The sequence below is a fragment of the Plantibacter sp. 2H11-2 genome, assembly GCF_050031945.1.
Lineage (GTDB): Bacteria > Actinomycetota > Actinomycetes > Actinomycetales > Microbacteriaceae > Plantibacter > Plantibacter auratus.
Genome location: NZ_JBNBBL010000001.1, coordinates 114,908 through 172,578 on the forward strand (window position 1 = coordinate 114,908; position 57,671 = coordinate 172,578).

Genomic DNA, 57,671 nt, shown 5'->3' on the forward strand with positions numbered 1-57,671 from the left:
TTCACTCCCCCCGCGGTTCCGTCCGCTCCCGGGACGCCCGAACATCGTCGTCACCCGCGATCACGCGTGGTCCGCCGACGGCGCGATCGTCGCGCACTCCCTGGAGGATGCGTTCGAAGCGGCACAGCTCGCCGGCAACGGCCAGGCCTGGGTCACCGGCGGCGCGGGTCTCTTCACCGAAGCGCTCGCGCTTGCCGACCGGCTCGAGGTCACCGAACTCGACCTCGACGTCGCGGGCGACACCTTCGCACCGACCGTCGGCAAGGAGTGGGTGCCGGTCACGATCGATCCGGCGCACGGCTGGTCGGAATCCCGCACGGGTGTCCCCTACCGGTTCATCCGCTACGAGCGCGCACCCGAGGTCACGATCACCGGCTGAGACACTCGACGATCCGGATCGACCAGAGCGAGCCCCGGCTCAGGCCGGCTGACGCAGCTCTTCGAGCGCGGCGCGGTAGGCCGCGAGCGAGCGGGCTTCGCCCGGTGCCGTGATGAAGCTCTCACGGATGATGCCCTGCTGGTCGATGAGGAAGGTCGCACGGTTCGCGAACCCCTTCTCCTGCAGGAACACCCCGTACTCCTTGGCGACCTGGCCGTGCGGCCAGAAGTCGGCGAGCAGCTGGAAGCCGTACTGCTCCTGCTCCGCCCACGCGCGCAGCGTGTGCTTCGAGTCGACGGAGATGCCGACGAGCGTGACCTGGTCGTCCGTGAACAGGCTGAGGTTGTCGCGCAACTCGCACAGCTCCCCCGTGCAGGTACCGGAGAACGCCAGCGGGAAGAAGACGAGGGCGACAGCCGAACTGCCGCGGAACTGACTCAACCTGACGAGTTCACCGAACTGGTTCGCCAGTTCGAAGTCGGGTGCCAGGGTGTCGTTCTCGAGTGCCATGAGGGTCCTTTCAGGCGGGTTCGCCTGCTCCGGATCGCCCGAGCGGTGGACGGGTCCGATCCGGTCACACATCCTAACCCCGCACCGCAGCTGCACAAACCCGGAGGGGTGCGCCGCTCGGTCACCGTTCCCTGGGGTGACCGGATAGGGTGAAAGGTGGCGCCCGCGTCCATACCCATCAGGACGCATGGAGTTCACCATCACAACCCAGGCACGATCTGCCACGAGAGAAAGGTCGACGGTGACTGTTCACGACCAGGATCCATACTCGTCCAACCACGTAGACGCCGATCCTGAGGAGACGTCCGAGTGGAATGAGTCCCTCGACGCCCTCGTCGACGAACGTGGCCGCGGCCGCGGCCGCGACATCATGCTGAGCCTCCTGAAGCGCTCGAAGGAGCTGCACCTCGGCGTGCCGATGGTGCCGACCACCGACTACATCAACACCATCGCCTCGGAGAACGAGCCCGACTTCCCGGGCGACGAGGACATCGAACGCCGGTACCGCGCCTGGATCCGCTGGAACGCGGCCATGACCGTGCACCGCGCGCAGCGCCCCGGCATCGGTGTTGGCGGACACATCTCCACCTACGCGTCGTCGGCCGCGCTCTACGAGGTCGGCTTCAACCACTTCTTCCGCGGCCAGGACGCCCCGGGCGGTGGCGACCAGATCTACATCCAGGGCCACGCCTCCCCCGGCACCTACGCCCGCGCCTTCCTCGAGGGACGCCTCAGCACCGACCAGCTCGACGGCTTCCGCCAGGAGAAGTCGCACGCACCGCACGGGCTCTCCTCGTACCCCCACCCGCGCCTCATGCCGGACTTCTGGCAGTTCCCGACGGTCTCCATGGGCCTCGGCCCGATCAACGCGATCTACCAGGCGCACCTCGCCAAGTACGTCACGAACCGTGGCATCAAGGACGCCAGCGACCAGCAGGTCTGGGCGTTCCTCGGCGACGGCGAGATGGACGAGGTCGAGAGCCGCGGTCAGCTCCAGGTCGCCGCGAACGAGGGCCTCGACAACCTCAACTTCGTGATCAACTGCAACCTGCAGCGCCTCGACGGCCCCGTCCGCGGCAACGGCAAGATCATCCAGGAGCTCGAGAGCTTCTTCCGCGGCGCCGGCTGGAACGTCATCAAGGTCATCTGGGGCCGCGAGTGGGACGACCTCCTCAACGGCGACACCGACGGCGCGCTCCTCAACCTCATGAACGTCACGCCCGACGGCGACTTCCAGACGTACAAGACGGAGGACGGCGCCTACGTCCGCGAGAACTTCTTCGGCCGCGACGAGCGTGCCCTGAAGCTCGTCGAGGGCTACACCGACGACGAGGTCTGGAACCTCAAGCGCGGCGGCCACGACTACCGCAAGGTCTACGCGGCGTTCAAGGCGGCCAGCGAGCACAAGGGCCAGCCGACGGTCATCCTCGCGCACACGATCAAGGGCTACGGCCTCGGCCCGAGCTTCGAGGGCCGCAACGCGACCCACCAGATGAAGAAGATGACGCTCGACAACCTGAAGACCTTCAGGGACACGATGCGCATCCCGATCACCGACTCGCAGCTCGAAGAGAACCCCTACCTCCCGCCCTACTACCACCCGGGCGAGAACGACGAGGCGATCCAGTACCTGCACGAGCGTCGCCGCGCACTCGGCGGCTACGTCCCCGAGCGTCGCAGCAAGTACACGCAGCTGAACCTGCCCGACGACTCCGCGTACGCGGCAGCGAAGAAGGGCTCCGGAACGCAGGAGATCGCCACCACCATGGCGTTCGTCCGACTGCTGAAGGACCTCCTCCGCGCCAAGGACTTCGGCAACCGGATCGTCCCGATCATCCCCGACGAGGCACGCACCTTCGGTATGGACGCGTTCTTCCCGAGCGCGAAGATCTACAACCCGAACGGTCAGCACTACACCTCGGTGGACCGCGAACTGCTGCTCGCCTACAAGGAAAGCCCGCAGGGTCAGATCGTGCACGTGGGCATCAACGAGGCGGGCGCCGTCGCGGCCTTCTCCGCGATCGGAACCTCGTACTCGGTGCAGGGCGAGCCACTCATCCCGGTCTACGTCTTCTACTCGATGTTCGGCTTCCAGCGCACCGCCGACGCCATCTGGGCTGCCGGCGACCAGATGACCCGTGGCTTCATGATCGGCGCCACGGCCGGTCGCACGACGCTCACGGGTGAGGGCCTCCAGCACGCCGACGGCCACTCGCTGCTGCTCTCGTCGTCGAACCCGGCGGTCGTCAGCTACGACCCGGCCTACGGCTACGAGATCGCGCACATCGTGCGCAGCGGTATCCAGCGCATGTACGGCGGCGAGCACGAGGACCCGAACGTCATGTACTACCTCACGGTGTACAACGAGCCGATGGTCATGCCCGTCGAGCCCGAGGGCGTGGACGTCGACGGCATCGTGCGCGGTATCCACCGCATCAGTACGAGCGACAAGCAGGGCCCGAAGGCTCAGCTCATGGCCTCCGGTGTCGCGGTCCCGTGGGCGATCGAGGCGCAGCAGCTGCTCGCCGACGACTGGGGCGTCTCCGCAGACGTCTGGAGCGTCACGAGCTGGACCGAGCTCCGTCGCGACGGTCTCGCCGCCGACCAGCACAACTTCCTGCACCCGCAGGAGGAGCGTCGTGTGCCCTACGTCACGGAGAAGCTGAGCGGTGCCGCAGGTCCGTTCGTCGCCGTGACCGACCACATGCACGCCGTGCCGGACCAGATCCGACAGTTCGTGCCTGGCGACTTCGCGACGCTGGGGGCCGACGACTTCGGCTTCTCCGACACGCGCGCCGCTGCCCGTCGCTTCTTCAAGATCGACGGCCCGTCGCTCGTCGTCCGCACCCTCCAGCAGCTCGCTGCTCGGGGTGAGGTCGATGCGAGCCTCCCGCAGCAGGCGATCGACCGCTACCGCCTCCACGACGTGAACGCCGGCAACACCGGTAACGCGGGTGGCGAGAGCTGATTCCAGCGCTACCACGGTGACGAAGACGAAGACGAAGGCCGAGACACTCGACTGGCTCCGCCGGATCTCGGGTGAGCTCGCGACCGCGACGCTCAAACGCCTCGAGGACACCCTTCCCTGGTACGCCGAGATGCCACCAGGCCGCCGCTCAGCGGTCGGCCTGGTGGCCCAGGCGGGCATCAGTTCGTTCATCTCGTGGTTCGACGATCCCCGGTCGACGCCGTGGATCGCCGCCGACGTGTTCGGGGCGGCTCCTCGCGAGCTGCTCCGTTCCGTCAGCCTGCAGCAGACGCTGCAACTCATCAAGGTGACCGTCGAGGTCGTCGAGGAACGCGTCGCGTCCGGAAGCGTCGACCTCCGCGAGGCGATCCTCCTCTACTCACGCGACATCGCGTTCGCCTCGGCCGACGTGTACGCCCGTGCGGCCGAAGCCCGCGGACTCTGGGACGCCCGCCTCGAGGCCCTCGTCGTCGACTCGATCCTCAGTGGCGAGGCCGACGACGAGCTCCCCAGCCGGATCGCCGCCCTCGGGTGGCACGGGCACGGTGAGGCCTGCGTCCTGGTCGGGACGACCCCACGGGTGCTCGATGTCGACATGCTCCGCCGGACCGCCCGACACCTCGACGCCGACGTGCTCATCGGCGTCCAGGGCAACCGGCTCGTGCTCGTCCTGGGTCGCGCTGAGCTGCCCAGCACCGAGCCCGGAGACGGCGAGCCCGTCGACGAGGCGGAACAGGCCGCCGCAGACGCCCGCACCAGCTCACAACTCACCTTCCTCGACATCGCCGCCAAGCTCGAGCACGGCTTCGGGCCGGGGCACCTGGTGCTCGGTCACGCCGTGCCATCCCTCATCGAGGCGTCGCGCAGCGCGAAGGCAGCCCTTGCCGGCTTCGCAGTGGCGAAGTCCTGGCGCCACGCGCCACGTCCGGTCGCCGCGGACGACCTCCTTCCGGAGCGCGCCCTCGCCGGCGACAACCTCGCGAAGACCACGCTCATCGAGCGGGTCTACCGCCCGCTCAAGGACTACTCCGGCGAGCTCGTGACGACGCTCTGGTGCTACCTCGACAACGGCCGCTCGCTCGAAGCGACGGCGCGCGAGCTCTTCGTGCACCCCAACACGGTCCGGTACCGCCTCAAGCGGGTCTCCGAGGTCATCGGCTGGGACGCGACCGGTGCCCGCGAGTCGCTCATCCTGCAAGCGGCCCTCATCCTCGGTGCCATCGCTGAGCCCGAGCCGTCCCGACGTCGGCTGACCTCCTGACGCTGGCAGGGCCGTTCGACCGGTCGGTTTTGTGGAGTCCACACAACACATTTTCCAAAGGTTCGTGGTGTTGCTCCACTGCTGGGCGTCCTCCGGTTGGCAGACTAGAGCGGTGATCGTCATCGCCTGCCCTGGACAGGGCTCCCAAACCCCCGGCTTCCTCGACCCCTGGTTGCAGGACGCCTCCGCGAAGGACGCGCTCGCGCGCTTCTCCGACGAAGCCGGACTCGACCTCGTCAAGCACGGCACCGTCTCCGACGCCGACACCATCCGCGACACCGCGGTGGCCCAGCCGCTCATCGTCGCGGCCGGCATCGTCGCCTTGGACGCCCTGCGGAAGGCCCTCCCCGCCGACGCCGCGCCGTTCGGCGGCATCGCCGGACACTCCGTCGGCGAGATCACCGCGGCCTACGGCGCCGGCATCCTCTCGGACAGCGACGCGATGAGCTTCGTGAGCGAACGCGCCGTGGCAATGGCCGAAGCCGCAGCCACCACCCCGACGGGCATGAGTGCCGTCCTCGGTGGCGACCAGGACGCCGTCGTCGCGCACGTCCGTTCCTTCGGGCTGGAGCCCGCCAACTACAACGGCGGCGGCCAGATCGTCGTCGCCGGCGCGCATGACGCCCTCGCCCGCCTCGCCGACGAGCCGCTCAAGGGCACGCGGGTGATCCCGCTGCAGGTCGCAGGCGCCTTCCACACGAGCTACATGCAGTCGGCCCGCGACTGGCTGGCGGGGGCGAGCCGCACGGTCGAGCCCCAGGACCCGACGCTCCGCATCTGGACGAACCACGACGGCACCGAGGTCACCTCGGGTACGGCGTTCTTCGACCTCCTCATCGGTCAGGTCGCCTCCCCGGTACGCTGGGACCTGTGCATGGACGCGTTCAGCGCCGCAGGGATCACCGGACTCATCGAGCTCGCCCCCGCCGGGGCGCTCACCGGACTCGCACGTCGCGGCCTGAAGGGCGTGCCGACGGTCGCCATCAAGACCCCCGACGACCTGCCGGCAGCCCTCGACCTCATCGCCCAGCAGTAGCGCAGACGGAGAACCAGTCAATGACCACCCCCACCCTCAAGCAGTCGCGCGGTTCCGAGTTCACCCGCATCCTCGGCCTCGGCGCAGCTCGCGGAGACCTCAGCGTCCCGAACGACGACCTCGTCGGTCCGATCAATTCGTCCGACGAGTGGATCCAGCAGCGCACCGGAATCGTCACCCGCACGCGGGCGTCGGCCGACGTCAGCGCCGTCGACCTCGCAGCCGAAGCCGGCGCCGAGGCCATCGCGGCCGCGGGCATCTCGCCCGAGCAGGTCGACCTCGTCCTCATCGCGACGATCAGCAACGTCCAGCAGTCCCCGTCGATGGCGGCCGTCGTGGCCGACCGCGTCGGAGCGAACCCCGCTGCCGCCTACGACCTCAACGCCGCATGTGCCGGATACGCCTACGCGATCGCCCAGGCCGATGCCCTCATCCGATCGGGCGCGGCCCACTACGCGCTCGTCATCGGCGCCGAGAAGCTGTCCGACATCGTCGACCCGACCGACCGGTCGATCTCGTTCCTCCTCGGCGACGGTGCAGGCGCGGCCGTCGTCGGTCCGAGCGACTTCCCCGGGATCTCCCCCACCGTGTGGGGATCCGACGGCTCGAAGGCCGACGCCGTCGGCATGAGCGGCACGCTCACCGAGTTCCGCGACGGCACGGCCGCCTGGCCGACCTTGCGCCAGGAGGGCCAGACGGTCTTCCGGTGGGCGGTCTGGGAGATGGCCAAGGTCGCCAAGCAGGCGCTGGAGGAAGCGGGCGTCGAAGCCTCCGACCTCGCTGCCTTCATCCCCCACCAGGCCAACATGCGCATCGTCGACGAGTTCGCCAAGCAGCTCAAGCTGCCGGAGACCGTCGTCATCGCGCGTGACATCGAGACCACCGGCAACACCTCGGCGGCATCCATCCCGCTCGCCACCCACCGGCTCCTCCAGGGGCACCCCGAGCTCAGCGGCGGCCTCGCCCTGCAGATCGGATTCGGTGCCGGACTGGTCTTCGGCGCTCAGGTCGTCGTCCTGCCGTAGCAGGACGCCCGACGCGACTACACTCGACTACGGTCAAACCTCACCCAAGGAGTAGAACAATGGCACTGTCCACCGAAGAAGTCCTCGCCGGCCTGGCCGAGCTGATCAACGACGAGACCGGCATCGCGACCGACACCGTCGAGCTGGACAAGTCGTTCACCGACGACCTCGACATCGACTCGATCTCCATGATGACCATCGTCGTCAACGCGGAGGAGAAGTTCGACGTGAAGATCCCGGACGAAGAAGTCAAGAACCTGAAGACCGTCGGCGACGCCGTCGACTTCATCGTCAAGGCTCAGGGCTAGTCCCAGCGCAGTGCTGAAGGGTCGGCCGGCAGTTGGCCGACCGGCCCTTCAGCGTTCGAGGCGGCTCGTCCGTCCGGACACGGGCTCGACCGCCGCAGGGCTCGGACCCCCTCGTCGTCTCCACAGAAGGTTTGACTGAATGACCACCAAACGCATCGTCATCACCGGCATCGGTGCCACCACTCCCCTCGGCGGCAACGCCACCGACTCCTGGGACAACCTCCTCGCCGGCAAGAGCGGTGCGAGCCGTCTCGAGCAGCCATGGGCCGAAGAGCTCGAGCTGCCCGTACGCTTCGCCGCGCAGGCCGCCGTCCCCACCGCGGACATCCTCGACCGTCGTGAGGTCAAGCGCCTCGACCCGTCGAGCCAGTTCGCCCTGATCGCCGCGCGCGAGGCCTGGCAGGACGCCGGCGCCCCCGAGGTCGACCCGGAGCGACTCCTCGTCGACTGGGCCACCGGCATCGGCGGCGTGTGGACGCTCCTCGACGCCTGGGACACCCTGCGCGAGAAGGGCCCCCGCCGCGTCCTGCCCATGACCGTCCCGATGCTCATGCCGAACGGCCCGGCAGCGGCGATCGGCATGGACCTCGGTGCCCGAGGCGGAGAGCGCACCGTCGTCTCCGCTTGTGCGTCAAGCACCGAGTCGCTCGCCAACGCATACGACCACCTCCAGGCCGGCCTCGCCGACATCGTCGTGGCCGGTGGCTCCGAAGCCGCCATCCACCCGCTCCCGCTCGCGTCCTTCGCAGCGATGCAGGCGTTGTCCAAGCGCAACGACGACCCCGCCATCGCCTCGCGTCCCTACGACGTCGACCGCGACGGATTCGTCCTCGGTGAGGGCGCGGCAGCGCTCATCGTCGAGACCGAGGAGCACGCCAAGGCCCGTGGCGCCCGCATCTACGCCGAGCTCCTCGGTGGTGCGGTGACGAGCGACGCGTACCACATCACGGCTCCCGATCCCGAGGGTTCGGCAGCTGCCCGCGCCATGCGTGCAGCCGTCGAGAACGGTGGCGCGTCGCTCGACGACGTCGTGCACGTCAATGCACACGCCACGAGCACGCCCGTCGGCGACATCGCGGAGTACAACGCGCTGCGTCGGGTCTTCGGCGCCCACCTCGACGACATCGCCGTGACGGCCACGAAGGCGTCGACCGGCCACCTCCTCGGCGGCGCGGGTGCCATCGAAGCGGCCTACACGGCGCTCGCCCTGCACCACCGGGTCATCCCGCCGACCATCAACCTCGACAACCAGGACCCGGAGATCCCGCTCGACGTCGTCACGACGCCGCGCGAGCTCGGGTCCGGCGACCTGCTCGCCATCAGCAACTCGTTCGGGTTCGGCGGCCACAACGCGGTCGTCGCGTTCCGGAGCTACTGAGCCCCTCGCGACGGAGACGACGACGGGTCGTGGTGCATGCACCACGACCCGTCGTCGTCTACTGACCAGGGTGCCGCCGTTTCGTCACCTCGTGTCTGCCGGGAGTGTCACCGACCTCGCACGGTCCACGCCACGTGGGCACCCTGTCGTCTGTGAAGTTGTCTCGCGTGCGCGGTGCCGCCGCGTCGGCGGGGCCGGATCAGCCCACGTTGTGCAGCCAGATGACGGAGGACCCGTCGCCGGCGTGACGGAACGGCTCGAGTTCGTCGTCCCACGGCTGTCCGAGCGCCACGCGGAGTTCGCGCTGGAGTTCGGCGGCGTTCCCGGCGCCGACCTCCATGGCGTACCGGATGCGATCCTCCGGGACGACGACGTTGCCGATGCTGTCGGTCTGTGCGTAGAAGATCCCGAGGTCGGGCGTGTGCATCCACCGAGCACCGTCGACACCCTGGGCCGGGTCTTCACTCACCTCGTAGCGGAGGTGCTCCCAGCCGCGCAGGGCTGAGGCGAGTGCGGCTCCGGTGCCGTGCGGGCCTTCCCAGAAGACCTCGGCGCGCTGCGCACCACGGAGGATCGGCTGGTCTTCCCAGTCGAAACTGATGGCACGACCAAGAGCGCGACCTGCCGCCCACTCGAGGTGCGGGCAGAGCGCGCGAGGCGACGAGTGCACGAACAGCACACCCTTCGTCATCGGTGTCGACATGATTCCTCCACTGCGTCCGGGTGCGTCTTCCCCAACGACCCATGCAGTGTGATCCATGTCGGTGTCCGGCTGACCGGACCTCCGTGTATGCAGTTGTTCGACTCGCGCCGATACGAGCATTATGCCCCATGACCTGGAGGAATGACAACCGTGTCGTTCCCAGTACGCTGGATCGGGAGCCGGCCCGGACTGACGGCCCTCGAGGATGGAGCGGTGATGCACGAGGCCCTCGCGATCGACATCGGCGGTACGAAGGTCGAAACGGCCATCGTCGACGCCGAGGGGCGGATCCGGCCTGGCACTCGGTTCCGCGGTCCGACGGGCGCCGCGGCCACCCGCGAGGAGCTCGTGGCGTCGATCCTCCAGACCGCCGAACAGAGCGTCGCGGCCCATGGCGGGCCGGTGTCCGGTGTCGGAATCGGTTCGGCGGGCCCCATCGGCAGGGCCGACGGCACCGTCTCGCCGATCAACCTCCCCCGACTCGCCGACTTCCCCGTCGTGGCTGAGCTCCGGCGCTTCACGTCCGGTCCGGTGGAACTCCGACTCGACGGCACCTGCATCGCCCTGGCCGAGCACTGGCAGGGCGCGCTCCGCGGAACCGAGAACAGCATGGGCATCGTCGTCTCGACCGGGATCGGTGGCGGGATCATCCTCGGATCCCGACTCGTCCCGGGCACCTCGGGCAACGCCGGCCACCTCGGACAGATGCAACTCCGCCGACGCGAACCGGATGCTGTCGGCACACCCTGGACCTTGGAGGGCATCGCGTCAGGCACCGCGACGGTCGCCTGGGCGCGCGCCCAGGGATGGACCGGCACGACGGGCGAACAGCTCGGGGCCGACTACGCAGCTGGAACGGAGATCGCGATCCGCGCCGTCCGACGTTCCGCCGAGGCCGTCGGCGAAGCCCTCTGCAGCATCACGACCCTGCTCGACCTGGAACGCGTCGCGATCGGAGGCGGCTTCTCGCGGGTCTCCCCCGACTACCTCGACCTCGTCCAGAAGGCTGCGACCGCGGCTGCGCTGCACGCCTACGCCCGTGAGCTGCGCGTGGTCCCGTCCGGCCTCGACGCCGACGGCCCGCTCGTCGGTGCCGCCGCTCTCGTCCTCGCGGACTGACGGGCCCTGAGCCACGGCATCCCGGTCCCTGAGCCGCCCCGTCCCGGTCCCTGAGCCTGTCGAAGGGCGCCCTTCGACAAGCTCAGTGACCGGAACCAAGGCTCATGGGCCGGATCTCGGTAGGGCGGGTGGGACTTGAACCCACGCATCGTTCGGTTATGAGCCGAATGCCTTCACCAGCTTGGCTACCGCCCCGTGCGGAACCCAGTGTACCGAGTGGCCCGCCGGGCGGGAGTCAGTCGCGGGATTCCTGGCGGTCTGCGGTCGCCGTGTGACGCTCGGTCGTCGGGTCGACGACCTGCTCGCCGCGGTAGAGCGCTTCGAAGGTGTCGAGCGTGCGCTCGATGTCGTGTGCGGAGACGAGCTCCAACGAGGCGTCCTGCATCCGGCGGTACTCCTCGGGCGAGGCGCTGAGTACCGTCGCGAGCCGCTCGGCCAGGGCGTCGACGTTGCCCGGCTCGAACAGGTATCCGTTGACCTGATCGTGCACGAGGTGGGGCAGCGCCATGGCGTCGGCCGCGACCACCGGGAGACCGGAGGCCATGGCCTCCATCGTCGCGATGCTCTGCAGCTCCGCGATGGACGGCATCGCGAAGACGGTGGCGTTCGTGTAGGCCTGCTTCACCTCATCGTCGGACACCTTGCCGAGGAATCGGACGCGGTCGCCGATGCCGAGCTGCTGGGTCAGCTGCTCGAGGTTCTTCGCCTGGTCGCCGCCACCGATGACGTCGACGTGGGCGTCGAGTTCCTTCGGGAGTTTCGTGAGCGCGCGCAGGAGCACGTCGATCTGCTTCTCGCTCGTGATGCGACCCACGAACAGGATGGTGTTGCGCTTCCGCGGTTCGAACGACGGCGTGTACTGTCCGGCCTCGATCCCGCAGGAGATCGCGTGCACACCGGTCAGGCCCGTGAACTGCTCCAGGAAGTCGGCGGCCTTGCGCGTCGGGGTCGTCACGGCGAAGGCACGATCGAAGACGCGACGGGCGGCAGCCCACTGCGTCCGGACGAGCCACTCCTGGGTGCGCTTGGGGATGACGGTGAAGTCGAGGATGTTGTCGGGCATGATGTGGTTCGTCGCCACCATGCGGATGCCGCGTTGCTCGGCCTCGATCGAGAGACCACGACCGACCACGATGTGCGACTGCAGGTGCACGACTTCGGGCTTCACGCGGTCGAGGATCTTCCGGGCGTTCCGTCGCATCGACCACGGCATCGCGAAGCGCAGCCAGTCGTGCGGGTACCACCGGAGACTGAAGAGGCGATGCGCCGTCATCGTCTGACCCTCGTGGGTCTCCTTCCACGTGCCGAACTTGCGCGAGCCGGCGGGCGCCACGATGTGGACGTCGTGGCCTCGGCGGACGAGTCCGGCCGCGAGGCGTTCGGCGAAGCGTGCGGCGCCGTTCACGTCGGGCGAGAAGGTGTCGGCACCGATGACCACCCGCAACGGCTTGTGGGTGTCGGCGCTCGGCGTCGTGCTGGACGCCTTCGCGAGGTGCTGGTCGTCGGGAGAAGTCAAGGTATCGGTGATTCCTCTGTGCTTGGCCAGTGATGTGAGGGGGTGCGGGCGGTCGCTCACGACCCTGATGCGGCGCGGAACGCCATGCTCAAGCATACCTGCAGCCCGTTCGGGCTCCAGGGCTCAGGCGGGCGCGTCGCCGGTCGCGAGGGCCTTCGCGGCTGCCGCGGCCGCCGGCGTCTGGCTCACCTGCGGGTGATGGCGGGCGAGCTGGAAGACACCCCACACGGCGATCGCGCCGGCCACGACGAAGCCGAAGCCCGCCCAGAACGGGGCGTTGCTCGCCTCCCCCAGCACGATGATGCCGATGCCGACCGCGATCATCGGATCGATGACGGTGAGGCCCGCGATGACCAGATCGGGAGGCCCCGAGGAGTAGGCGGTCTGCACGAAGTAGCCGCCGAGCGCACTCGCGGCGGCGAGGCCGAGCCCGCAGAGGACCGTGAGCCAGTCGAACTCGCCCTGCTGCAGCCGTCCGATGATGACCTTGGCGAGCGTCGCGACGAAGCCGTAGAGCACCCCGGTCCCGACGATGTAGAAGATGGCCGTGAAGCGTGACCGGAACACCATGAAGCCGAGCCCGAACACGACGAGCACGACACCGAGCATCACCAGGATCGTGACGAGTTCGGCCTCGGTGATCCGGTGCTCGCCCGTGAAGACCGCGGCGATCGTCACGAACAGGCCGACGCCGCCGACGCATGCGATGATCGCGACGACCGATCGACGGTTCAACCGGACGCCGCTGATCCTGCTGTTCACCACCGCCGTGATGACGAGCGCGACCGCGCCCAACGGCTGGACGAGGGTGATCGGTGCGAGGGACAGGCTGCCGAGCTGGAGCACGATCGCGAGCCCGAGCATGACCGTTCCGGTCACCCAGGACGGCCGACTGAGCAGCGCCAGGAGCTGAGCGACGTTGAGCCCCGAGGTCGCGTCGGTGCCGCTCGACGACTCGACCTTCGCCACACCCCGGTGCTGCAGCTGCGCACCGAGCGAGAGGAAGACGGCGCCGAGGAGTGCGAACGGGATGCCGAGGAGCTGGGAGGGGTTCTGGGTGAAGTCGTCCGCGAGGTCGGCGATGTCGATGGCGGAGGGGATCACCCGTCGAGGGTACCCCGCGGCCCCGCCGATCCCGGCACGCCAGGCCGAGCCCAGCGGATAGGCTCGAGCAATGGCAATTCTCGAGATCCACGTGACCGGTGACCCGGTGCTCCACTCCGTCGCCCGACCGATCACCACCGTGGACGACGACCTTCGTCGGCTCGTCGCCGACATGTACGAGACCATGGACCTCGCTCCCGGCGTCGGACTCGCGGCCCCGCAGGTCGGCGTCCCGCTCCGCCTCTTCGTCTACAGCTACGAGGACGACGACGGCCAGCCCTGGCGTGGCGTGGCGATCAACCCGGTGCTGTGGATCAGTCCCCCGCCGGTGGGCGAGCTCGACGAGGAGGCCGAGTCGGAGGGCTGCCTCTCCGTCCCCGGCGAGCGGCACCCGCTCCGTCGCGCGGAAGCAGCCATGCTCATCGGGACCGACCTCGAGGGCGACCCCGTCGAGCTGCGGGTCGTCGGCTGGCGCGCACGCATCCTGCAGCACGAGTTCGACCACCTCAACGGCGTGCTCTACGTGGACCGCCTCGAACTGCCGCACTCGCGCCGAGCGGCGAAAGCGATCCGCAAGGCGGGCTGGGGCATCCCCGGGATTTCCTGGCTGCCGGGTCGCGACGACCTCGAGGGCTGAACCAGATCGACGGACACGACGCCGGCACGATCGACACGGCATCACCTCGATAGGCGCAGGGTGTCCGGACATGCAACGAGGCCCGAAGAGTGGAGTCTTCGGGCCTCGTTGTCCAGTCTACGGCGTCCCTGCCGGTTTCGTGAAACCGGCATCAAACGACGAATCCCCCGGTCCGTATGGACCGAGGGATTCTGTGCAGCTCCTCGAGTTGGACTCGAACCAACAACCTATCGATTAACAGTCGATTGCTCTGCCAATTGAGCTATCGAGGAATACGTGCTTCGACCGGCCGGACGAATCCGGCCTCTGCGTTGCAGCGCGTATCTACTGTAGCAAAGGATTCGCAGACTCCAAATCGACACGCGATCAATCGATGCCGACGGCCTCGGGCGTCTCGTACTGGGTCTCCGTGCCGCCCGACTGGGCGAGCGCCGCGAGGAACTCGTGCGGCGGATCGGCGAGCATCGCGTCGATCGGGCCGTAGCCCACGACCCGCGACTGGTGGAGCGCCAGGACGTCGTCGGTGACCTCACGGAGCATCGCGAGGTCGTGTGTCACGACGATGACCGTGCCGCCGTCGCGTCGGAACCCGTCGAGCAACTCGGTCACCGTGTGCCGGACCGTGATGTCGATGCCGGCCGTCGGTTCGTCGGCGATGAACACCTTCGGGCCGAGGACGAGGGCGCGCGCGATGGCGATACGCTGTCGCTGACCACCGCTCAGCTCGTAGGGGTACTTGTCGAGGCTGGAGAGCGGCATCTGCACGGCGTCCAGCAGCGTGGCGACCCGGACGCCGAGGGCCTGCTCGCTGAACTTCTTGTCGCGTGCGAGCACTGGTTCCGAGATGAGCTCCGTGACGGTGAGTTCGGGCTTCAGGTGCGCGCCGGCCTCCTGCTCGAGCAGCGACACCTCGAACGTGAGCTTCGTGAGTTCCCTGCGGCCCACCTTGCGCATGGAGCGACCGAGCGTGCTCGCGTCGCCCCCGGACACGAACGGACGGGAGTCCGCGCCGGTCAGGTGGCGTCCGGACAGCACCCGCAGGAGCGTGCTCTTCCCCGAGCCGGAGCTGCCGATGACCCCGAGCGAGCCGCCGACGGGCAGCTCGAAGCTGATGCCGTCCAGCGCTCGATTGCTCGGACTCACGCCGTGCGCGGCGTAGTCGACGCTCAGATCACTCGCCCGGACCGCCGGTCCGTCCTGCTCTGGGTGCTTCATGAGACCTCTCCTTCCGGTGCACGGGGAGCCACCGGATCGCCATCGAGTGTATCCGGCGATCCCGGCGGGGCCACGTGCCACGCTCGGAGGAGGCGGACCGCGTCAGGCCTCGGCGCGGAGCGCACGCCGTTCCGCCTCGACGTCCGCGAGCTGCCGGGTGATCTCCCGGTGGGACTCGTCGCGGGGGTCGGTGCGACGCAACGACCCGAGCAAAGCCGCCTTGCGACCGAGGAGGTCGCGGTCGATCAACGCCCGCGCGATGTCCCGGACGTAGCTCGGCAGCTTCTCCTCGTTCGTCTCGGGTAGTGGGGACACTCCGAGCTCGCGGACGAGTCCGTCGAAGCCGGGTGGGACCTGTGCGATGACGGTCTCGAGCCAGGCGTTCGTCCCGAGTTGGTCCAGGCTCACACTCATGGCGTCGCGCACCACGGCGAGGGAACTGTTGGCGACCGAGCTCTGGACCGCGCGCTCCAGCATGGGGCGTTCGAGGTGTTGGGGCAGCTGCAGGATCGCACGGAGGGCGTCTTGCTCGAGGCGCGTCGACGGATCCTTGGGCAGGTCGTTGAGCGAGGCCTGCCGCTCGCGCGGCGGCTCGGTAGCTGGTGCGCCAGGGCCCTGCTGGCGGGCGTCTCGGGCGGAGTTCTGCGAGCCTCCTGCGGCGGCACCGCCGGCAGCACGCACGGCGCGGGCCACCTCGTCAAGTTCCATGCCGAGCTGCTTCGCGAGCACCCGGGTGTACCCGGGACGGAGCGAGGGGTCGCGGATCTCGGCGACGACCGGCGCGGCCGCGCGGAGTGCGCCGACGCGGCCCTCGACCGTCTCGAGGTCGAAGCCCGCCAGCGTCCGCCGGATGATGAACTCGAACATCGGCTCGCGGCCGTCGACGAGTTTCCGGATGGCGCCGTCGCCGCGGTTGAGGCGGAGGTCGCAGGGGTCGAGGCCGTCGGAGGACACGGCGACGTACGTCTGGGCCGAGAAGCGCTTCTCCTCGCCGAACGCACGCGTCGCGGCCTTCTGCCCGGCCTCATCAGGGTCGAAGGTGAAGATGACCTCGCCGGTGGCGGAGTCGTCGCCCATGACGCGGCGGATCATCTTGATGTGATCGACCCCGAACGAGGTCCCGCAGGTCGCCACCGCGGTGGTCTCCCCCGCCAGATGGCAGGCCATGACGTCGGTGTACCCCTCGACGACGACGACGCGCTTGCCGCGCGAGATGTCGCGTTTGGCGAGGTCGAGTCCGTAGAGGACCTGCGCCTTGTGGTAGATCGCCGTCTCGGGGGTGTTGAGGTACTTCGGCCCCTTGTCGTCGTCGCGGAGGCGCCGGGCGCCGAAACCGAGCACCTGCCCGGTCGTGTCGCGGATGGGCCAGATGAGGCGTCCGCGGAACCGGTCGTAGACCCCGCGGTCGCCGCTCGACACGAGCCCGGCCGCGAGCATTTCCTCGTCGGAGAATCCGCGATACCGCAGCGCCTTCATGAGGTGGTCCCAGCCGGCAGGCGCGAACCCGATCCCGAAGTGGTCGGCAGCGGCGGCGTCGAAGCCGCGTTCGCCGAGGAACCGCCGCCCGAGGTCGGCGTCGCCGTCGTGGAGCTGCTGCTGGAAGTACTCGGCGGCAGCCTGGTTGGCGGCGAAGAGGCGAGCCCGGTTGCCGTGGTCGACCTTGCCGCCACCCTCCTCGTAGCTGAGCGGGTACCCGATGCGCTGCGCGAGACGTTCCACCGACTCCGCGAACGTCACGTGGTCCATCTTCTGCAGGAAGCTGTAGACGTCGCCGCTCTCGCCACAGCCGAAGCAGTGGTACAGCCCGACCGTGGGGCGCACGTGGAAGCTCGGGCTGCGTTCGTCGTGGAAGGGGCACAAGCCCTTCAGCGAGCCGACGCCGGCGGACTTCAGCGAGACGTAGTCGCCGACGACGTCGCCGATGTTGGTGCGTGCCTTGACCTCTTCAACATCGCTCTGTCGAATCCGTCCGGCCATGCTTCGATCCTAGTCTCGTGCGTCCATCGTCCATCCCTGAGGGCCTCCGCGCAGTGGAGTCGGAGACCCGTCCCCGTGTGGAGGAGCGTCAGGCGCCGACGTGCCGTTCGTGCCAGGAGAGGGCGCTCTGATCGGTCAGGCTCGCGATCTGGTCGACGACGACGCGACGGCGTTCCGCATCGGACCCGGCTGCCCGCCAGTCCGCCGCGAAGCCGACGTCGAGGGCCGACTCGCCGAGCGCGAACACCGCGTCCGACAGTTCGATGAGGATCTCCCGCTGCCGGACGTACAGCGGCTGGCGGGAGTCGCTGTACATCACGAACGCGGCCACGATCCCCTTGAGGAGGGCGATCTCGGCCTGGATGCCGTGGGGCACCACGACGTCAGCCCCGAACCGCACGAGGCTGGCCTGCGGGAAGGCCTCCCGGGTCGCCGCGGTCGCCGCACCGGCGAACCGACCGATCATCTGGCTCGTGAAGTTCTTGAGCCGACCGAGGTCGCGCCGGGAGCCGTCCCAGGCGGTGATCCAGGTGTGCGAGGACTGCAGCCGGTCGAAGGCGGCGGCGAGGTCGTCGTGGGTGAAGTCGTCGCCGGCCCAGGACAGCGCGGTGTCGATGAGGCGGTCGTGTCCTGCGCGCGCATTCAGGAACGCCGGGTCGATGTACTCCCCGACGACGGCGTCCTCGAAGTCGTGCACGGAGTAGGCGATGTCGTCCGCGAGGTCCATGACCTGCGCCTCGACGCAGCGGACGCGCTCGGGAGCGCCGGCTCGCAACCAGCGGAAGGCCGCAGAGTCCTCGTCGAAGAACCCGAACTTGGCCCGGCCACCGGGATCCGGCACCGACTGCGCCGCCGGCCACGGGTACTTGCAGCTGGCGTCGAGGCTCGCGCGGGTGAGGTTCAGACCGTACGGCTCGCCGTCGGGGCCGAAGACCTTGGATTCGAGGCGCGTGAGGATCCGCAGGGTCTGGGCGTTGCCCTCGAACCCGCCGATCGCGGCGGACCAGTCGTTGAGCGCTCGTTCGCCGTTGTGACCGAACGGCGGATGACCGAGGTCGTGCGCGAGGCACGCCGTGTCGACGACGTCCGGAGCGAGGTCCAGGCTGGCAGCCAGCTCGCGACCGACCTGCGCCACCTCGAGGGAGTGCGTCAGTCGGTTCCGGGCGAAGTCGACACCGCTCGTCGGGCTGAGCACCTGGGTCTTGGCGGCGAGTCGCCGCAGGGCGCTGGAGTGCAACAGCCGTGCACGATCGCGCGCGAAGTCGGAGCGTCTCGTCGAGTGGTGCTCGGGCATCCAGCGTTCTTCGTCGTGCAGGGTGTAGCCGTCCCGGTCCATGGAGACGCTCCCCTGCTCGATGATGCTATCCGCCACTGTGGTCCAGTTCCGCTCCCGCGATCTCGGTCTGCTCGTCGGCACCCAGCGACTGCGAGTCGAGCCAGCCGTACGGCAGTGCCGGTCGTTTCGGCGTACCGGCGCGCCCGCGCTGCCCTTCCGCTGCGGCACCCGGGTAGGGGGCCGTCCAGTCGAGGGTCGCGAGCAGCTCGTCGAGCTGGTCGAGCGACTCCACGGTCGCAAGGCTCGCGCGGAGGTCACCGCCGACGGGGTACCCCTTGAAGTACCAGGCGACGTGCTTCCGGATGTCGCGGCAGCCGCGCTCCTCGCTCTCGAAGAACTCGGCCAGGAGCTCGGCGTGACGCCGGAACGCGGCCGCGACGTCGCCCAGGGACGGCTCCGCCTTGCCGCCCTCGCCGGCGAACGCCGAGCTGAGGTCGCCGAAGAGCCAAGGGCGACCGAGGCAACCGCGGCCCACGACGACGCCGTCGCAGCCCGTCTCGTCGACCATCCGGAGGGCGTCCTCGCCCGACCAGATGTCGCCGTTCCCGAGGACCGGCACCGAGGTGACCGTCTCCTTGAGCTTCGTGATCGCCGACCAGTCCGCGTGACCGGAGTAGAACTCGGCGGCGGTCCTGGCGTGCAGCGCGATCGACGCCACGCCGGCGCCCTCGGCGATCCGGCCGGCCTCGAGGTAGGTGAGGTGGTCGGAGTCGATGCCCTTGCGCATCTTGATCGTGAGCGGGACGTCGCCGGCGGCACGGACCGCGCCCTCGACGATGTCGCGGAAGAGCCCGGTCTTCCAGGGCAGCGCCGCTCCCCCGCCCTTGCGGGTGACCTTGGGCACCGGGCAGCCGAAGTTGAGGTCGATGTGGTCGGCGCGATCCTCGGCGACGAGCATGGTGACGGCCTCGGCGACCGTCTTCGGGTCGACGCCGTAGAGCTGGATGGAGCGGAGCGTCTCGCTCTCGTGGTGCTGGATGAGCCGCATGGTCTCCGGCGTGCGTTCGACGAGCGCGCGGGAGGTGATCATCTCGCTGACGTACAGTCCGGCACCGTATTCGCGGCACAGTCGACGGAACGCCGTGTTGGTGATCCCGGCCATGGGGGCGAGCACGACCGGCGAGTCGAGCACGATGGGCCCGATCGCGAGGCTCGGGCGCTGCGAGAGCGTGGTAGGAAGAGACATCACCCTCGATTCTCCCAGATGATCGGCGCTCCCGCGCCCAGTGAGGACCACATGTCAGACGCCGTCCCGCCCGCCGACCTCCAGCCGTCCGGCCGCGAGCGCGTCCGAGCAGCGGCCGCCGCACTCGGTCTCGACGTGGAGCTGGTCGAGCGACCGCCCGCGCGCAGTCTCCACGAGGCTGCGGAGCTGCTCGGCATCGAGCCCGCGGACATCGTCAAGACGATCGTCGTGAAGCGTCGCAGCGGCGACTACCTCTTCGCCCTCGTGCCGGGCGGCCGCAAGATCTCCTGGCCGCCGTTCCGCACGCTGCTCGGGGTGAACAAGCTCGCGATGCCGGACGCGGCGACCGCGTTCCAGGCGACCGGCTACGAGCGCGGCACCATCACGGTCCTCGGTGCGAGCGCTCCACTCCCCGTCTACGCGGACGAGCGCATCCTCGAGCGCGGAGGGCGCATCTCGATCGGCGCCGGCGAGCACGGGTGGAGCGCCTTCGTCGACGCGGCGGAGTACCTCACCGCCATCGGCGCCGTCACCGCGGACCTCACCGAGCCGGAGGACCGTCAGTCCTGAGCCGGCTCCGGCGGGAGCACGAGGCAACTGTCGCCCTCGCAGACGACGGCGTCGCCCCCGAGGAGTCGGAGCGCCGGCCGGACCGTCGCCGGCTGCTGATCATCGACGCTGCGCTCAGGGGACGTCGTCTCCGTGCTCACGCCTGCACCGGCACGGTGCTCGCGCGTTCCGTCCAGACCTGCTCGAGGACCTGCGTGAACGCGGCCGCCTCCTGCGCCCCGGACACCCCGTAGGCGCCGTCGATGACGAAGAACGGGACGCCCTGGATGCCGTACCCCTGTGCCGTCGCCTGGTCCTCGCGGACCGCCTGCGTGTACTGGCCGGATTCCAGCGCCGAGACCACGGCGGACCGGTCGAGCCCCACCTCGACGGCGAGGTCGGCGAGGTCCTCGATGCGACCGACATGACGGCCCTCGGTGAAGTAGGCCCGCAGGAGGCGCTCGGTCATCTCGAGCTGCTTCCCCTCCGCCTTGGCGAAGTGCAGCAGTTCGTGCGCCTTCACCGTGTTCGTGTGCTGGAGGATGCCGAAGTCGTACTCGAGACCGGCGTCCGAGGCGATCCCCGTCACCCGATCGAGCATCTGCTGCACCTGGTCGGCCGGCATGCCCTTGTGCTTCACGAGGAAGTCGATCTCGGTGCCGTCGAAGTCGACCGGGGTGTCGGGTGCCAGCTCGAAGGAGTGGTACTCGACCTCGACCTCGCGTCCGTCGCCGAGCTGCGCGAACTCCGCCGCACCCCGCTCGAACTTGCGCTTGCCGATGTAGCACCACGGGCAGGCGATGTCGGACCAGATGTCGATCTTGATGGGTTCACTCATGTCAGGGCCAACCACCGACACCCGTCGGTCATTCCCCCGAGGGCGCCGGGGCGTCTGGCACGTCGCGCGCCCCGCCGAAACGACGGTCGCGTCCGGCGTACCGTTCGACGGCCTCCCAGAGCTGACGCCGCCCGAAGTCGGGCCAGAGGGTGTCGAGAAAGACCATCTCCGCGTAGGCCGACTGCCACAGCTGGAAGTTGCTGGTGCGCTGCTCTCCGGAGCTCCGGACGAAGAGGTCGACGTCCGGGAGGTCGGGCAGGTAGAGCCGGCTCTGGACGAGACGCTCCGAGACGGCCGACGGCTTGATGCGGCCGGCGGCGACGTCGTCGGCGATGCTGCGCACCGCGTCGACGATCTCGTTGCGACCGCCGTAGTTGACGCACATGGTGAGCGTCAGGCGGTCGTTGTCGCGCGTCAGCTCCTCCGCCGTCTGGAGCTCCTTGATGACCGAGGTCCACAACCGCGGCCGACGCCCCGACCAGCGCACGCGCACGCCCCACTCGTTCAGTTGGTCGCGCCGTCGATGGAGCACCTCGCGGTTGAACCCCATGAGGAAGCGGACCTCATCGGGTGAGCGCTTCCAGTTCTCCGTCGAGAACGCGTACACCGACAGGTGCTTGATCCCGAGTTGCAGGGCACCGGCCACGACGTCGAGGAGTGCGGCCTCGCCCGCCTTGTGCCCTTCGACACGCGTGAGTCCGCGCCGGTTCGCCCACCGGCCGTTGCCGTCCATGACGATCGCGACGTGCGACGGCACCTCATCCTTCGCGAACTCGGGCGGGACCTCCCCTGTCCAGTCGATCGGTTTGAACGGCACCGCGTCGCGGTGGGTGTAGGGCTTCGGGGTCACCCGCGGCTCCGATCCTGTTCGAGGTGCGCGAGCGACCGCAGGCCGCGCTCCAGATGCCATTGCGCATAGGCGGCGGTGAATCCGCTCGCCCGTGAGGCCGTCTGCTCGGCGGCGGCCTCCGCGTACTCCCAGTCGCCGGAGAGCAGTGCTCCGAGGAGCGAGAGGGTGTCGGCGTCGAGCCGAGGGCTCCCCGAGGGCGCGCAGTCGTCGCACACGACCCCGCCGAGCTGCACGACGACGTGCGAGTACTCGCCCTCCGTGCCGCACCGCGAGCAGGCGCCGAAGCTCGGTGCCCAACCGGCGAGCGAGAACGCCCGGAGCAGGTAGGAGTCGAGGGTGAGCCGCGGACCGTGCTCGTGCTTCGAGAGCGACCGCAGGGCGCCGACGAGCAGCAGGTACTGCTGCAGGGAGCCCTCGGACTCCGTCAGACGATCAGCCGCCTCGACCATGGCGCTGGCGGCCGTGTAGCTCCCGTAGTCGGCGCTGATCTCGGCGCCGTACGAGCCGAGCGACTCGGCCTGGGTGATGGTGTCGAGGCTGCGGCCCTCGTAGAACTGGACGTCGGCGACCATGAACGGCTCGAGCCGGGACCCGAACTTCGAGCCCGTGCGACGGACACCCTTCGCGACCGCCCGGATCTTGCCCCTGCTGCGTGAGAGCATGGTGACGATGCGATCGGCCTCGCCGAGCTTGTGGGTCCTCAACACCACCACTTCGTCTCGATATACCGGCACGCATCGATTATCCCGCCTCGCACCGACAACGTGACCCGGGAACCGCCGTCGGGGATCGAAGGAGCGCCTGGAGAGATGAAGCCGTGAACGAGGTCCTCTTCGTCGTTCCGCTGTGGGTCGACCTCTCGGCGGTCGCGATCGGCGCCGTCCAGGGCGCGATGTTCGCGGCCAGATTCCAGGATCGTCAACTCGACTGGCTCGGCGTCGCCATCATCGGCGTCGTCGTCGGACTCGGTGGCGGTCTCATCCGCGACATCCTCCTCGGACAGGTGCCGGCGTCCCTCCAGAACAACTGGTACCTCCCCGTCGCCTCGGGAGCCGCCCTGCTCGGGATGTTCCTCCTGCGCACCATCACGAGGCTCGGGCCGGTCATCATCGGTCTCGACGCCCTGACGATCGGCATGTTCGGAGCGATCGGCTCCACCAAGGCCCTGGCAGCCGGCCTGCCGGTCATCCCGGCGATCTTCGTCGGAACAGTCTCAGCCGTTGGCGGATCGGTGCTCCGCGACGTCATGCTCGGTGTCCCCGTCGCCCTCATGCACGTCGGCTCGCTCTACGCCGTGGCGGCCGCGGTCGGGACCGCCCTCCTCGTCCTCGCCGTGACCTTCGGGGCACCGCTCGGGATCGCGGCCATCGTCGGCGTCTCCTCGACCGCGGTGATCCGCCTCCTGGCCGTCCGGTTCGGGTGGACGTTGCCGGAGCAGCGCCAGATCGGCGGGTGGCGGATCTGGCGCCGCTCGACGCGCGGCTGAGTCGTCTCAGTCGACCGCGAGTGCCGCGACGGGTGCGATCCGGGTCGCCCGACGGGACGGTGCCACCGAGGCCGCAGCCGTGAGGAGCGCGGCGAGCACGACGATCACGGCGACGATGGCCCACGGGATGACCGGGAAGATGAGCCCGGGCGAACCGTTGATCGCGCCGAGCATCGACTGGGCACCGGCCCAGCCGTAGAACGTCCCGAGGACGAGGCCGACGACGACGGCCGCGATGGTGAGCTGCGCCGCCTCGATCACGATCATGCGACGGATCTGCGCCGCGGAGAATCCGAGTGCGCGGAGCAGTCCGAGTTCGCGGGTGCGTTGCAGGACGCTGAGCGAGAGGTTGTTGACCATCCCGACCGCGGCGATGAGCGCGCTCAGCCCGATGAGGGCGGAGAAGACGCCGACGGTCGTCGCGACCACGGCCTGCGTGCCCTCGTAGACCTCCGGATTCGCAGCCTGTGCGTTCAGTACGAACTCCTGGAAGTTGGTCGCTGCGACCGCGAACATCGTCACGAGGGTCACGCCGATCACCAGTCCGATCGTCGTGCGTGAACTGCGCTCCGGGTAGCGGACGGCGTTCTCGGCGGCGAGTCGAGCCGTCGCGGAGGTGCCGAACAGCCGGCCGACCAGCCGCAGCGCCGGCGGCATCACGAGGTGCGCGCCGAGCACGAGGCCGGAGAAGGAGACGATTCCGCCGACGATGCCGATGAGCACGCCGAGCGGCGACACGAGCCCGACGCCGACACCGGCGAGCAGGAGCAGGACACCGACCGCGAAGAGACCGATCGCGACCGCGTTCCGAGCGGGCCGCGCGGTGGCCTCCTCCCGGCTCAACTCCTGCGATCCTCCGATCGCCTGCATCGGGGTGACCGTCAGGACGCGACGCGCGCCGATCCAGGACGCGAGCCAGGTGGTCAGGACGACCGCGACGACCGGCAGGAGGACCGCCGGTTCGACGATCGCGTACGGCAGCTCGGGCAGCACACCGGTCGCGACGCCGATCCGCACGAGCGCGAAGGTCGCGAGGAGTCCGACGAGCAACCCTGCTCCCCCACCGAGCAGGCCGACGACGACACCCTCCTTCGCGACGGCGCGACGCTGCGATCGCGCCGTCGAACCGATCAGGCGGAGCAGCGCGATCGTCCTCGTCCGCCCGGCGACGATCGTTGCGAACGTGTTCGCCGTGACGATCGCACCGACGTACACCGCCAACGAGACGAACACGGCGGCCGCGAGGATGAGCATGATGACCACGGTGCCGCTGGACCCCGTGACGTCGTCGGCCAGGATGAAGGTGGAGAGCACACTCGTGACCATGAGCAACAGGACGCCGAACGAGGCGCTGAGCGTCGCGACGAGGAGGCTCGCCCGATGCTCGCGGGCCCGGGGCCCGAGATCCGCCCGGCTCATGCCGCACGCTCCATGCCGAGCATGAGCGCTGAGATCTGCTCGGCGGTCGATCGGGGACGGTCCTCGACCACCCGGCCATCCGCGAGGAACACGATCCGGTCCGCGTAGCTCGCGGCGATCGGGTCGTGCGTCACCATCGCGATGCTCTGCCCGTACTCGGTGCTGGCCGCCGCCAGTAGGGCCAGGACGCTCCGCCCGGTGCGGGAGTCGAGGTTGCCGGTCGGTTCGTCCGCGAAGAGGAGCTCGGGTCGCGTCGCGAGGGCACGCGCGATCGCGACGCGCTGCTGCTGTCCGCCCGAGAGTTCGTGCGGGCGGTGCCCGAGTCGGGAGGCGAGTCCGAGCGTGCTCACGAGCACGTCGATCCAGCTCTGCTCCTCACCGGTCGGACGGCGGGCGTCGAGTTCGAAGGGCAGCCGGATGTTGGCCGCGACGTCGAGCGTCGGGACCAGGTTGAAGGCCTGGAACACGAAGCCGACACGACGCCGACGGAGGATCGTGAGCTGCCCGTCGTCGAGGTCCGTGATGTCCTGGTCGCCGAGGCGCACCCGCCCCGCGGTGGCCTGATCGAGGCCGGCCATGATGTGCATGAGCGTCGACTTGCCGGAGCCGCTCGGGCCCATGATGGCGGTGAATCGGCCCCGCTCGATCTCGAGGTCGACGCCGTCGAGGGCGACGACCTGGTTGTCGGCGGGTCCGTAGCTCTTCCGGAGTCCGTGGACGCTGGCGACGACGGACGGCTGTGCTGAAGTGGTCATACTCCGAAGCTACGGAGTGCGGTGCCGGGTGCGCGTCGGGCGCACGAGCGACCCTGGTACATCGCGGGGATGATCCTCGATCACTCCACGAGTGCCCGCTGGACCGTCGTCAGACCAAGCCGTGCTCGAAGGCGAACACGACGAGCTGGACCCGGTCGCGCACCTCGAGCTTCGCGAAGATCCGGCTGATGTGCGTCTTCACGGTCGCCTCGCTGAGGAACTCGGCGGCGGCGATCTCGGAGTTGCTCAGACCGCGCGCCGCGAGGAGGAAGATCTCGCGCTCGCGCGCCGTGAGCTCGGCGTAGCGCTGGGGCGCGGCCGGAGCCGCCGGCGCCTGTTGGAAGTGCTCGAACAGCTCGCGGGTGGCCGACGCGGCGATGACCGCGTTCCCGGCATGGACGGTGCGGATCGCTGCGAGCAGGAACTCCGGCTCCGCGTCCTTGAGCAGGAACCCGCTCGCGCCGGCTCGGATGGCCGTCGCGGCCGCCTCGTCGAGGTCGAAGGTGGTCAGCACGACGATGCGAGGCCGCTCGCCCCCGCGCGCGTCCGCCTCAGCCAGGATCGTCTTCGTCGCCTCGATCCCGTCCAGGACCGGCATGCGGACGTCCATGAGGATGACCTGCGGACGTGTCCGTGCGGCCAGCTCGACCGCTTGACGCCCGTCGGAGGCCTCGCCGACGACGCGGAGGTCCGGCTGCGAACCGATGAGCATGCGGATCCCGCCTCGGAACAGCGCCTGGTCGTCGACCAGCGCGATCGTGATCGCCCCAGCTGCCGTCGCATCACTCGGATCGGTCATCTCGTCACTCCCACCGTCGCGTACGGGATCGATGCGTAGACGGTGAAGAGACCGTCCACCAGGGTCGTCCCGAACCTGCCGCCTGCCAGCGTAGCGCGCTCGTTCATCCCGGCGAGTCCGTGCCCCGTGCCGGCCTTCGGCAGTTCGACCTTCGCCCGGTTGACGACCCAGAGCTGCAGCTCGGGTCCGGTCCAGTCGAGATGGACGTCGATCGGCCCACGATGGTCGCCGTGTCGGAGCGCGTTCGTGAGCGCCTCCTGGATGATCCGGTAGACGGCGAGCTGCGAACCGGTCGCCACCGGTCGTTCCTGACCGTGGCTCTGGACCACCACGTCCAGTCCGGCTCCTCGCAACTGCTCGTAGAGCCGGTCGAGGTCGGCCATGACCGGCTGCGGGCCCTCGGTCTGTTGGAATCGCAATTGCGCGAGCAACACCCGGACGTCGGCGAGGGCCTCGCGGGAGATGCTCGAGATCGTCCGCAACGCCTGGTCGGCCGAATCCGGGTCCGCGGCCAGCGCATATCGGGCACCGTCGGCCTGGGCGATGACGACGGCGAGGGAGTGCGCGACCACGTCGTGCATGTCGCGCGCGATCCGGTTGCGCTCCTGCTCCACGGCGACGTCGCGCTCGGCCAGGAGCTGCGCCTGGCGGCTCTCGCGGGCGAGCCGCCAGGTCCGCATGAGGACCCCTGCGGTCCAAGCGAGGCCGAAGAAGGCGGCGAACGCGAGGAACATGAACAGCCCGACCGTCACCTGCGCGACCGGTGTCATGTCGTTCGCGAGGCCGAAGGTACTGATCTCCGCGCCGATGGCCGTGGTCCAACTCGGGACGACGATCACGTAGAACGCGATGAGCGCGGCACCGACGAACGCGGAAGCGAAGGAGACCCATCGCACCACCCGGCCGCCGTAACTCGCCGCAGCGTAGAGCACGACCGGGATCGCGAAGTTCGCAGGATCGGGTGCCAGGAGGAGCAGCATCTGCGCCAGCGCCGTGACCCAGGCGACGGCGAGGGATATCCCGGGAGCCAGGCGGCGGAGGGCGAGCGCCACGCACATGCCGAGCAGGACGATGACGTACTGGGTCGGCCGAGCGGCGTATGCCGCGAAAGTGACGAGGAACAGCACCGAGGGCAGCGCGATGTCGAGGGCCAGTTGGCCGGGTCGGAGCGAGCGGAGCATCCCCCAACCGTACGACCTGTCAGCCGGTCACCCCGTCCTCGCGCGGGAAGATCATCCTCCGGGTGTACGCCGGAGGACAGCGCTGCGCCGGGCCGACCCGGCGCAGCGGGATCGTCAGATGGAGGCCAGTTCCCGCGCCTCGACCTGCGTGCGTACGGCCCGGTTGACCGCCGAGACGACGGCCTTGAGCGAGGCGGTCGCGATGTCGCCGTCGATGCCGACGCCCCAGAGGCGCTGGTCGTTCACCTGGAGCTCGACGTAGGCGGCCGCCTCGGCGTCGCCTCCGGCGCTCAGCGTGTGCTCGACGTAGTCGTACAGCGTGACCTCGATGCCGCGCCCGGAGAGCAGGTTGAGGAAGGCCGCGATCGGGCCGTTACCGGTCGAGGTGCGCTCCTCGACCTGCTCGCCGTCGCGAAGGGCGACCTCGAGGACCACGGTGCCGGCGAGGTCGCTCGACGTCTTCGTGGACTGGAGTTCGAACCGACCCCACTTGGCGTCCGCGACTGCGGCCGGAAGGTACTCGTCCTGGAAGATCGACCAGATCTGGCCGCTCGTCACCTCGCCGCCCTCGGCGTCGGTCTTCGCCTGGACGACGCCGGAGAACTCGATCTGCAGGCGACGCGGCAGGTCGATCGCGTGGTCGGTCTTGAGCAGGTACGCGACGCCGCCCTTGCCCGACTGCGAGTTCACGCGGATGACCGCCTCGTAGCTGCGCCCCAGGTCCTGCGGATCGACCGGCAGGTACGGCACGGCCCATTCGAGGTCGGCGACGTCCTTGCCCTGGGAGACGGCGTCGACGGACATCGCCTCGAAGCCCTTCTTGATCGCGTCCTGGTGCGAACCGCTGAAGGCCGTGAAGACGAGGTCGCCCGCCCACGGGCTCCGCTCGTGCACCGGCAGCTGGTTGCAGTGCTCGGCCGTCCGCTTGACCTCGTCGATGTCACTGAAGTCGATCTGCGGGTCGACACCCTGCGTGAACATGTTGATGCCGAGCGCGACGAGGTCGACGTTGCCGGTCCGCTCACCGTTCCCGAAGAGGCACCCCTCGATCCGGTCGGCGCCGGCCAGGTAGCCGAGCTCGGCTGCCGCGATCGCGGTCCCGCGGTCGTTGTGCGGGTGCAGCGAGATGATGATGTTCTCGCGGTTGGCCAGGTTGCGGCTCATCCACTCGATCGAGTCCGCGTAGACGTTCGGCGAGGCCATCTCGACCGTCGACGGCAGGTTGATGATGACCTTGCGGTCGGGCGTCGCCTCGAGGACCTCGACCACCTGGTTGCAGATGTCGACGGCGAACTCGAGCTCGGTACCGGTGTAGCTCTCCGGCGAGTACTCGTAGTAGATCTGCGTCCCGGGGACCGTCGACTCCATCTCGCGACACTTCCGGGCGCCGTGGAGGGCGAGGTCGATGATGCCCTGCTTGTCGCTGCGGAACACGACGTCGCGCTGCAGGATGCTCGTCGAGTTGTACAGGTGCACGATCGCCTGCTTCGCCCCGCGCAGCGACTCGTAGGTGCGTTCGATGAGGTGGTCGCGTGCCTGGGTCAGCACCTGGATGGTGACGTCCTCGGGGATCGCACCCTCGTCGATGAGGCTGCGGACGAAGTCGAAGTCGGTCTGGCTCGCGCTCGGGAACCCGACCTCGATCTCCTTGTAGCCCATCTTCACGAGCAGGTCGAACATGATGCGCTTGCGCTCCGGGCTCATCGGGTCGATGAGGGCCTGGTTGCCGTCGCGGAGGTCGACGGCGCACCAGCGCGGGGCCTCGGTGATCCGACGGTCAGGCCACGTGCGATCGGGCAGCGAGACGTCGAACTGGTCCTGGTAGGCGCGGTAGCGGTGGACCGGCATGCCTGATGGGGTCTGGGTGTTCTTCATGATCCTGGGATCTCCTCGTGGGATTGGGGGTGAGCCAATGACGAACTCCGCGACGAGGGAGGCCTGGAACTAGGACTCGTCGCGGCAGCTAAGGAGGAGCAGACCGGAGAACACGTCGTCAGCATAGCACTCCCCCGCGCGGCCGATCAGGTGACCAGCGAGGCGAGGTCTCGCACGGACACGTCCGGGAGGTATGCGCGCCCGACCGCGATGCCGATCGCCGGCAGGGTCAGCGGGTCCGCGTAGCCGAGGACGAGCGGACGCTCCTCCGGCTGGAACTTCCCCTTGAAGGCGAGGAGCGAGCGGAACCCGTAGACAGGTTCGAGCACGTTCCCGAGGTAGGTCAGGACCCGGTCGATCCCGTCCGTCTCCGGCTGCTCGGTGCTCTTCGAGCGCGCGAGTGGAGCCCCTGAGAGGCTCATCTCCTCGATGCCGTCCTCCTTGAACCGCGCGGCGGCCTCGGCGATGAGGAACTCCATGACGCCGTTCATACCGTCCGTCCGACGTCGCATGAAGTCGAGGGTCCAACCCACCAGCTCACCATCGCGCCGCACCGGCAGCCAGCTCGTGACGCCGTGCAGCCGTCCTTGCTCGTCGACCGCGAGCAGGAGCCGGACCTCCTCGTCGACGAGCTCGTCGATCCCGCCGAGGGTGAACCCCATCTCGGGCAGCTTCCGTTCGGCGACCCACTCCTCGGATATCTCGGCGATCTGCGCCGCCAGCCCGACGCCGAGCGCCCCGTAGGTGGACCAGACGGCGGTGATCCCCGCACGGTCGGCCCGGTTGACGGAGGATCTGATGTCCTGCCAGCGCTTGCCGACCATGCTCCAGCCCTGCGGGTGCAGGACCGTCTCCTCGGCGACCTGGACGGTGCGCCAACCGATCCGGTGGAGCGCTCCTGCGGTCTCCTCGTCCACGCTGTACAACGCCACCGTCAGGCCGGAGTCCTCGCAGTGCTCGATGAACCGCTCGAGTACCCCCTGCTCGTGCCGGTCCCTCCCGAAGAAGCCGCCCGCCGTGACCGCGACCCCGGCGACGATCCGGTAGGCGATGCCGGCGCTGCGCTCCGGGTCGAACCAGGTGAGGTTGCCCGGCCAGGTGGCCATGTGCCCGATGGAGTCGCTGCCCTCGGCCAGGAGCTCGCGCAGGCGGCGCTCGTCTGCCGGCGCGATGGCGTTCGCGACCCGGCTCAGCGGCCAGACCGCGCCGAGCAGGATGATGCTCCACCACACGGGTCCGACGGCGTGGAACACCACGCCGGTGAGCGGGGCGACCGGCACGAAGCCCGGGAGGACGTTCCGCAGGTACGCGGCGGGGACGAAACGCTCCGGCGCCGCACGGAGGACCTCCCACACGTCGGGCCTCGGCGAGAATCCTCCGGGCTGCAGCAGTGCGACCACCACGAAGAGCGCGGCGAGCACGACCCACGACGCGCCGACCAGGGCGAGGTACCCCCAGGCACTGCGCCGGGTGGCCCGCACGGGGAACCCACGACGGAGCACGACCAGGAGCGCCGCCACGACGAGCGGGAGCAGGATCGCCGCCCACAGCGCGATCGCGATCTCGACGGACCGCTGCTGCGCGCCGTGCCCCGCACCGATTAGCGACGAGGGGTGTCCCGTCGGGTGGAGTCGCACCCCAGCCCCGAGCGACAGCGCACTCAGGACGGCGAAGGACACCATGATCGCCGTGGCGAACCAGACCGCGAAGCGTCTGCCGCGGAGCAGGCCCCATGCTGCGAAGAGCAGGGCGATCATGGGGACCACCGACAGGAGCACCGCTCCGAAGCCGTCGACGCGCACCAGCGTGAGGTCGCGCAGGCACTGTGCTGACACGCCGACCGTGCGGCATTGCCCGATGACCCGTCCGGCGTCCGGGATGTTCTGTTCGAGCAGGAGCACGAGCGGCGCGAGCGGACCGAGGTGCCGACCGGACAGGAAGGTGATGAGCGGCCCGACGCCCATCATCGCGACGACTGATGCCAGGAGCACCCGGGTCTCGTGGTGCGAGCTCCGCACGCGTCGCACCGACGGGGTGACCCCGGCGAGCACGATCCCGAGCAGGACGCCGACCAGGGCTGCGAACAGTCGTGCGAGATCCTGCGGAAGGCCCGAGTACAGCAGCACGATCAAGGCACCGACGACGACGAACGCGCGGATCCGTCGACGCCAGAGCGGCCCGTGGAACGCACTCGACGCGGCGAGGGCGCCGAGCGCGCCTGCCACCGGGTCGAATGCCACGATGCGGGCGACCTCGCCGCTCCAGAACTCGCCGCCGAGCGTGCCGAGGAGTTGGAGCCCGATGGCGAGCGCGTTCCCGACGACCGCGGTCACCAGTACCGCCAGGAGCGTCTTGGCTGCGCCGAACCGTCGCTCGGCGAGCACCAGTGCGGGGACACCGATCAGCAGGAATGCGAGGAGCCCGAGCACCCCGTCGGTTCCCAGAGCACCGGTCAGGAGCGCCCACCAGTGTCCGTCGACCACGACCTGCTCGTACCCCACGCCGGCCACCTCACGGATCGCCGTCCGCCAGCTGGGGGTCGCCGCCGGCGGTGTGCGCCAGACGAACGCACTGACCACGAGCACCAGCGCCGTGATCCCGATGCTCATCGGCACCGACCGGAGCACGCCGGTCACGAGTCGACCGAAGGGCGTCGCCCTCCCCGCGCGCATCAGGCGAGCCCGAATCGTGCGGCGATCACGGGGAGCGCACGCTCGAACACCGTGTGGACGGTGTGCCAGTCGTGCGCCGTCCCGTCGGAGACGAAGGTCGTCGTCCGCATGCCGGCTGCCGAAGCCATCGCGGCGACCCGCCGGACGCCGGGACCGTAGCGGCTGTCGTCGCTGCCGTAGCCGAAGACGCCGACGGTGTCCGCGTACGGGGTGTGTGCGGCGAGGATCGCGGAGGGGGCCGCCGCCTCGTACGCCGTCGCCGACCCGCCGAAGCCCTGTGCGATCGTCGTCGGTCCGATGGAAGGGACGACCTCCCCCGAGATGTCGAGGATGCCGCCGTAGCGTTCGGGGTGCGCGGCGCCGAGCTGGATGGAACAGGTCCCGCCCTGCGAGAACCCGGCGATGAACCAGTCTGTCCGCGATGCGGACACCGGGAGGTGCGCCGAGATCCACGCGGGGACGTCGACCGTGAGGTACGTCGCCGAGTTGCCGAGCGGCCCGTCGACGCACATCGGGTTGTGGTCCGGATCGCCGAGCTGATCAGGCACGACCACGATGGGAGCGAGACCCGCATGCGAGGCGGCGAAGCGGTCGAGGATCCCCGCGATGCCCGCCGAGGCGAACAGGTCGGCCGGCTCTCCCGGCTGACCGCTGAACGCTTCGATGACCGGCAGTGCCGGCGGGTGTGCGGTCAGGGCGGCCGGTGGCAGGTAGACGAGCGCGTCCCGGTGGGCGAACCCGGAGGTCGTCGCCGGGATGTCCACGTGTTCGACCCGCCCGCCGCTCGGCAGGTCGGCGGGTCGCTGCCACGACGTGGTCGTCCCCCGGGCGGCAGGCAGGGCCGAGAACGACTGGTACGGACTGATCCCCAACGCCGCCCGCACCGTCGCGAACTCACCGAAGTCCTGGTTCACGCCGATCGCCCCGATGAGCAGGAAGGCGGGGATGGCGAGGCTCGCCACGATGACCCGCCACGCCCGGGTCCGCACGATCGCCGCGATCGCGAGGGCGGCACCGGCGAACCCGACCGCCGCCCACGCACGGGTGACCGGCGTCAGTTCGATCCCGAAGACGTCGAGCACGTCACCGAGCAACCAGGCCGTGGCATAGGCGAGGAGCGCCCCACCGCTCGCCACCAGCAGCATCGTCAGCCAGCCGCGAACCGATCGGCGCCCGGTCAACAGGATGATCGCCAGGAGGACGGCGGCACCGCCGACCCAGACGAGGAGCTCCGGACGATCCAGCCTGATGGCCAGCAACCAGTCGAACACTCGGACTCCTTCTCGCGACCCCGAGGACCAGTATGTCCGCGCGCTCGCGAGCCTGTCGGCCAGATGACGGGTTCCACAGCGGGCCCAAAGCAGACATGCAAGTCACGTTCAGGTAACGGAGACCACCCGCGCGGATCCGCGCGGGCCCACGGCGCCGACGGTCGACCGGATCCGGGTCAGAATCCCAGGCGACCGAGCAGTTTCGGGTCGCGCTGCCAATCCTTCGCGACCTTGACGCGGATGGAGAGGAAGACCCTCGATCCGACGAGTGGCTCGATCCCGGCGCGGGCCCGGGCCCCGACGTCGCGGAGCCTGGAGCCGCCCTTCCCGATGATGATCGCCTTCTGGCTGTCGCGCTCCACGAACACGTTCGCGTAGATGTCGAGCAGGTCGGTCCCCTCGCGCGGGATAATGTCATCGATGGTCACGGCGAGCGAGTGGGGCAGCTCGTCCTGCACGCCCTCGAGTGCGGCTTCACGGATGAGCTCCGACACGCGGTCGACGACCGTCTCGTCCGTGGTGGCCTCGGCCGGGTAGAGGCGTTCCGAGAGCGGCATGAGCTTCGTCACCTCGGTGACGAGGATGTCGAGCTGGTCGTCGGTCACCGCGGACAGCGGGATGACGGCGTCCCAGTCCCGGAGCTCCGAGATCGCGAGCAGCTGCTCGGCGATCGTCGTCCGGCTGGCGGTGTCGGTCTTCGTGACGATCGCCACCTTCTTGGCGCGCGGGAAGCCGTCGAGCGACTCGTTGATGAAGCGGTCGCCGGGCCCGAGCTTCTCGTTGGCGGGGATGCAGAACCCGATGACGTCGACGTCGGAGAGGGTTGACTGCACGAGATCGTTCAGCCGCTGGCCGAGCAGGGTGCGCGGCCGGTGGATGCCGGGGGTGTCGACGACGATGAGTTGGCCGTGGTCGCGATGCACGACTCCGCGGATCGCGCGACGCGTGGTCTGCGGCTTCGAGCTCGTGATCGCGACCTTCTCACCGACGAGGGCGTTGGTCAGCGTGGACTTGCCGACGTTCGGACGCCCGACGAAGGACACGAACCCCGCTCGGAAGTCGGACGGAGGGGTGGTGTCGTTCATGGGTGCTCCCGGTGGTCGTTGGACGCCTGCTGGGCGTCCTGCAGCTGGTCGTCGCGCTGGGCGATGACGGTGAGGATGCGTCCCCGCCGCCCCTCGACGCGCTCGGCGGTGAGTTCGAGGCCCTTGGTCGACACCGTCGATCCGACGACGGGCAGCCGACCGAGGGCCTTCGCCAGGAGGCCGCCGACGGAGTCGACGTCGTCGTCGTCGAGTTCGAGGCCGAACAACTCCCCCAGCTCGTCGACCGGCAGGCGGGCGTCGACCCGGAACCGTCCGTCGTGCAGGTCGGTGATCTCGGGGGTGTCGGTGTCGTACTCGTCGGAGATGTCGCCGACGAGTTCCTCGATGAGGTCCTCGAGGGTGACGAGACCCGAGATGCCGCCGTATTCGTCGACGACCATCGCGATGTGGTTGGACTCCTTCTGCATCTGCTGCAGGAGCGAATCGGCCTTCTTGGACTCGGGGACGAAGCTCGCCGGCCGCAGGAGCGGCTCGATCGAGCCCACCTCGGTGACGCCGTCGCCACCGAACATCGCTCGCACCAGGTCCTTCAGGTACAGGATGCCGACCAGGTCGTCGATGTCGCCGTCGCTGACGGGCGCTCTCGAGATCCCCGTCTCCAGGAACACCTCGAGCGCCTCGCGGACGCTGAGATCGCGCTGCAGACTCACGAGGTCGGTGCGCGGGATCATCACCTCGCGGACGAGCGTCTCGTTGAACTCGAAGATCGAGTGGATGAGCTCGCGGTCGTCCTCTTCGAGGACCGAGTGCGCGGCGGCCTCGTCGACCATGCTCAGCAGTTGCTCCTCCGAGGTGAAGGAGACCGAACGGGGCAGCCCCGGGGTCACCCGGTTGCCCAGGGAGACGAGGACGTTCGCGACCGGGCCGAGGACCACGCGTGCGGCGCGGATGGCGGGGGCACTGAAACGCAGTACTCCGCTCGCGTGGGTCCGTCCGACGCCTCGAGGGCTCGCACCGACGAGCACGAAGGAGGTGCCGGTCATGATGACGACCGCGAGGACGAGGACGAGCCACAACTCGTCGATCGACGAGGCCAGTGCGAGCGTGACGAGGACGGCGGCCGTGGTTTCGGCCAGGATCCGGATGAAGTTGATCGCGTTGACGTGCGCACCCGGATCGGCTGCGATGGCGCGGAGCGCGGATCCCGAGCGGGCGCCCTCTGCCAGGTCGAGGATGTCCGCACCCGACTGGACGCCGATCGCGGCGTCGGCTGCGGCCATCAGACCCGCGAACGCGACGAGCAGGAACGCGACGATGACGAAGACGGCGACGAGGGACATCAGCTGCTGCGTCGTCTCTCCTGGAGCGCGAAGGCGAGGAGGATGTCCCGCTGGATGCCGAACATCTCCTTCTCCTCATCGGGCTCCGCGTGGTCGTACCCGAGCAGGTGGAGCACACCGTGGCAGGTGAGGAGCTGGAGTTCGTCCATCGTCGAGTGCTTCGCGGCGGCCGCCTGCGTCTCGGCGACCTGCGGGCAGAGCACGATGTCGCCGAGCAGCCCGGGCGGCGTCGGATTCTCCTCGGTGCCGGGACGGAGCTCGTCCATGGGGAAGCTCAGGACGTCCGTCGGTCCGGGCTCGTCCATCCACTGGACGTGCAACTGCTCCATGGCGCCCTCGTCGACCAGGACGATGGCGAGCTCGGCATCAGGGCTCACGTGCATCGCGTCGAGCGCGAACGACGCCAGGGCGAGGATGCGCGATTCGTCGACGGCGACGCCTGACTCGTTGTTGATCTCGATGGTCATGAGCGTCCTCGCTTCGGCTGGTGGTCTCTGGCTGCGCCGCGACGCTCGGCACGGTTGGCGAACTCGGCGGCCTGCTCGCGCTCGAACCGCTGCGCCTGTCGGACGGCGTCGTACTCGCCGTAGGCGTCGACGATCCGACCGACGAGGGTGTGGCGGACGACGTCCTCGCTCGTGAGGTGGGCGAAGTGGATGTCGTCGACGTCCTTGAGCACGCGGGTGACGAGTCGCAAGCCGGACGCACCGGTCGGCAGGTCGATCTGCGTGACGTCGCCGGTCACGACGATCTTGGACCCGAACCCGAGCCGGGTGAGGAACATCTTCATCTGCTCGGGGGTCGTGTTCTGCGCTTCGTCGAGGACGATGAACGAGTCGTTGAGGGTCCGGCCACGCATGTAGGCGAGCGGTGCGACCTCGATCGTGCCGGCCGCGAGCAGCTTCGGGACGATCTCCGGGTCCATCATCTCGTTGAGCGCGTCGTAGAGCGGACGCAGGTACGGGTCGATCTTGTCCGTCAGCGTGCCCGGGAGGTACCCGAGTCGCTCACCGGCCTCGACGGCCGGGCGCGTCAGGATGATCCGGTTGACCTCCTTGCGCTGCAAGGCCTGCACGGCCTTCGCCATCGCGAGGTAGGTCTTGCCGGTACCGGCCGGGCCGATGCCGAACACGATCGTGTTCTCGTCGATCGCGTCGACGTACGCCCGCTGCCCGGCGGTCTTCGCCTTGATCGTCTTCCCACGCGAGGTGAGGATGACCTGCCCGAGCACCTCCGACGGGGAGGCCGAGCCGTCCTGCCCGAGCATGCGGGCGGAGGTGCTGACCTCCGCCGGCCCCGGGTCGTGTCCTTCTCGGACCATGGTGATGAGTTCCTCTACGAGTCGTCTGGCGGCGTCGGCCTGCGGCGCCGGGCCGGTGATGGTGATCTCATTGCCGCGCACGTGCACCGAGACACCGGGGTGTTCGCGCTCGACGGTCGTCAGGAGGCGGTCCTGTGGGCCGAGGAGACGGACCATGGCGAGCCCGTCCACCAGGAGGACGTGCTCGACCTCCTCCGTCCGCGCAGCGGCGGAGCGGTCGGGGTTCGAGGACTCAGGCTCCGCCAAGGGTGCCCTCCTGCAGGGAACCGCCGAGGACATGCGCGTGCACGTGGAAGACCGTCTGCCCGGCGGACTCGCCGGTGTTGAAGACGAGTCGGAACTCGCCACCCGTGTGCTCCTTCGCAAGCGACGACGCCACCTCGACCATCTCAGCGAGCAAGGAGGGGTCGCCAGCGGCCAACTCCACGACATTGCGGTACTCGGCGGTCTTCGGGACGACGAGGAGGTGCACGGGCGCCTGCGGTGCGATGTCGGCGAACGCGATCACCCGATCGGTCTCGGCGAGGAGGGTCGTCGGGATCTCCCCCGACACGATGCGGCTGAATACCGACGGTGCTTCACTCATGTCCACCAGTCTAAGGTTCGTGGCGGCCTCATGCGCGGGCTGGTGGATCGTCACCACCGACCGAGCAGCACGTTGAGCGCGGCGATCGCCGCAGGCCCTGCCGTCGAGGTGCGCAGGACGCCCGAGCCGATCCGGACCTCGACGGCGCCGGCCGCTTGGAGCCGCTCCCGCTCCGCCGGCGAGATGCCGCCCTCCGGACCGACGACGAGCACAAGTTCCTCGGCGAGCAGGGCCGACGGGTCGAGCTCCGAGAGAGCGAGTGCCGCGCTGGGTTCGAGCACGAGGACGGTCCGGCCGGCGACGATCGACGCGAGTCCGCGGGTGTCGACGACCTCGGCCACCTCGGGGACCCGTGCGCGGATCGACTGCTTCGACGCCTCCCGCACGATGAGCTGCCAGCGCGCACGGCCCTTGACCGCTTTGTCGCCCTGCCATCTCGAGATGCTGCGCTCGGCGCCCCACGGGACGATCCGGTCGACACCCAGCTCGGTCGCCGCCTGGATGGCGAGTTCGTCGCGATCACCCTTGGCCAGCGCCTGCACGAGGACAAGCCCGGGACGGTTCTCCGGATGCACCACGACCGATTCGACGCGGATCTCCAACTCCCCCGGCTCGCTGCGCACGACCGGTCCGGTCGCGATCAGGCCCCGGCCGTTGCCGATCGACGTCGTCTCGCCGACCCGCAGCCGACTCACGGCGACGGCGTGTTTCGCCTCGGGCCCGCGGAGGGTCACCGAGTCGCCGACACCGGTCGATTCGAGATCCTCACGGAGGTACAACGAACTCATCTCAACCGACGCCGTGGAAGCGGTCGCGGATCTTCGCGAACAGGCCCTGCTGGAACTGCGCGAGCGCCGGAGCACCCTGGCGTCGTCCTGAGGCGAAGCTCTTGATCAGCTCGCGTTCGCGGTGGTCGAGCTTCGTCGGCGTGACGACCTGGACGCCGATCTTGAGGTCGCCCCGGCTGTTCCCGCGGAGACGGGTGACACCGCGGTCCTTGACCGTGATGACCTCGGAGCTCTGCACGCCCGGCCGCAGCTCGACCTCGACGTCGCCGTCGAGCGCGTGGACGGTGACCTGGCGGCCGAGGATGGCGTCGGTCATCGGGACTTCGAGCGTGCACAACAGGTCGTCGCCGTCGCGGCTGAAGACGTCGTGGTGCTTGACCTTCATCTCGAGGTAGAGGTCGCCGTTCGGGCCGCCGGCCGGGCCGACCTCGCCGCTCCCCGGCATCTGCAGACGCAGACCGGTGTCGACGCCGGCCGGGATGTCGACCGAGACGGTGCGGCGGGCACGGAGCCGACCCTGACCCTGGCAGGTGACGCACGGGGTCGCGATGATCGTGCCGTAGCCGCGGCAGGTGCCGCAGGGCGCCGACGTCATGACGTTGCCGAGCAGCGAGCGGACGGCCCGCTGGATGGAGCCGGTGCCGTGACAGATGTCGCAGGTCACCGGTGAGGTGCCGGGCTGGCAGCAGGAGCCGTTGCAGGTGCTGCAGAGCACGGCGGTGTCGACCTCGAGGTCGCGGTGGGTGCCGAAGATGACCTCGTCGAGGTCGAGCTCGACGCGCAACAGGGCGTCCTCCCCGCGTGCGCGACGGGACTTGGGTCCGCGCTGCTGGCCGCCACCGCCGAAGAAGGTGTCGAAGATGTCGCCGAAGCCGCCGAACCCGGCGTCGCCGCCACCGAACCCACCAGCCTGCGGACCGAGGTCGTACTGCTGGCGCTGCTTGGGGTCGCTCAGCACGTCGTAGGCGTGCGTGACCTCCTTGAACCGTTCCGAGGCGTCGGAACCCGGGTTCACGTCGGGGTGCAGTTCGCGTGCGAGGCGGCGGTACGCCTTCTTGATCTCTTCGGGCGTCGCCTCCTTGGCGACACCGAGTGCTGCGTAGTGGTCGGGGTAGTCAGCCACTGAGGGCCTTTCGTTCGAGGTGCGGAAGGTGTTGGGGGACGCGACGAGGATGCGTCACTCGGCGTCGAGGATGCGCGAGAGGTACCTGGCGACGGCGCGGACCGCAGCCATGTTGCTCGCGTAGTCCATTCTCGTGGGGCCGAGGACGCCGAGCCGGGCGATTTCGCCACCAGAGGAACGGTAGTTCCCGGCGAGGACACTCGTGGTCTCGAGGCCGAACGACGCGTTCTCCCGCCCGATGCTGGCGACCACGCTGTCGCGTTCGGACTCCATCTCACCGAAGAGCCGAAGCAGCACGACCTGCTGCTCGATGGCGTCCAGGACCGGATAGATGCTGCCGGGGAAGTCGTCTTCAGTACGGGCGAGGTTGGCGGCACCGGCCATGACGAGGCGGTCCTGGCGCTGCGCCGACAGCTGCTCGCGCACCGCGTCGACGATGCGGACGGCCGCCGCGCGATCGAGGTCGGCGATATCGGCGGGGACGTCGCCGATCGCGTCGTGGGCGTCGAGGAGTGGACGGCCCGCGACCGCCTCGTTGCACAGCGAGCGGAGCCGCGAGATGAGGTCGTCGTCGACCGGGCTCTCCGTCTCGATGAGCCGCTGCTCGACGCGGCCGTTGTCGAGGATGATGACCGCGAGCACACGGTTCGGGGTGACGCTCACCAACTCGAGATGCCGGACGCGTGCCCGGGAGAACATCGGGTACTGGACGAGCGCGACCTGGTTCGTCAGCTGCGAGAGCAGCCGCACCGTGCGGTGCAGGACCTCGTCGAGGTCGCCGGACGCGCCGAGGAAGGTCTCGATCGCCGTCCGTTGGGCGTTGTTCAGCGGACGGCGATCGGCCAGGTGGTCGACGAACATCCGGTAACCCTTGTCGGTGGGCACCCGGCCGGAAGAGGTGTGGGGAGCTGCGATGAGCTCTTCGTCCTCGAGCTGCGCCATGTCGTTGCGGATGGTGGCTGCGGAGACCCCGAAGGAGTGGCGGTCGACGATCGTCTTGGAACCGACGGGCTCGCGCGAGGCGACGTAGTCCTGCACGATGACGCGGAGCACTTCGAGACCGCGATCCGACACCATCTCGATCTCCTCCCGTCATCCACCTCGGAGCGCCGACCATCAGCACTCGAAGACCCTGACTGCCAATCATATCGTGGCCTCCGCGCGGCCGTCCCTTGCGCGGCCCCGTGCCGCGGGAATACCGTTGGCCGCAGGCGTGGGTCCCTGATGAGCAACACCTGGTGCGATACGCTCAGCTGGACCAATTGAATATCACTCTCCGTGAAAGGTGCGAAGATGTCCGATCCGAACGCTCAGCCGCCCGTCGACCCAGCGAAGGGCGGGTCGGTTCCGCCTGCAGGAGACGGCGCGACGCCCCCTCCCGCAGCTCCGCAGCAGCCGCCCGCAGGCGCCTACCCGCCCCCGCCCGCCGGCGGCTACGCGCCGCCGCCGCCCGCTGCAGGCTCCTACCCGCCGCCGCCCGCAGGCGCCCCGCAGTACCAGCAGCCGTACGCCGCCGCTCAGCCCATGAGCCCGTCGGACGAGAAGCTCTGGTCGACGCTCATCCACATCGGTGGGATCTTCTTCGGATTCATCCCGCCGCTGATCGGCTACCTGGTCCTCAAGGACCGCGGCCCGTTCATCAAGGCGCACACGCTCACCGCGCTGAACTTCCAGCTGACGATGCTGATCGCGCTGGTGGTCGGCTCGATCCTGACGATCGTCGTCGTGGGTCTGTTCATCATCATCGCCGTGTACGTCGTCGTGATCGTGTTCAGCATCATCGCCGCGATCAAGGCGAACAAGGGCGAGCTGTACAGCTACCCGCTCACGATCCAGTTCATCAAGGCCTGATCCGTCGAGTCGCACGAGAACAGCCCCGTCCGGTCCGCCGGGCGGGGCTGTTCTGCGCCTCGGGCAGGGTCAGTCGCCGACCAGACGGCGGACGACCGCGTCGGCGAGGAGCCGTCCGCGGCGCGTGAGCTCCAGCCGTCCGAGCAGGGCCTGCCGTGCGTCGACCAGTTCCTCGGCGATGAGCCCGGCCACCGCCGTGCGAGCCTCGGGGGCGAGCGTCCGGATCGGGATGCCGTCCCGCGTGCGGGTGAGCAGCAGGATGCGTTCGAGTTCCCGCGTCTCGTCGTCCAGGGTCTCCCGGCCGGCGGCCGGCGACTCCCCCGCCGCGATCCGCTGGGCGTAGGCCGCCGGGTGCTTGACGTTCCACCAGCGCACCCCGCCGACGTGACTGTGCGAGCCCGGGCCGACACCCCACCAGTCCTCGCCGGTCCAGTAGGAGAGGTTGTGCCGGGAGCGGTGCGTGTCGTCCGTCGCCCAGTTGCTGACCTCGTACCAGCCGTAGCCGGCCTCGGTAAGGAGATCGTCGGCGAGCTCGTACATGTCGGCCTGCAGGTCTTCGTCGGGGGTCCCCACCACGCCCGAGCGGATCTGGCGCGCGAGTTTCGTCCCGGGTTCGACGATGAGCGAATAGGCCGACACGTGGTCCGGAGCGCAGGCGATCGCCGTCTCGAGTGAGACGCGCCAGTCGGCCAGGGTCTCCCCCGGCGTCCCGTAGATGAGGTCCAGGCTGACGCCGAGGCCGGCCTCGCGGGCCCACTGCACGACGAGCGGCACCCGAGCCGGATCGTGCGTGCGCTCGAGGGTGGCGAGCACACTCGGCACCGCGGACTGCATCCCGAAGGACACCCGGGTGAATCCGGCTTCGGCGAGCGTGCGGAGATAGGCGGCGTCGACGGAGTCGGGGTTCGCCTCGGTCGTCACTTCGGCGCCGGGCGCGAGGTCGAAGTTGTCCGTCACGCCACGGAGCATCCGGACCAGGTCGTCAGCGGGAAGGAGGGTCGGTGTCCCGCCACCGAAGAACACGGTCGATACCGGTCGGTCGGGGACGGTCGACGACGCCAGGACGGACTTGCCGAAGCGGAGTTCCGCGACCGCCTCGTCGGCGTAGTCCGATTGCTTCGCGCCTCGGAGCTCGGTCGCCGTGTAGGTGTTGAAGTCGCAGTAGCCGCATCTGACCCGGCAGAACGGGACGTGCAGGTAGACCCCGAAGTTGCGTTCGTGGGCACCGACGGCCGCCGTCTCCGGGAGGAGTCCGTCGGACGGGGCCGGATCGGCGAGTGGGAGGGCGCTCGGCACGGTCCGTCGCTCAGACGCCGCGCGACGGCAGGAGTGCGCGGAGGTAGGCGTCGTTCATGGTCTTGCGGCGGCGCTTGGAGCCGACGAGCTTCGCGGCACCCTTCGTCGGGCGGAAGAACGAGCGCACGACGATCCAGACGGAGTCGTCCTCGCGCTGCTCGATCGTGAAGGACTGCTCACCGCTCTCCGGATCGCCCTCCATCGTGCCGATGGCCAGGCTCACGTGACCCGGCTCCTCGGTGACGGAGATGACGCGATGCGGCCCGACGAGCGGTTCCCCGCCGACTGTGCCGGCGAAGACGACCGTCGTGCCCGGCGTGATGAACGGCGTGCCGTCCTCGGCGAAGCGCTGCTCTTGGTGCGTCTCGATGGGTTCCAGCGGCGTACCGTCCTCGGCGAAGGCGATGCCGCCGTACTGCACGCCCGTGCCGGGGTGCACCTCGGAGATCTCCACGCCGCTCGAGCGGTGCAGTCCCCAGGTGAGGAGGGCGCTGCTCGCGAGGGCGAACCGCTCCTCACCGCTCCCGAGGCGGAATTCGTCCTCCGACGGCACGTAGCCCTCCGGCGGGTACTGCATGAGGTCGGTCCGCTGGGTGGCGCCGACGGCCGCGTAGTCGACCGCCTCATCCTCGAACGAACTGCGTCGTGCGTTCACTTCTTGTCCTTCGTCTCCACGTCACCGGAGATTTGAGGCGATGAATCTCCCACGATGTCGTCTGATGTCTTCAATACTTCCTCGGGCCCTTCGGATGGGTGGGAGCTGTCGGTCGGAGCAACCTCCGACTTAGAGTCACTCTGGGTAGTGAGAGATGGATCGTCGAGTACATCTTCCTCGATATACCTTCGAATCAGATCGCCATACTTTTCACTTCGTGCGTCACTTCTAACGTCCTTTAGAAGCGGCCAAGTCGCCAAATCCTCAGCCGTCAGGTCCTCGCGTTCAAGAAGCGCATCGATGTACCTGAAGCATGCGTCCAGCTCATTTAGGAGAGCTGCTTGCGCTAGGAGGTAACGATCATTTGAAGCGGAAAGATCCCACCCCTCAACATCTGCACGAATATACTCCAGCCCGTGAATGTTCTTCAATGTGAGCCAGACGTTCACCTGCGCAACGTGCTTCTCGGACTCGTCACGAGCATTTGCAAGTATATTCTCATTCAACACTTGGGAGTATTGCCAGCGCTCAGCTAACATCGCATCGTACGCAACGCGGTTCAGAAACATGTTCGGGCCATCGGCATCTGCGCCAAGCTTCCGCCAGACCGCCGCGAGCAGTAGAGTGCCGAGTGCTTCTAGGACAACAACTGCCCGGGACGTATACGCTGCATCAACCTCGAGAATGTCGCCGACGGTGATCCCATTTGACACGGCAGCGACGTAGCGTTGTGATGCCACACCGTTGTGATGTACCACACAGTTCCGCCGTTCATATATCTCCCGGACCTCGTCCCAATCGCAGAGCAATGACAAATCGACCTTCAACTTATCCTTGAAGAATCCCTTCCAGTCGCTAATACTCCCGAATTGCAGCTTGTTGATGCGTGACTCAATAGCCGCCTGAATCGCGGCATCAACAGATCCGAGGTTTTGCAGATCGGCCAGCGAGAATTCTTTCGCTTCTTCTCGCGACACCTGATTCAGAGACGCTGGGGCCGTGTGAAAAAAGTCAGAGGCGAGCATTGCAAGATGTGCTTCAAACCTGCTAACCGTTGACGTCAACATGGCTGCATGGAAGATCGGAGACCTCTTGTGTCTCGTCACCATCTCGGAGAAGCCGAGAAACACACGGGATCCCCACGGTTCGTCTTCGATAGCTTCGTACAGGCGGTGCAGGAAGCCGTCGCGGGTTACATCGCCGGTAGCAAAGATTGATTTCAGGACCACTCGGAGCCGATTAGAGCTGTCCTGATCGAGGGTCCGAAGCACTTTCGGTGAGGCCATGGCCTGCTCGGGAGCATCCATGAGTCCAGCTCCATCACTCAGCCCCGAATGCACCTCTCGTAGTGCGTCCATGGCGCGCGTGAATGCCTGTCCCGTCGCGTAGAACTCGAGGTCCGGGTCCCACTCAGTGGATCCATCCTGGACCACTTCGGTTTCATTCTGAGCCATTTGCTCTACCTCAGTTCTTGGTGGTCTTACTAGACTCCACGTCCCCGGAGAGCGCTGCGATGAACGCTTCCTGAGGCACCTCGACCTTGCCGACCATCTTCATCCGCTTCTTGCCCTCCTTCTGCTTCTCGAGGAGCTTGCGCTTGCGGGTGATGTCACCGCCGTAGCACTTGGCCAGGACGTCCTTGCGCATGGCACGGACCGACTCGCGGGCGATGATCCGCGCACCGATGGCGGCCTGGATCGGCACCTCGAACTGCTGGCGCGGGATGAGCTTCTTCAGCCGCTCGGTCATGAGCACACCGTAGGCGTACGCCTTCTCGCGGTGGACGATGGCGCTGAACGCGTCGACCTGGTCGCCCTGCAGGAGGATGTCGACCTTCACGAGATCCGCGGCCTGCTGGCCGGAGGGCTCGTAGTCGAGCGACGCGTACCCCTGTGTGCGGCTCTTCAGGTGGTCGAAGAAGTCGAACACGATCTCACCGAGCGGCATCGTGTACCGCAGTTCGACGCGGTCCTCGCCGAGGTACTCCATGCCGAGCAGGGCGCCGCGGCGGCTCTGGCAGAGCTCCATGATGGTGCCGACGTAGTCCTTGGGGGCGAGGATGCCCACCTTGACCATCGGCTCAGACACCTCGAGGATCTTGCCGGAGGGGAACTCGCTGGGGTTCGTGACGGTGACGACCTGCTTGTCCTCCGTCTTCACCTCGTAGGTGACCGACGGGGCGGTGGCGATGAGGTCGAGGTCGAACTCGCGCTGCAACCGCTCGGTCACGATCTCGAGGTGGAGCAGGCCGAGGAAGCCGACACGGAACCCGAAGCCGAGGGCGACGGAGGTCTCCGGCTCGTAGTTGAGCGAGGCGTCGGAGAGCTTCAGCTTGTCGAGCGCGTCGCGGAGGATCGGGTAGTCGCTGCCGTCGATCGGATACAGACCGGAGAAGACCATCGGCTTCGGGTCGGTGTAGCCCGGGAGGGCGTCGGTCGCCGGCTTCACCGCGGTCGTGACGGTGTCGCCGACCTTCGACTGCCGGACGTCCTTCACGCCCGTGATGAGGTAGCCCACCTCACCGACGCCGAGGCCCTTCGTGGGCGTCGGTTCCGGCGAGCTGACGCCGATCTCGAGGAGGTCGTGCACCGCGCGCGTCGACATCATCTGGATGCGCTCACGCGGACTCAGCTGGCCGTCGATCATGCGGACGTAGGTGACGACGCCACGGTAGGTGTCGTAGACGGAGTCGAAGATCATGGCACGCGTGGGTGCGTCCGGGTCGCCCACCGGGTTCGGGATGCGGCCGACGACGCGGTCGAGGAGTTCCTCGACACCCATACCGGTCTTGCCGGACACCCGCAGGACGTCTTCGGGCTTGCCGCCGATGAGGCTCGCGAGCTCCTTCGCGTACTTGTCGGGGTCTGCCGCCGGGAGGTCGATCTTGTTGAGCACCGGGATGATCTCGAGGTCGTTCTCGAGGGCGAGGTAGAGGTTCGCGAGTGTCTGCGCCTCGATGCCCTGTGCGGCGTCGACGAGGAGGATCGCGCCCTCGCAGGCGGCGAGCGACCGCGAGACCTCGTAGGTGAAGTCGACGTGCCCGGGGGTGTCGATCATGTTGAGCGCGAAGGTCTCACCGTTGAGCGACCACGGCATGCGCACGGCCTGGCTCTTGATGGTGATGCCGCGCTCGCGCTCGATGTCCATGCGGTCGAGGTACTGCGCCCGCATGTCGCGGTCCGAGACGACGCCGGTGATCTGCAACATGCGGTCCGCCAGGGTCGACTTGCCGTGGTCGATGTGGGCGATGATGCAGAAGTTCCGGATGAACGCCGGGTCGGTCGATGCCGGCTCGAGGGCCTTCACTGCTTGGGGGCTCACGCGTTCCTCGGGGTCAGGGGTGGAATCGGGCAACCCTCATTGTCCCACGGCGGGGAGCACCCGTGCTGCGGTACCCTGGATTGCCAGAACTCAGCCCGACTGGTAATGTTGCCTGTTGGCTTGCGTGTGAGTTGAGACCACACGAGAACTCGCTTGAAGACGCCCTCTTCCGTCCGACGGCACCGAACATCATTTCCTCGAACCGAAAGTTGACCCAACGTGGCAAACATCAAGTCGCAGATCAAGCGCATCGGCACCAACAAGAAGGCCAACGAGCGCAACAAGGCCGTCAAGAGCCAGCTGAAGACCGCCATCCGCGCAACCCGTGAGGCGGTCGTCGCCGGCGACAAGGCTCAGGCTGAGTCCGCACTCAAGCTCGCCTCGAAGAAGCTCGACAAGGCCGTGAGCAAGGGCGTCATCCACGAGAACCAGGCAGCGAACCGCAAGTCGGCCATCGCCAAGCAGGTCAACGCGCTCTAAGCGACACCAGCTGCAAGGCCCCGGCGTTCCTCGGAACGTGCGGGGCCTTTCGCGTTCCCGGGGCATTCCGTTCCCTGAGCACACCGCGGTCCCTGAGCGCAAACGGGTCCCTGAGCGCAAACGGGTCCCTGAGCTTGTCGAAGGGCATCCCGCCCGCCGCCACGGCCAGCTCGACGGGCTACCGCTCCGACAGATCGACCCCGCGTGCCGCGATGACGCCGACGAGCCGCTCGAGTGCGAACACCGGGTCGCGGCTCGCGCCCTTCACGCCGGCGTCGGTCTCTGCGAGCATTTGCACCACGCGGCCGATGCCGGCGTCCGTCCAACCGGACAGGTCCCGACGGGCGCGGTCGACCTGCCACGGTGCGAGGCCGAACTGCTGCGCGATCTGCCCGGACCCGCCACGCGCCGACGACACCTTGGCCATCGTGCGGATCTTCATCGCGAACGCGGCGACGATCGGCACTGGGTCGGCACCGGAGTCGAGCGCCTGCCGCAGGGCGAGCAGCGCTTCCCCGTGTCGTCCGGCGATCGCGGCGTCGGCGACGTCGAACGCGCTCGTCTCGAGTCGACCGCCGTAATACTTGTTGACCGTCTGCTCGGTGATCTCCTCGGACGCGTCGGCCATGAGCTGACTGCACGCGGCAGCGAGCTCAGCGAGGTCGTCAGAGAAGGCTCCGACGAGTGCCCGGAGCGCCTGGGGCGTGATGCGACGACCCGCCGTCTTGAACTCAGCCGCGGCGAAGTCGGCTTTGTCGCTGTCCCGCTTGAGTTCGGTACAGACAATCTCGACACCGCCACCGGTGCCTGAGCGGATGGCGTCGAGCAACTTCTTGCCGCGCACGCCTCCGTTGTGCCGCAGCACGAGGTAGGCGCCCTCCGGCGGTGCTTCGAGATACCGGATGGCTTCGGTGAGGAACTGGTCGGAGCACTTCTCGACCTGGCTGACGCGGACGAGCCGGGGCTCGCCGAAGAGCGACGGGCTCGCGACCGTGAGCAGCTCCCCCGGGGCGTAACTGTCGGCGGCGACGTCGTTGACCTCGAGCGAGGGGTCTTCGGAGACGAGGAAGTCGCGCAGCCGGCGGATCGCCCGGTCGGCGAGGAAGGACTCCGTGCCGGACACCAACACGATCGGCGCCGGGCGGATCTCCGACCAGCCGAGCTGCGGGATCGCCGCCGAGGCTTTGGCCGCCGTCTTGGCCTTGCCGCGACCGGCGGAACGTGGTGCAGCCACAGCGGCTCCTCTCGACCGTCCGAGTCTACCGGCGACCGCCGACGCCAGGCGGGCCGGTCGCCCGCCGCGCTCCGACCACACGCGGAACCCGCCGCCGTCGCCCGGGCCGAGGACGATGGTCCCCGACTCGTCCGTGCGGAGGACCTCGGCCCCGGTGGCCTCGTACAGCTCGAGCGCTGAGCGCGTCGGGTGCCCGTAGCCGTTGCCGGCCCCGACGGAGACGAGCGCAACCGTCGCGCCCACCCGGCGCGCCAGGCGGTCGCTCTGATCGGCGGAACCGTGATGCGACACCTTGACGATGTCGACCGCGTCCCCGAGCGCATGCCGTCCAAGCAGCCGGTCCTGTGCTTCCTCACCGAGGTCGCCGAGCAGCAGCACCGATGCGGCGAGGAGGTCGAATCTAACGACCACGCTCGCGTCGTTCCCCGGTTCGACGCCGCCTGCCGCGGGGTCCGGCCACAGGACGCGCCACGGCGCCGCGCTCTCCGGCTCCCCCAGCACCCCTTGGTCCCCGGCGCCGGCCTGCCGCACCTCGGCACCGGCCGCTCGGAGCACTCGGGCGATGCGCTCGTCCTCCGGGTCGTCGACCGGCCCGAGCAGCACCTCGTCGACCCTACCGACGACCGCGTCGAGGCCTCCGACGTGGTCGAGGTCGTAATGGGTGAGGACGAGCAGCTCGATGCGTGAGACCCCGAGTTCGTCCAAGCACGCGCGGAGCGGTTCGGGGTCGGGCCCGACATCGACGAGTGCGGTGGCGCCGCCCTGTCGCAGGAGGACCGCGTCTCCCTGACCGACGTCGCAGGCGGCGACGATCCAGTCGCCCGGCCGATGCAGGGCCGGGCCGAGTCCGTCCCCGACCGCCCGACCGCACAGTGCCACGAGCGCCACGACAACCGCCACCCCGATCGTCCTCGACCACCTCGGGGGCAGGTCCCGACGGAACAGCAGGAGCGTGGTGGTCAAGACGGTCGGCACGGTGACGAGCACGACGCCCAGCGGCCCCTCCGGCCACGGCACCCGCGCAGCAGGGACGCCCTCGAACCACCGGGCCACCGCGGCGATCCAGGTCGCCGGCACCCACCCGAGCCACGCGACGAGCAATGCGAGTGGTGGTGCGAACGGGACCAGCAGGCAGGCGAGCAGCCCGAGCATGGTCGCGGGCGCGGCGGCCGGACCCGCGAGCAGGTTCGCGGGGACACCGCCGAGCTGGATCGCGGGGTCGAGGAGGACGAGCATCGGCTGGCAGGCGAGCTGGGCGGCTGCCGGGATCGCGATGAGGGCCGCGATCCCCCGCGGGAGCCACCTGCCCAGCAGGTCCGTGAGGGGTCCGCTCAGGAGTAGCAGACCACTGGTGGCGAGCACCGAGAGCCCGAACCCGTACTGCCCGGCCAGCCAGGGGTCGGCGACGAGGAGCACGACCACCGCCAATGACAGCGCGGCGAGGCCACGGATCGGCCGCCCGAAGCCGCCCATCACCAGGACGAAGGCAGCCATGAGTGCCGCCCGCTGCACGCTCGGTTGGGGCGTCACGAGGACCACGAAGGCGACGAGGCACAGCAGGGCACAGGCGATCCTGAGCTTCCGCCCACCGCCGAGTGCCGCGACCGCGGTGCTGACGAGCCACACGATGACCGCACAGTTCGCTCCGGACACGGCCGTCAGATGCGAGAGTGAACTGCGCTGCATCGACTCCGTGACCGCGTCACTCACCTGACTCACATCGCCGATCGCGAGGCCGGGCAGCAGTTCCCCACCCGGGCCGGGCAAGGTGGACGCGAGCCCGACGAGGCCGGAACGGAGCGACGCCGACCAGTCGAGGATCGCCGGCGGCTCCCCCAGCAGCTCGGGTTCCTCCCGTGCGAAGAGCAGCGCTGCCCGCGCATCACCCGGCGCGTTCCATCGGAGCGAGCCGTCGACGCGCCAGCGCTCGCCGATCCTCGGCGCCCGATCCGCCGGCACCGGCGCGAACACGAGGACCGGGACCGAGAGGTGCTCCAGGATGCTGTGGTCTCCACTGGCCGTCACGAGGTCGGCAGCGAAGCGGATGCCGGATCCCGTCGTGACCGAACCGGTGGGCACGGCGTCGCCGGTCACCACGACCTCGGCATCCACTGGAGCGTTTCCGAGCGCTTGCAGCGCCTCCGGCTGCCGGTCAGGCGCGCGTGCGGCGATCGAGGCCGCGACCATGCCGAACAGCGCCGCGGCGCACGCGCACAGCAGGAGTGTCGTGATGACGACAGACCCTGTCCGACGCTCCCCCGGGCGATACTCCGCACGGCGACGCCGGACGACCGTGCTGCACCCGAGGCAGGCGGAGGCGACGAGGAAAGCGACCAGTACCCCACCCCAGGCCAGCGTTGGAGCCGCGCTGCAGACGGCCGCACCGACCCAGGAGACCGCCGCCGGGATGAGCAGGCGCGGGAACCGCATCGCGCTCTCACCTCGCCCGGATGTCGGTCCGGTGGCCGCGTCTGCGGTCACACCGTCGCCGCCGCGCGAAGCCCCTCGAGGGTCTTCGCGCCGATGCCTTCGACCGCGCTCAGGTCGTCGAGGGTGGCGAACGGTCCGTTCGCCTCCCGCCAGGCGACGATGCGTGCGGCCAGGGCCTCTCCGATCCGCGGGAGTGCGGTGAGTTCGGCCGCGGATGCCGTGTTCACGTTGACGAGCTGCGAGCCGGACGGACTCCCGGCAGCCGACCCGTTCGCGCCTCCGCCAGGTGGCACCTCGCCGACCACTGGGACGTACAGTTGCTCGCCGTCGTTCACGAACCGTGCGAGGTTCACGGCACCGGTGTCCGCTTCCGGTAGGAGGCCGCCGGCGGACGCTACCGCATCGAACGCACGTGATCCGTCCGGCAGCCGGTAGACACCAGGGGCCGCGACGGCTCCGAGGACATGGATGAACAGCTCCCCCGTCGCCGAGCCGGCGGGCGCGGTCGATCCCGGTGTCGCGGCGGGCACGGGGCTCGCGTCAGCCGACAGCTCCGCCCCTCCGATCGTTCTGACCGCCCCGCCTGAGGTGAACAGCGAGATGAGGATGGCGACGACGAGGGCCGCGATCACCAGTACGACGACCGCCCCGGCACGGAACTCTGGGCGCGGTAGCTCACGCAGCAGGCGGCGTGTGGCCGAACGACTGGACGGCACCGGGTGGGACATGGGTTCCGGTTCGATGGTCATCCTCGAACGCTACGAGCCCGGACGCCCCGAACCACACGCTCACCGCCGCCGCGGGCACCGAACGCACCGCGACCGCCCCTGTGGAGCGCATTCGCCTGGGATGCAGGATTCAGCCAGCTCGCCGACCGCCTCGGCGTTGACCGGTCGTCTTCCGACCGAGGGCGGTCAGACCGCTCTGCCCGCGTCGGCCCGCTCTCGTGTCGAAGATCGCCCGAACCAGATCCACAAGGGGCGAGCCGTGGCGAGGATGAGCACCGCGAACAGGCTCTGATTGATGACGCCGAACCACGAGAGTCCGCCGAGCAGAACGAAGACGGTCCAGTTCACGGCGATGTCGGCGACGATCACCGTGATTCCGAGCACGATGCCGGCGCGCCGTCGAAGGATGATCAGCACAGCGGTGATGGGGTCCAAGACCGTGAGCGTCACCCAGAACAGCCGGACGCCGGGCGGGAAGCCGCCGTAGACGTCCAACCCGCCGAGGATCAGATCCGCGGTGTGCGTGGTCGTTCCGATCAGGAAGCCGATCACCCACAGGATCTGGAAGACGCGGAGCGTTCGTACTGATGGGGCGAGAGCGGGCACCCCGTCATGCTACCGAGGAAGCACAGGCAACCGGGCGGGACGCGATCCGAGAACACCCTGCCGTCGGATGGGACACGGAGTCAGACTCGGATGATCGTGCCCGAGCGCTACGCGCGTGTTCGGGACGGGCCGCAGGGCCCGCCCCGAACCGCATCAGCCCTTCGTGGCGATGCTCACCACGCGCGGCGCACGCACCACGACGTTGACGATCTCGCGGTCGCCCACGGAACGCTGCACAGCCGCACTCGCGCGTGCGAGCTGCTCAAGTTCCTCGCCGGAGATCTTCGGCGACACCTCGAGCCGGTCGCGGACCTTGCCGTCGACCTGCACCACCGCGGTCACCTGGTCCTCGACCAACAGCGACCGGTCGGCCTTCCGCCACGGCACCAGCGAGATCGACGGCTGGTAGCCGAGCTTGGCCCACATGTCCTCGGCGGTGAACGGCGCGAAGAGGTCGAGCGCCATGGCCGTCACCTCAGCGGACTCACGCACGGCGGGGTCGCCCGCGCCGGGCCCGGCGTCGATCGCCTTCCGCGTCGCGTTGACGAGCTCCATGAGCCGTGCCACGACGACGTTGAACTTGCCCGCCTCGATGAGCCCGGGAGCCTCCGCGAGGAAATGATGCGTGACCTTCCGCAGCTTCTCGTCGCCGTCCTTCCAGGCGACGTCGGGCGAGCTGGTGACGTCGTGCGCGACCCGCCAGGCGCGAGCCAGGAACTTGGCCGAACCGGCCGGCGAGACGTCCGCCCAGTCGATGTCGTCCTCCGGCGGACCGGCGAACGCCATCGTGACGCGCAGAGCATCGGCGCCGTACGATCGCAGCTCCTGGGCGAACTCCACCAGGTTGCCCTTGCTCTTGCTCATCTTCGAACCGTCGAGGATGACCATGCCCTGGTTGAGGAGCGCGCTGAAGGGCTCGGTGAAGCCGACCTTGCCGAGGTCGAACAGGACCTTCGTGATGAACCGCGAGTAGAGCAGGTGCAGGATCGCGTGCTCGACACCGCCGACGTACTGGTCGACCGGGGCCCACTTGTCGGCCTCCTTCGGGTCGAACGCGATCTCGTCGGAGGTCGGGTTCAGGAACCGGAGGAAGTACCACGAGCTGTCGACGAAGGTGTCCATCGTGTCGGAGTCGCGCTTCGCAGGCTTCCCGCACGACGGGCAGTCCACGTTGATCCAGTCCTCAGCCGCTGCGAGCGGGCTCATGCCCTTCGGACGCAGGTCGAGACCCGCGGCGTCCGGCAGTCGCACGGGGAGCTGGTCCTCGGGGACCGGCACCTCACCACAGGCGTCGCAGTGGATGATCGGGATCGGCGTGCCCCAGTAGCGCTGTCGCGAGATGAGCCAGTCGCGGAGGCGGTAGTTCTTCGTCTTCGCGCCGAGGCCGCTCGATGCGAGCGCAGCCGTGACCTTCGGGATCGCGTTCGCCTTGCTCAGGCCGTCGAAGGGGCCGGAGTTCGTCAGGCGACCGTCGCCCGTCAGCGCGACACCCGTCTTGGCGGGATCGATCGACGGGAGGTCCTCCGGCAGCTCACCGTCGACGATGATCGGGATGGCACCGGTGACGGGCTGGGTGGTGTCCACCACGACGCGCACGGGCAGGTCGAACGCCCGCGCGAAGTCGAGGTCGCGCTGGTCGTGCGCGGGGACCGCCATGATCGCCCCGTGACCATAGTCGGCCAGGACGTAGTCGGCCGCCCAGATCGGCAGGCGCTCGCCACTCAGCGGGTTGATCGCGTAGCGCTCGAGGAAGACGCCGGTCTTCTGACGGTCGGTCGCGAGCCGCGCGATCTCGCTCTCACCCTTGACGCTGTCGAGGTAGGCCTGGAAGCGCCCCTTGACGTCGTCGGAGGTGTCGGCGACGAGCTCGGCTGCGAGCTCCGAGTCGGGCGCCACGACCATGAACGTCACGCCGTACAGCGTGTCGGGGCGGGTCGTGTACACGGAGACCGGCTCGGCACGACCCTCGATGGAGAACGAGACGTCCGCACCGTTGGATCGACCGATCCAGTTCCGCTGCATGCTGAGGACCTTGGCCGGCCAGGTGCCCTCGAGCTGGTTGAGGTCGTCGATCAGGCGGTCCGCGTAGTCGGTGATGCGGAAGTACCACTGGGTGAGTTTCTTCTTCGTCACCTCGGCGCCGCAGCGCTCGCAGTGTCCGTCGACGACCTGCTCGTTCGCGAGCACGGTCTGGTCGTTCGGGCACCAGTTGACGGGACTCGCCTTGCGGTACGCGAGGCCCTTCTCGAACAGCTGGAGGAACAGCCACTGGTTCCACCGGTAGTACTCGGGGTCGCTCGTGTGCAGCTCGCGGTCCCAGTCGAACGAGGGGCCGTACTGGCGGAAGCTGGCCTTCTGCTGCGCGATGTTCGCGTAGGTCCACTCGCGCGGGTCGACACCGCGCTGGATGGCCGCGTTCTCGGCGGGGAGACCGAACGAGTCCCAGCCGATCGGGTGCAGGACGTTGAAGCCCTGGTGACGCCAGTACCGCGCGACGATGTCGCCGAAGCCGAACGCCTCGGCGTGACCCATGTGCAGGTCGCCCGAGGGGTACGGGAACATGTCGAGCACGTACTTGCGCGGACGTTTGTCGGCAGGATCGCCTGCTGCGAAGGGCTTCAGCTCGTCCCAGACGGGAAGCCACTTCTCCTGGATCGCCTGGAAGTCGTACCGCTCGCCGTCTCGGCGGTCGTCGGTGTTGCGCTCGTCTGACACGTCACTCTCAATCACTGCAGGTGCTGGGGGTGGAATCCCGTGGGTTGCTCGCACGGCGCTCGGCCGCAGGATGGACGGGCTGGAGCGCACGCCGGCGCTCCGTCCAACGGTCAAGCCTACCGGGATTCGGCAGGCGGACGTCCGACGCCGAGTGCCGCCAGCGGGGCCGCCGCCTTGGTCCACGTCTCCTCGAGCTCCTCCCGGGCGTCGGACAGCGCCGTGATGCCACCACCCGTGCCGATCGACGCACCCTGCGGATCGATCACGATCGAGCGGATGACCATGGCGAGGTCCATCGATCCGTCCGCGGACAGCAGGCCGAAGGCACCGGCGTACACCCCGCGCGGTCCCGCTTCGAGGTCGTACAGCAGCTCCATCGCCCGGCGTTTCGGGGCCCCGGTCATCGATCCGGCCGGGAATGCGACCTCGACCACGTCGAGGGCATCCAGCCCTGCGCGCAACCGTCCTTCGACGGTGCTGACGAGTTGGTGCACCTGCGGGTAGCTCTCGACGTGATGGAGCGCCGTGACCGCCACCGAACCCAGCTTGCAGACCCGGGAGAGGTCGTTCCGCATCAGATCGACGATCATGAGGTTCTCCGCGCGCTCCTTGGGACTTGCGAGCAGGTCGGCGCGCTGGAGGGCGTCCTCCTCGGGATCGGCACCTCTCGGCCGGGTCCCCTTGATCGGCTTCGTCCGGACGCGGCCGTCGGCTGAGACCTCGAGGAACTGCTCCGGAGACGCGCTCGCGAGACTGATCGAACCGAACTGGAGGAAGCCGCCGTGGTGCGTCGGGCTCGTCCTGCGCAGCCGCAGATAGGTCGCGAGCGGGTCGTGGACCCCGTCGACGCGCAGGTGGTTCGTCAAGCACAGCTGGTAGGCGTCCCCACGGGTGATGTGCTCCTGGCACCGCTCGACGAGCCGCAGGTACGCGGCATCGCTGTGACGGGGCGTGCAGACCCCGCCGGCCGCCACGGTCACGGGAGGAGGCTCGGCCGCCGTGCTGAGCCGCTCGACGACCGTCGCGATCCAGTCGGGATCGTCCGACGAGATCGTCACCGTCCGCGCCGCATGGTCGAACCGCACCTGGTCGTCGAGGCGCAGGAAGAGCGCGTCCGGGGAGGCCGCCGAGTGTGCCGGAACCCCGACGAGCCCTGCCCCCGACTCGTAGCCGAACCACCCGACCCAATCACCCGGGTCGTCGTCCGCGCGCACGGTGCGGAGAGCGTCGAGCATCGTCGACCGGTCGACCGAGGCGGTCACCGGGGTGACGCGCTCCACCGTGCCGAGCCGGACGTCCGCGGCGAGGCGTTCGGTCCCGCGTCCGATGAGACTGACGCCGGTCCGGGCGCCCTGGCCCGAATCCAACCAGGCAGCCCAGGGCTCGTCAGCGAACACGCGTCGGTAGACGTCCTCCGGCTCGGACCAAGCCGGGAGGACGACCTGCCGGCGTGCTCCGATGGATCGCATCAGCCGACGGCCGCGATCGGCGGCGCGACGATCCGGAGGCGACCGGTCACGAGGTCGTCGGGAACCGGCGTGTGCGAGATCACGATGACCGCACGACCCTCGGATCCCGCGACACCGAGCAGGTCCTCGAGCAGGGCGGTCGCGCGCTCGGGATCGACGTTGGCGGTCGGCTCGTCGAGCACGAGCACGGGGAACTCGCGGAGGAGCGCGCGGGCGAGGGCGATGCGTTGCGCCTGCCCTCCGGAGACGAGCGCGCCGTGCTCCCCCACCGGGCGGTCGAGTCCGCCGCGCTCAGCGAGCCAGGACGAGAGCCCGACCCGCTCCAGCACGGCCTCGAGCTCAGCGTCGTCGGCCGTATCCCTGGCGAAGAGGAGGTTCTGGCGGATGTCTGCGTCGAAGAGGAACGGACGCTGCTCGACGAGCCCGACCGACTCGCGCAACGTGTCCGGGCGGAGGTCTCGTGCCTCGACGCCGCCGACGCGGTACCCACCCTGGTACTCGAGGAAGCGGACGAGGGCGTGCGCCAGCGTGGTCTTCCCGGCTCCGCTGTCGCCTTCGACGAGTAGCCGGTCGCCGGCCGACAGCCGGAAGCTGATCGGTGCGAGCGCCGCCGCCGTACTCCCGGGCCACCGTGCGCTGAGGTGCTCCGCCTCGAGCATGACGCCGTCGAACACCGGCGTGAGGATGCTGCCGGTGTCCTCGTCCGGGATCTCGCGTGGGCGCTCGCTCGGGACCGCGTCCGCCACGCGCTCGGCGCTCGCGACCGCTTCCCGCCAGGCCCCGAAAGCCAGGGGCACCATCGCGCAGACCTCGAACACGGCGAGCGGGACGAGGACGATCACGGTGAGCGCGGGGCCGCCGATCGTTCCCAACGCCGGCATGCCTGCCCAGAGCGCCGCGACGACGGACGCCCCGGAAGCCAGGGAGAGGACGGCGCCGGCAACCCCGGCGCCCGCGGCCCGCCGCACCATCGCACGTGTGAGTGCCGCGTCGGCATGTTCGATCCGTGCCCGCGCGGCGTCGACCGCGCCGTAAGCGGTCAGCACGTCGAGACCGGTCACGAGCTCGAGCAGGGCTTCCGACAGCGCACCGCGCAGCGGCGCGAGTTCGCGTTCGGCGCGCGCCGCCACCCGACTCACGAGCAACCACGAGACGAGGAACGCCGCGACGAGGCAGACCGCGAGCGCGATCCCGGCGGCCGGGAGCAGCGCGGTCGTGAGGATGACGGAGGCTCCGGCGACGACACCCGAGACCACCAGTGGTTGGACGACCCGCAACGGCACGTTCTGCAGCTCGTCCACATCGGTCACCAGGCGGGTGAGGAGGTCG

Annotated in this window: 50 protein-coding genes, 2 tRNA genes and 1 pseudogene (2 of these 53 running past the window's edge); 13 read left to right on the plus strand and 40 right to left on the minus strand. The window is 69.0% G+C overall.

Going from position 1 to position 57,671, the window contains the following annotated elements; genetic code table 11:
- A protein-coding gene (locus ACQG07_RS00485; RefSeq protein WP_426736868.1) for a dihydrofolate reductase crosses the window boundary here: on the plus strand, positions 1–379 show its 3' portion. 146 nt of this gene lie to the left of the window's left edge; 379 of the gene's 525 nt are visible here — the last part of the coding sequence; its start codon lies off the left edge, out of view; it ends in the stop codon at positions 377–379.
- Positions 380–418: 39 nt separating this feature from the next.
- On the opposite strand, the gene ACQG07_RS00490 is transcribed toward ACQG07_RS00485, so the two are convergent.
- The gene (locus ACQG07_RS00490) at positions 419–889 is read right to left on the minus strand and encodes a peroxiredoxin (RefSeq protein ID WP_064293656.1); all 471 of its coding nucleotides are present in this window, start codon (positions 887–889) and stop codon (positions 419–421) included.
- A 241-nt stretch (positions 890–1,130) separates the two neighbouring features.
- On the opposite strand from ACQG07_RS00490, the gene aceE reads away from it, so the two are divergent.
- The 6 genes from aceE (at position 1,131) to ACQG07_RS00520 (ending at position 8,865) form a co-directional block, all read left to right on the plus strand.
- A complete protein-coding gene (gene aceE, locus ACQG07_RS00495) occupies positions 1,131–3,857 on the plus strand; it encodes a pyruvate dehydrogenase (acetyl-transferring), homodimeric type (RefSeq protein ID WP_426736869.1) in 2,727 nt (908 codons plus the stop codon).
- Between the two features lie 16 nt (positions 3,858–3,873).
- Complete coding sequence (locus ACQG07_RS00500) at positions 3,874–5,118, plus strand: PucR family transcriptional regulator (RefSeq protein ID WP_175484370.1); 1,245 nt, start codon at positions 3,874–3,876, stop codon at positions 5,116–5,118.
- 112 nt (positions 5,119–5,230) lie between these two features.
- Positions 5,231–6,154, plus strand: coding sequence for an ACP S-malonyltransferase (locus ACQG07_RS00505; protein ID WP_085510735.1), 924 nt, complete (start codon positions 5,231–5,233; stop codon positions 6,152–6,154).
- A gap of 20 nt (positions 6,155–6,174) precedes the next feature.
- Complete coding sequence (locus ACQG07_RS00510) at positions 6,175–7,179, plus strand: beta-ketoacyl-ACP synthase III (protein WP_426736870.1); 1,005 nt, start codon at positions 6,175–6,177, stop codon at positions 7,177–7,179.
- Positions 7,180–7,238: 59 nt separating this feature from the next.
- Positions 7,239–7,487 (plus strand): acyl carrier protein, encoded by a 249-nt coding sequence (locus tag ACQG07_RS00515; RefSeq protein ID WP_056006457.1) that lies wholly within the window; start codon positions 7,239–7,241, stop codon positions 7,485–7,487.
- Positions 7,488–7,626: 139 nt separating this feature from the next.
- Entirely contained in the window at positions 7,627–8,865 is a 1,239-nt protein-coding gene (locus ACQG07_RS00520) for a beta-ketoacyl-[acyl-carrier-protein] synthase family protein (protein WP_071260783.1), read from the plus strand.
- Between the two features lie 199 nt (positions 8,866–9,064).
- Here ACQG07_RS00520 and ACQG07_RS00525 read toward each other — a convergent pair whose 3' ends face one another.
- Complete coding sequence (locus tag ACQG07_RS00525; protein ID WP_064293650.1) at positions 9,065–9,568, minus strand: DUF3145 domain-containing protein; 504 nt, start codon at positions 9,566–9,568, stop codon at positions 9,065–9,067.
- Between the two features lie 150 nt (positions 9,569–9,718).
- Here ACQG07_RS00525 and ACQG07_RS00530 point away from each other — a divergent pair, with 150 nt between their 5' ends.
- Entirely contained in the window at positions 9,719–10,687 is a 969-nt protein-coding gene (locus ACQG07_RS00530) for an ROK family protein (protein WP_426736872.1), read from the plus strand.
- Positions 10,688–10,807: 120 nt separating this feature from the next.
- Here ACQG07_RS00530 and ACQG07_RS00535 read toward each other — a convergent pair.
- From ACQG07_RS00535 to ACQG07_RS00545, 3 genes are all read right to left on the minus strand, one after another.
- Positions 10,808–10,882: transfer RNA gene (locus ACQG07_RS00535), tRNA-Ile, on the minus strand.
- Positions 10,883–10,922: 40 nt separating this feature from the next.
- On the minus strand, positions 10,923–12,203 hold the full coding sequence (locus ACQG07_RS00540) for a glycosyltransferase (RefSeq protein WP_426736873.1): 1,281 nt from the start codon (positions 12,201–12,203) through the stop codon (positions 10,923–10,925).
- Between the two features lie 123 nt (positions 12,204–12,326).
- On the minus strand, positions 12,327–13,307 hold the full coding sequence (locus ACQG07_RS00545; protein WP_426736874.1) for a DMT family transporter: 981 nt from the start codon (positions 13,305–13,307) through the stop codon (positions 12,327–12,329).
- Between the two features lie 70 nt (positions 13,308–13,377).
- Here ACQG07_RS00545 and def point away from each other — a divergent pair, with 70 nt between their 5' ends.
- A complete protein-coding gene (def, locus tag ACQG07_RS00550) occupies positions 13,378–13,944 on the plus strand; it encodes a peptide deformylase (RefSeq protein ID WP_274499826.1) in 567 nt (188 codons plus the stop codon).
- Positions 13,945–14,143: 199 nt separating this feature from the next.
- Here def and ACQG07_RS00555 read toward each other — a convergent pair.
- From ACQG07_RS00555 to dusB, 5 genes are all read right to left on the minus strand, one after another.
- A tRNA-Asn gene (locus ACQG07_RS00555) sits at positions 14,144–14,216 on the minus strand.
- 94 nt (positions 14,217–14,310) lie between these two features.
- Positions 14,311–15,159: an ATP-binding cassette domain-containing protein gene (locus tag ACQG07_RS00560; RefSeq protein WP_071260793.1), complete on the minus strand. Its 849-nt coding sequence runs from the start codon at positions 15,157–15,159 to the stop codon at positions 14,311–14,313.
- A gap of 102 nt (positions 15,160–15,261) precedes the next feature.
- Complete coding sequence (gene dnaG / locus ACQG07_RS00565; RefSeq protein ID WP_426736875.1) at positions 15,262–17,136, minus strand: DNA primase; 1,875 nt, start codon at positions 17,134–17,136, stop codon at positions 15,262–15,264.
- An 88-nt stretch (positions 17,137–17,224) separates the two neighbouring features.
- Positions 17,225–18,472: a deoxyguanosinetriphosphate triphosphohydrolase gene (locus ACQG07_RS00570; protein ID WP_085511054.1), complete on the minus strand. Its 1,248-nt coding sequence runs from the start codon at positions 18,470–18,472 to the stop codon at positions 17,225–17,227.
- A 25-nt stretch (positions 18,473–18,497) separates the two neighbouring features.
- On the minus strand, positions 18,498–19,658 hold the full coding sequence (dusB, locus tag ACQG07_RS00575; protein ID WP_079705764.1) for a tRNA dihydrouridine synthase DusB: 1,161 nt from the start codon (positions 19,656–19,658) through the stop codon (positions 18,498–18,500).
- Between the two features lie 51 nt (positions 19,659–19,709).
- On the opposite strand from dusB, the gene ACQG07_RS00580 reads away from it, so the two are divergent.
- Entirely contained in the window at positions 19,710–20,228 is a 519-nt protein-coding gene (locus tag ACQG07_RS00580; RefSeq protein WP_426736876.1) for an aminoacyl-tRNA deacylase, read from the plus strand.
- Here the strand turns inward: ACQG07_RS00580 and ACQG07_RS00585 are convergent.
- From ACQG07_RS00585 to recO, 4 genes are read right to left on the minus strand one after another with little or no spacing between them, the layout of a single operon-like run.
- Positions 20,219–20,368: a hypothetical protein gene (locus ACQG07_RS00585; protein ID WP_192005047.1), complete on the minus strand. Its 150-nt coding sequence runs from the start codon at positions 20,366–20,368 to the stop codon at positions 20,219–20,221. The genes ACQG07_RS00580 and ACQG07_RS00585 overlap by 10 nt on opposite strands.
- A complete protein-coding gene (locus ACQG07_RS00590) occupies positions 20,365–21,045 on the minus strand; it encodes a DsbA family oxidoreductase (protein WP_426736877.1) in 681 nt (226 codons plus the stop codon). Before ACQG07_RS00590 ends, ACQG07_RS00585 begins: the two co-directional genes overlap by 4 nt.
- Positions 21,046–21,073: 28 nt before the next feature.
- Complete coding sequence (locus tag ACQG07_RS00595; protein WP_426736878.1) at positions 21,074–21,895, minus strand: isoprenyl transferase; 822 nt, start codon at positions 21,893–21,895, stop codon at positions 21,074–21,076.
- On the minus strand, positions 21,892–22,629 hold the full coding sequence (recO, locus tag ACQG07_RS00600; RefSeq protein WP_079705761.1) for a DNA repair protein RecO: 738 nt from the start codon (positions 22,627–22,629) through the stop codon (positions 21,892–21,894). The genes ACQG07_RS00595 and recO overlap by 4 nt, the downstream gene beginning before the upstream one ends.
- 83 nt (positions 22,630–22,712) lie before the next feature.
- Here recO and ACQG07_RS00605 point away from each other — a divergent pair, with 83 nt between their 5' ends.
- Positions 22,713–23,381: a trimeric intracellular cation channel family protein gene (locus ACQG07_RS00605; protein ID WP_079705760.1), complete on the plus strand. Its 669-nt coding sequence runs from the start codon at positions 22,713–22,715 to the stop codon at positions 23,379–23,381.
- Positions 23,382–23,387: 6 nt separating this feature from the next.
- Here the strand turns inward: ACQG07_RS00605 and ACQG07_RS00610 are convergent, their stop codons facing one another.
- The 15 genes from ACQG07_RS00610 to hrcA form a co-directional block, all read right to left on the minus strand.
- On the minus strand, positions 23,388–24,800 hold the full coding sequence (locus ACQG07_RS00610; protein ID WP_426736880.1) for an FtsX-like permease family protein: 1,413 nt from the start codon (positions 24,798–24,800) through the stop codon (positions 23,388–23,390).
- A complete protein-coding gene (locus ACQG07_RS00615) occupies positions 24,797–25,555 on the minus strand; it encodes an ABC transporter ATP-binding protein (protein WP_079705758.1) in 759 nt (252 codons plus the stop codon). Before ACQG07_RS00615 ends, ACQG07_RS00610 begins: the two co-directional genes overlap by 4 nt.
- A gap of 109 nt (positions 25,556–25,664) precedes the next feature.
- A complete protein-coding gene (locus ACQG07_RS00620) occupies positions 25,665–26,354 on the minus strand; it encodes a response regulator (RefSeq protein ID WP_426736881.1) in 690 nt (229 codons plus the stop codon).
- Positions 26,351–27,535, minus strand: a complete 1,185-nt coding sequence (locus ACQG07_RS00625) for a sensor histidine kinase (protein WP_426736882.1) — start codon at positions 27,533–27,535, stop codon at positions 26,351–26,353. The genes ACQG07_RS00620 and ACQG07_RS00625 overlap by 4 nt, the downstream gene beginning before the upstream one ends.
- Before the next feature lie 114 nt (positions 27,536–27,649).
- Complete coding sequence (gene leuA / locus ACQG07_RS00630) at positions 27,650–29,410, minus strand: 2-isopropylmalate synthase (RefSeq protein WP_079705755.1); 1,761 nt, start codon at positions 29,408–29,410, stop codon at positions 27,650–27,652.
- A 146-nt stretch (positions 29,411–29,556) separates the two neighbouring features.
- Positions 29,557–32,082, minus strand: coding sequence for a bifunctional lysylphosphatidylglycerol flippase/synthetase MprF (locus ACQG07_RS00635; RefSeq protein ID WP_426736884.1), 2,526 nt, complete (start codon positions 32,080–32,082; stop codon positions 29,557–29,559).
- Positions 32,082–33,353 (minus strand): alpha/beta hydrolase, encoded by a 1,272-nt coding sequence (locus ACQG07_RS00640; protein WP_426736885.1) that lies wholly within the window; start codon positions 33,351–33,353, stop codon positions 32,082–32,084. The genes ACQG07_RS00635 and ACQG07_RS00640 overlap by 1 nt, the downstream gene beginning before the upstream one ends.
- A 176-nt stretch (positions 33,354–33,529) precedes the next feature.
- Positions 33,530–34,438, minus strand: coding sequence for a GTPase Era (era, locus tag ACQG07_RS00645; protein ID WP_426736886.1), 909 nt, complete (start codon positions 34,436–34,438; stop codon positions 33,530–33,532).
- Complete coding sequence (locus tag ACQG07_RS00650; protein ID WP_426736888.1) at positions 34,435–35,739, minus strand: hemolysin family protein; 1,305 nt, start codon at positions 35,737–35,739, stop codon at positions 34,435–34,437. The genes era and ACQG07_RS00650 overlap by 4 nt, the downstream gene beginning before the upstream one ends.
- On the minus strand, positions 35,739–36,206 hold the full coding sequence (gene ybeY / locus ACQG07_RS00655) for an rRNA maturation RNase YbeY (RefSeq protein WP_064293631.1): 468 nt from the start codon (positions 36,204–36,206) through the stop codon (positions 35,739–35,741). Before ybeY ends, ACQG07_RS00650 begins: the two co-directional genes overlap by 1 nt.
- Complete coding sequence (locus ACQG07_RS00660) at positions 36,203–37,216, minus strand: PhoH family protein (protein ID WP_426737327.1); 1,014 nt, start codon at positions 37,214–37,216, stop codon at positions 36,203–36,205. The genes ybeY and ACQG07_RS00660 overlap by 4 nt, the downstream gene beginning before the upstream one ends.
- 76 nt (positions 37,217–37,292) lie before the next feature.
- The gene (locus ACQG07_RS00665) at positions 37,293–37,646 is read right to left on the minus strand and encodes an HIT domain-containing protein (protein WP_426736890.1); all 354 of its coding nucleotides are present in this window, start codon (positions 37,644–37,646) and stop codon (positions 37,293–37,295) included.
- A 50-nt stretch (positions 37,647–37,696) separates the two neighbouring features.
- Positions 37,697–38,434, minus strand: coding sequence for a 16S rRNA (uracil(1498)-N(3))-methyltransferase (locus ACQG07_RS00670; protein WP_426736892.1), 738 nt, complete (start codon positions 38,432–38,434; stop codon positions 37,697–37,699).
- Position 38,435: 1 nt separating this feature from the next.
- Positions 38,436–39,557, minus strand: coding sequence for a molecular chaperone DnaJ (gene dnaJ / locus ACQG07_RS00675; RefSeq protein WP_064293629.1), 1,122 nt, complete (start codon positions 39,555–39,557; stop codon positions 38,436–38,438).
- Between the two features lie 54 nt (positions 39,558–39,611).
- Positions 39,612–40,634 (minus strand): heat-inducible transcriptional repressor HrcA, encoded by a 1,023-nt coding sequence (hrcA, locus tag ACQG07_RS00680; protein WP_085510717.1) that lies wholly within the window; start codon positions 40,632–40,634, stop codon positions 39,612–39,614.
- Positions 40,635–40,850: 216 nt separating this feature from the next.
- Here hrcA and ACQG07_RS00685 point away from each other — a divergent pair, with 216 nt between their 5' ends.
- A complete protein-coding gene (locus ACQG07_RS00685) occupies positions 40,851–41,408 on the plus strand; it encodes a DUF4870 domain-containing protein (RefSeq protein WP_234993956.1) in 558 nt (185 codons plus the stop codon).
- Positions 41,409–41,477: 69 nt separating this feature from the next.
- Here ACQG07_RS00685 and hemW read toward each other — a convergent pair whose 3' ends face one another.
- From hemW to lepA, 4 genes are read right to left on the minus strand one after another with little or no spacing between them, the layout of a single operon-like run.
- On the minus strand, positions 41,478–42,704 hold the full coding sequence (hemW, locus tag ACQG07_RS00690) for a radical SAM family heme chaperone HemW (RefSeq protein ID WP_064295568.1): 1,227 nt from the start codon (positions 42,702–42,704) through the stop codon (positions 41,478–41,480).
- A 10-nt stretch (positions 42,705–42,714) separates the two neighbouring features.
- A complete protein-coding gene (locus tag ACQG07_RS00695) occupies positions 42,715–43,359 on the minus strand; it encodes a DUF1990 family protein (protein WP_229938518.1) in 645 nt (214 codons plus the stop codon).
- A complete protein-coding gene (locus ACQG07_RS00700) occupies positions 43,356–44,813 on the minus strand; it encodes a hypothetical protein (RefSeq protein WP_426736893.1) in 1,458 nt (485 codons plus the stop codon). Before ACQG07_RS00700 ends, ACQG07_RS00695 begins: the two co-directional genes overlap by 4 nt.
- A 10-nt stretch (positions 44,814–44,823) precedes the next feature.
- A complete protein-coding gene (gene lepA / locus ACQG07_RS00705) occupies positions 44,824–46,680 on the minus strand; it encodes a translation elongation factor 4 (protein ID WP_426736894.1) in 1,857 nt (618 codons plus the stop codon).
- Positions 46,681–46,899: 219 nt separating this feature from the next.
- Here lepA and rpsT point away from each other — a divergent pair, with 219 nt between their 5' ends.
- Positions 46,900–47,160: a 30S ribosomal protein S20 gene (rpsT, locus tag ACQG07_RS00710; protein ID WP_064295571.1), complete on the plus strand. Its 261-nt coding sequence runs from the start codon at positions 46,900–46,902 to the stop codon at positions 47,158–47,160.
- A 178-nt stretch (positions 47,161–47,338) separates the two neighbouring features.
- On the opposite strand, the gene holA is transcribed toward rpsT, so the two are convergent.
- From holA to cydC, 7 genes and pseudogenes are all read right to left on the minus strand, one after another.
- Positions 47,339–48,394 (minus strand): DNA polymerase III subunit delta, encoded by a 1,056-nt coding sequence (gene holA / locus ACQG07_RS00715; protein WP_071260815.1) that lies wholly within the window; start codon positions 48,392–48,394, stop codon positions 47,339–47,341.
- Between the two features lie 258 nt (positions 48,395–48,652).
- A pseudogene (locus ACQG07_RS00720) lies at positions 48,653–50,824 on the minus strand (ComEC/Rec2 family competence protein); the annotation flags it as partial.
- 47 nt (positions 50,825–50,871) lie between these two features.
- Positions 50,872–51,573, minus strand: coding sequence for a ComEA family DNA-binding protein (locus tag ACQG07_RS00725; RefSeq protein ID WP_274499820.1), 702 nt, complete (start codon positions 51,571–51,573; stop codon positions 50,872–50,874).
- Positions 51,574–51,738: 165 nt separating this feature from the next.
- Complete coding sequence (locus ACQG07_RS00730; RefSeq protein ID WP_274499819.1) at positions 51,739–52,158, minus strand: hypothetical protein; 420 nt, start codon at positions 52,156–52,158, stop codon at positions 51,739–51,741.
- A gap of 153 nt (positions 52,159–52,311) precedes the next feature.
- Positions 52,312–54,873, minus strand: a complete 2,562-nt coding sequence (gene leuS, locus ACQG07_RS00735) for a leucine--tRNA ligase (RefSeq protein WP_274499818.1) — start codon at positions 54,871–54,873, stop codon at positions 52,312–52,314.
- A gap of 116 nt (positions 54,874–54,989) precedes the next feature.
- A complete protein-coding gene (gene pabB / locus ACQG07_RS00740) occupies positions 54,990–56,342 on the minus strand; it encodes an aminodeoxychorismate synthase component I (protein WP_426736896.1) in 1,353 nt (450 codons plus the stop codon).
- Positions 56,342–57,671, minus strand: the 3' portion of a protein-coding gene (gene cydC, locus ACQG07_RS00745) for a thiol reductant ABC exporter subunit CydC (RefSeq protein WP_274499816.1). Its footprint extends 341 nt past the window's final position; 1,330 of the gene's 1,671 nt are visible here — the last part of the coding sequence; its start codon lies beyond the right edge, outside the window; its stop codon occupies positions 56,342–56,344. The genes pabB and cydC overlap by 1 nt, the downstream gene beginning before the upstream one ends.

Coding starts and splice junctions, on each gene's coding strand:
- ACQG07_RS00490 (WP_064293656.1), bottom strand. CDS start 889: ATGGCACTCGAGAACGACACCCTGGCACCCGACTTCGAACTGGCGAAC.
- ACQG07_RS00510 (WP_426736870.1), top strand. CDS start 6,175: ATGACCACCCCCACCCTCAAGCAGTCGCGCGGTTCCGAGTTCACCCGC.
- ACQG07_RS00515 (WP_056006457.1), top strand. CDS start 7,239: ATGGCACTGTCCACCGAAGAAGTCCTCGCCGGCCTGGCCGAGCTGATC.
- ACQG07_RS00520 (WP_071260783.1), top strand. CDS start 7,627: ATGACCACCAAACGCATCGTCATCACCGGCATCGGTGCCACCACTCCC.
- ACQG07_RS00525 (WP_064293650.1), bottom strand. CDS start 9,568: ATGTCGACACCGATGACGAAGGGTGTGCTGTTCGTGCACTCGTCGCCT.
- def (WP_274499826.1), top strand. CDS start 13,378: ATGGCAATTCTCGAGATCCACGTGACCGGTGACCCGGTGCTCCACTCC.
- ACQG07_RS00560 (WP_071260793.1), bottom strand. CDS start 15,159: ATGAAGCACCCAGAGCAGGACGGACCGGCGGTCCGGGCGAGTGATCTG.
- dnaG (WP_426736875.1), bottom strand. CDS start 17,136: ATGGCCGGACGGATTCGACAGAGCGATGTTGAAGAGGTCAAGGCACGC.
- ACQG07_RS00570 (WP_085511054.1), bottom strand. CDS start 18,472: ATGGACCGGGACGGCTACACCCTGCACGACGAAGAACGCTGGATGCCC.
- dusB (WP_079705764.1), bottom strand. CDS start 19,658: ATGTCTCTTCCTACCACGCTCTCGCAGCGCCCGAGCCTCGCGATCGGG.
- ACQG07_RS00580 (WP_426736876.1), top strand. CDS start 19,710: ATGTCAGACGCCGTCCCGCCCGCCGACCTCCAGCCGTCCGGCCGCGAG.
- ACQG07_RS00590 (WP_426736877.1), bottom strand. CDS start 21,045: ATGAGTGAACCCATCAAGATCGACATCTGGTCCGACATCGCCTGCCCG.
- ACQG07_RS00610 (WP_426736880.1), bottom strand. CDS start 24,800: ATGAGCCGGGCGGATCTCGGGCCCCGGGCCCGCGAGCATCGGGCGAGC.
- ACQG07_RS00615 (WP_079705758.1), bottom strand. CDS start 25,555: ATGACCACTTCAGCACAGCCGTCCGTCGTCGCCAGCGTCCACGGACTC.
- ACQG07_RS00620 (WP_426736881.1), bottom strand. CDS start 26,354: ATGACCGATCCGAGTGATGCGACGGCAGCTGGGGCGATCACGATCGCG.
- ACQG07_RS00625 (WP_426736882.1), bottom strand. CDS start 27,535: ATGCTCCGCTCGCTCCGACCCGGCCAACTGGCCCTCGACATCGCGCTG.
- leuA (WP_079705755.1), bottom strand. CDS start 29,410: ATGAAGAACACCCAGACCCCATCAGGCATGCCGGTCCACCGCTACCGC.
- ACQG07_RS00635 (WP_426736884.1), bottom strand. CDS start 32,082: ATGCGCGCGGGGAGGGCGACGCCCTTCGGTCGACTCGTGACCGGCGTG.
- era (WP_426736886.1), bottom strand. CDS start 34,438: ATGAACGACACCACCCCTCCGTCCGACTTCCGAGCGGGGTTCGTGTCC.
- ACQG07_RS00650 (WP_426736888.1), bottom strand. CDS start 35,739: ATGTCCCTCGTCGCCGTCTTCGTCATCGTCGCGTTCCTGCTCGTCGCG.
- ybeY (WP_064293631.1), bottom strand. CDS start 36,206: ATGACCATCGAGATCAACAACGAGTCAGGCGTCGCCGTCGACGAATCG.
- ACQG07_RS00660 (WP_426737327.1), bottom strand. CDS start 37,216: ATGGTCCGTCTCCTCGGCCCACAGGACCGCCTCCTGACGACCGTCGAG.
- ACQG07_RS00665 (WP_426736890.1), bottom strand. CDS start 37,646: ATGAGTGAAGCACCGTCGGTATTCAGCCGCATCGTGTCGGGGGAGATC.
- ACQG07_RS00670 (WP_426736892.1), bottom strand. CDS start 38,434: ATGAGTTCGTTGTACCTCCGTGAGGATCTCGAATCGACCGGTGTCGGC.
- hrcA (WP_085510717.1), bottom strand. CDS start 40,634: ATGGTGTCGGATCGCGGTCTCGAAGTGCTCCGCGTCATCGTGCAGGAC.
- ACQG07_RS00685 (WP_234993956.1), top strand. CDS start 40,851: ATGTCCGATCCGAACGCTCAGCCGCCCGTCGACCCAGCGAAGGGCGGG.
- ACQG07_RS00700 (WP_426736893.1), bottom strand. CDS start 44,813: ATGGCTCAGAATGAAACCGAAGTGGTCCAGGATGGATCCACTGAGTGG.
- ACQG07_RS00725 (WP_274499820.1), bottom strand. CDS start 51,573: ATGACCATCGAACCGGAACCCATGTCCCACCCGGTGCCGTCCAGTCGT.
- pabB (WP_426736896.1), bottom strand. CDS start 56,342: ATGCGATCCATCGGAGCACGCCGGCAGGTCGTCCTCCCGGCTTGGTCC.